General features: G+C 70.5%; 50 protein-coding genes (1 of these 50 cut by a window edge). 28 read left to right on the forward strand and 22 right to left on the reverse strand.

Annotated features, from left to right (window positions below; translation table 11 throughout):
• Positions 1 to 1017, reverse strand: the 5' portion of a protein-coding gene (locus tag FOF48_RS30365; protein ID WP_235685979.1) for a tetratricopeptide repeat protein. It extends 297 nt beyond the left edge of the window; the window shows 1017 of its 1314 coding nt (coding positions 1-1017); its start codon is at positions 1015 to 1017; the stop codon falls past the left edge of the window.
• A 55-nt stretch (positions 1018 to 1072) separates the two neighbouring features.
• Between FOF48_RS30365 and FOF48_RS30370 the strand changes: the two genes are divergently transcribed.
• Positions 1073 to 1417 carry a hypothetical protein gene (locus FOF48_RS30370; protein WP_143907356.1) on the forward strand — a complete coding sequence of 115 codons (345 nt, stop codon included), beginning with the start codon at positions 1073 to 1075 and terminating at the stop codon, positions 1415 to 1417.
• Between the two features lie 31 nt (positions 1418 to 1448).
• On the opposite strand, the gene FOF48_RS30375 is transcribed toward FOF48_RS30370, so the two are convergent.
• The 4 genes from FOF48_RS30375 to FOF48_RS30390 are packed head-to-tail and all read right to left on the reverse strand — an operon-like array spanning position 1449 to position 12057.
• Positions 1449 to 2951, reverse strand: a complete 1503-nt coding sequence (locus FOF48_RS30375; protein ID WP_143907357.1) for a DUF4388 domain-containing protein — start codon at positions 2949 to 2951, stop codon at positions 1449 to 1451.
• A gap of 24 nt (positions 2952 to 2975) precedes the next feature.
• Positions 2976 to 4826, reverse strand: a complete 1851-nt coding sequence (locus tag FOF48_RS30380; protein ID WP_143907359.1) for a response regulator — start codon at positions 4824 to 4826, stop codon at positions 2976 to 2978.
• Positions 4827 to 4860: 34 nt separating this feature from the next.
• Positions 4861 to 5712 carry a diaminopimelate epimerase gene (gene dapF, locus FOF48_RS30385; protein WP_143907360.1) on the reverse strand — a complete coding sequence of 284 codons (852 nt, stop codon included), beginning with the start codon at positions 5710 to 5712 and terminating at the stop codon, positions 4861 to 4863.
• Between the two features lie 24 nt (positions 5713 to 5736).
• Positions 5737 to 12057, reverse strand: a complete 6321-nt coding sequence (locus FOF48_RS30390) for a methyltransferase domain-containing protein (protein ID WP_255442850.1) — start codon at positions 12055 to 12057, stop codon at positions 5737 to 5739.
• Between the two features lie 126 nt (positions 12058 to 12183).
• Between FOF48_RS30390 and FOF48_RS30395 the strand changes: the two genes are divergently transcribed.
• The 3 genes from FOF48_RS30395 to FOF48_RS30405 all read left to right on the forward strand — a co-directional run bounded on the left by FOF48_RS30395 (position 12184) and on the right by FOF48_RS30405 (position 16965).
• A complete protein-coding gene (locus FOF48_RS30395; RefSeq protein WP_143907364.1) occupies positions 12184 to 12969 on the forward strand; it encodes an IF-2 protein in 786 nt (261 codons plus the stop codon).
• A 413-nt stretch (positions 12970 to 13382) separates the two neighbouring features.
• Positions 13383 to 15896, forward strand: a complete 2514-nt coding sequence (locus FOF48_RS30400; RefSeq protein ID WP_370456614.1) for a ribonucleoside-diphosphate reductase subunit alpha — start codon at positions 13383 to 13385, stop codon at positions 15894 to 15896.
• A 58-nt stretch (positions 15897 to 15954) separates the two neighbouring features.
• Entirely contained in the window at positions 15955 to 16965 is a 1011-nt protein-coding gene (locus FOF48_RS30405; RefSeq protein WP_143907366.1) for a ribonucleotide-diphosphate reductase subunit beta, read from the forward strand.
• A 90-nt stretch (positions 16966 to 17055) separates the two neighbouring features.
• Here the strand turns inward: FOF48_RS30405 and aqpZ are convergent, their stop codons facing one another.
• From aqpZ to FOF48_RS30425, 4 genes are all read right to left on the reverse strand, one after another.
• Entirely contained in the window at positions 17056 to 17877 is an 822-nt protein-coding gene (gene aqpZ, locus FOF48_RS30410; protein WP_143907368.1) for an aquaporin Z, read from the reverse strand.
• Between the two features lie 280 nt (positions 17878 to 18157).
• A complete protein-coding gene (hpt, locus tag FOF48_RS30415; RefSeq protein WP_143907369.1) occupies positions 18158 to 18691 on the reverse strand; it encodes a hypoxanthine phosphoribosyltransferase in 534 nt (177 codons plus the stop codon).
• 14 nt (positions 18692 to 18705) lie between these two features.
• Entirely contained in the window at positions 18706 to 19521 is an 816-nt protein-coding gene (locus tag FOF48_RS30420; RefSeq protein WP_143907371.1) for a uracil phosphoribosyltransferase, read from the reverse strand.
• Between the two features lie 33 nt (positions 19522 to 19554).
• The gene (locus FOF48_RS30425) at positions 19555 to 20154 is read right to left on the reverse strand and encodes a thymidine kinase (protein WP_143907374.1); all 600 of its coding nucleotides are present in this window, start codon (positions 20152 to 20154) and stop codon (positions 19555 to 19557) included.
• 283 nt (positions 20155 to 20437) lie between these two features.
• Between FOF48_RS30425 and FOF48_RS30430 the strand changes: the two genes are divergently transcribed.
• The 12 genes from FOF48_RS30430 to dnaB all read left to right on the forward strand — a co-directional run bounded on the left by FOF48_RS30430 (position 20438) and on the right by dnaB (position 30184).
• The gene (locus tag FOF48_RS30430) at positions 20438 to 20722 is read left to right on the forward strand and encodes a DUF5658 family protein (protein ID WP_201756547.1); all 285 of its coding nucleotides are present in this window, start codon (positions 20438 to 20440) and stop codon (positions 20720 to 20722) included.
• Positions 20723 to 20839: 117 nt separating this feature from the next.
• Positions 20840 to 21139 carry a septation regulator SpoVG gene (spoVG, locus tag FOF48_RS30435; protein ID WP_120564020.1) on the forward strand — a complete coding sequence of 100 codons (300 nt, stop codon included), beginning with the start codon at positions 20840 to 20842 and terminating at the stop codon, positions 21137 to 21139.
• 42 nt (positions 21140 to 21181) lie between these two features.
• On the forward strand, positions 21182 to 22135 hold the full coding sequence (locus FOF48_RS30440; RefSeq protein ID WP_143907377.1) for a ribose-phosphate pyrophosphokinase: 954 nt from the start codon (positions 21182 to 21184) through the stop codon (positions 22133 to 22135).
• Between the two features lie 190 nt (positions 22136 to 22325).
• Positions 22326 to 23012 carry a 50S ribosomal protein L25/general stress protein Ctc gene (locus tag FOF48_RS30445; RefSeq protein ID WP_143907379.1) on the forward strand — a complete coding sequence of 229 codons (687 nt, stop codon included), beginning with the start codon at positions 22326 to 22328 and terminating at the stop codon, positions 23010 to 23012.
• A 111-nt stretch (positions 23013 to 23123) separates the two neighbouring features.
• On the forward strand, positions 23124 to 23699 hold the full coding sequence (gene pth / locus FOF48_RS30450; protein WP_143907381.1) for an aminoacyl-tRNA hydrolase: 576 nt from the start codon (positions 23124 to 23126) through the stop codon (positions 23697 to 23699).
• Between the two features lie 288 nt (positions 23700 to 23987).
• Positions 23988 to 24464: a 30S ribosomal protein S6 gene (rpsF, locus tag FOF48_RS30455; protein ID WP_143907383.1), complete on the forward strand. Its 477-nt coding sequence runs from the start codon at positions 23988 to 23990 to the stop codon at positions 24462 to 24464.
• Between the two features lie 48 nt (positions 24465 to 24512).
• Positions 24513 to 24917 (forward strand): 30S ribosomal protein S18, encoded by a 405-nt coding sequence (rpsR, locus tag FOF48_RS30460; RefSeq protein ID WP_143907385.1) that lies wholly within the window; start codon positions 24513 to 24515, stop codon positions 24915 to 24917.
• 28 nt (positions 24918 to 24945) lie between these two features.
• The gene (gene rplI, locus FOF48_RS30465) at positions 24946 to 25389 is read left to right on the forward strand and encodes a 50S ribosomal protein L9 (protein ID WP_143907387.1); all 444 of its coding nucleotides are present in this window, start codon (positions 24946 to 24948) and stop codon (positions 25387 to 25389) included.
• A gap of 202 nt (positions 25390 to 25591) precedes the next feature.
• The gene (locus FOF48_RS30470) at positions 25592 to 26749 is read left to right on the forward strand and encodes an acyltransferase (protein ID WP_143907389.1); all 1158 of its coding nucleotides are present in this window, start codon (positions 25592 to 25594) and stop codon (positions 26747 to 26749) included.
• A complete protein-coding gene (locus FOF48_RS30475) occupies positions 26746 to 27861 on the forward strand; it encodes a sensor histidine kinase (protein ID WP_143907391.1) in 1116 nt (371 codons plus the stop codon). Before FOF48_RS30470 ends, FOF48_RS30475 begins: the two co-directional genes overlap by 4 nt.
• The gene (locus tag FOF48_RS30480; protein WP_143907392.1) at positions 27858 to 28628 is read left to right on the forward strand and encodes a LytTR family DNA-binding domain-containing protein; all 771 of its coding nucleotides are present in this window, start codon (positions 27858 to 27860) and stop codon (positions 28626 to 28628) included. Before FOF48_RS30475 ends, FOF48_RS30480 begins: the two co-directional genes overlap by 4 nt.
• 158 nt (positions 28629 to 28786) lie before the next feature.
• Positions 28787 to 30184 carry a replicative DNA helicase gene (gene dnaB / locus FOF48_RS30485; protein ID WP_143907394.1) on the forward strand — a complete coding sequence of 466 codons (1398 nt, stop codon included), beginning with the start codon at positions 28787 to 28789 and terminating at the stop codon, positions 30182 to 30184.
• Positions 30185 to 30216: 32 nt separating this feature from the next.
• Here the strand turns inward: dnaB and FOF48_RS30490 are convergent, their stop codons facing one another.
• The 3 genes from FOF48_RS30490 to thiE are packed head-to-tail and all read right to left on the reverse strand — an operon-like array spanning position 30217 to position 32403.
• Positions 30217 to 30957, reverse strand: coding sequence for a bifunctional hydroxymethylpyrimidine kinase/phosphomethylpyrimidine kinase (locus FOF48_RS30490; RefSeq protein ID WP_143907396.1), 741 nt, complete (start codon positions 30955 to 30957; stop codon positions 30217 to 30219).
• Positions 30954 to 31721: a gamma-glutamyl-gamma-aminobutyrate hydrolase family protein gene (locus tag FOF48_RS30495; protein ID WP_143907398.1), complete on the reverse strand. Its 768-nt coding sequence runs from the start codon at positions 31719 to 31721 to the stop codon at positions 30954 to 30956. The genes FOF48_RS30490 and FOF48_RS30495 overlap by 4 nt, the downstream gene beginning before the upstream one ends.
• Positions 31722 to 31728: 7 nt before the next feature.
• Positions 31729 to 32403, reverse strand: a complete 675-nt coding sequence (gene thiE, locus FOF48_RS30500) for a thiamine phosphate synthase (protein ID WP_143907400.1) — start codon at positions 32401 to 32403, stop codon at positions 31729 to 31731.
• A gap of 93 nt (positions 32404 to 32496) precedes the next feature.
• Between thiE and FOF48_RS30505 the strand changes: the two genes are divergently transcribed.
• From FOF48_RS30505 to FOF48_RS30515, 3 genes are read left to right on the forward strand one after another with little or no spacing between them, the layout of a single operon-like run.
• Positions 32497 to 32763 carry a hypothetical protein gene (locus FOF48_RS30505; RefSeq protein WP_143907402.1) on the forward strand — a complete coding sequence of 89 codons (267 nt, stop codon included), beginning with the start codon at positions 32497 to 32499 and terminating at the stop codon, positions 32761 to 32763.
• The gene (locus FOF48_RS30510) at positions 32760 to 33071 is read left to right on the forward strand and encodes a DUF1844 domain-containing protein (protein ID WP_143907404.1); all 312 of its coding nucleotides are present in this window, start codon (positions 32760 to 32762) and stop codon (positions 33069 to 33071) included. The genes FOF48_RS30505 and FOF48_RS30510 overlap by 4 nt, the downstream gene beginning before the upstream one ends.
• Complete coding sequence (locus FOF48_RS30515) at positions 33068 to 33730, forward strand: hypothetical protein (RefSeq protein ID WP_186002133.1); 663 nt, start codon at positions 33068 to 33070, stop codon at positions 33728 to 33730. The genes FOF48_RS30510 and FOF48_RS30515 overlap by 4 nt, the downstream gene beginning before the upstream one ends.
• A gap of 70 nt (positions 33731 to 33800) precedes the next feature.
• Here FOF48_RS30515 and FOF48_RS30520 read toward each other — a convergent pair whose 3' ends face one another.
• Positions 33801 to 34319, reverse strand: a complete 519-nt coding sequence (locus tag FOF48_RS30520) for a hypothetical protein (RefSeq protein ID WP_186002134.1) — start codon at positions 34317 to 34319, stop codon at positions 33801 to 33803.
• Positions 34320 to 34574: 255 nt separating this feature from the next.
• On the opposite strand from FOF48_RS30520, the gene clpB reads away from it, so the two are divergent.
• Positions 34575 to 37199 (forward strand): ATP-dependent chaperone ClpB, encoded by a 2625-nt coding sequence (clpB, locus tag FOF48_RS30525; protein WP_143907406.1) that lies wholly within the window; start codon positions 34575 to 34577, stop codon positions 37197 to 37199.
• A 71-nt stretch (positions 37200 to 37270) separates the two neighbouring features.
• Here clpB and FOF48_RS30530 read toward each other — a convergent pair whose 3' ends face one another.
• Complete coding sequence (locus FOF48_RS30530) at positions 37271 to 38014, reverse strand: glutathione S-transferase family protein (RefSeq protein ID WP_143907407.1); 744 nt, start codon at positions 38012 to 38014, stop codon at positions 37271 to 37273.
• Positions 38015 to 38283: 269 nt separating this feature from the next.
• Here FOF48_RS30530 and FOF48_RS30535 point away from each other — a divergent pair, with 269 nt between their 5' ends.
• On the forward strand, positions 38284 to 39090 hold the full coding sequence (locus tag FOF48_RS30535) for an NADPH-dependent F420 reductase (RefSeq protein ID WP_143907409.1): 807 nt from the start codon (positions 38284 to 38286) through the stop codon (positions 39088 to 39090).
• A 46-nt stretch (positions 39091 to 39136) separates the two neighbouring features.
• On the opposite strand, the gene FOF48_RS30540 is transcribed toward FOF48_RS30535, so the two are convergent.
• Both FOF48_RS30540 and FOF48_RS30545 read right to left on the reverse strand, forming a co-directional pair.
• On the reverse strand, positions 39137 to 39625 hold the full coding sequence (locus FOF48_RS30540; protein ID WP_186002135.1) for a GyrI-like domain-containing protein: 489 nt from the start codon (positions 39623 to 39625) through the stop codon (positions 39137 to 39139).
• 107 nt (positions 39626 to 39732) lie between these two features.
• Positions 39733 to 40152 carry an arginine repressor gene (locus FOF48_RS30545; protein WP_143907413.1) on the reverse strand — a complete coding sequence of 140 codons (420 nt, stop codon included), beginning with the start codon at positions 40150 to 40152 and terminating at the stop codon, positions 39733 to 39735.
• 180 nt (positions 40153 to 40332) lie between these two features.
• Here FOF48_RS30545 and FOF48_RS30550 point away from each other — a divergent pair, with 180 nt between their 5' ends.
• The 7 genes from FOF48_RS30550 to argC are packed head-to-tail and all read left to right on the forward strand — an operon-like array spanning position 40333 to position 48082.
• Positions 40333 to 41337, forward strand: a complete 1005-nt coding sequence (locus FOF48_RS30550) for an N-acetylornithine carbamoyltransferase (protein WP_143907415.1) — start codon at positions 40333 to 40335, stop codon at positions 41335 to 41337.
• A gap of 58 nt (positions 41338 to 41395) precedes the next feature.
• A complete protein-coding gene (gene argB / locus FOF48_RS30555; protein ID WP_143907418.1) occupies positions 41396 to 42322 on the forward strand; it encodes an acetylglutamate kinase in 927 nt (308 codons plus the stop codon).
• A complete protein-coding gene (locus FOF48_RS30560; protein ID WP_143907420.1) occupies positions 42319 to 43380 on the forward strand; it encodes a M20/M25/M40 family metallo-hydrolase in 1062 nt (353 codons plus the stop codon). Before argB ends, FOF48_RS30560 begins: the two co-directional genes overlap by 4 nt.
• Positions 43373 to 44722, forward strand: a complete 1350-nt coding sequence (gene argH / locus FOF48_RS30565) for an argininosuccinate lyase (RefSeq protein ID WP_186002136.1) — start codon at positions 43373 to 43375, stop codon at positions 44720 to 44722. Before FOF48_RS30560 ends, argH begins: the two co-directional genes overlap by 8 nt.
• A 39-nt stretch (positions 44723 to 44761) precedes the next feature.
• Positions 44762 to 45949, forward strand: coding sequence for an argininosuccinate synthase (gene argG, locus FOF48_RS30570; protein WP_143907424.1), 1188 nt, complete (start codon positions 44762 to 44764; stop codon positions 45947 to 45949).
• Between the two features lie 4 nt (positions 45950 to 45953).
• A complete protein-coding gene (locus FOF48_RS30575; RefSeq protein ID WP_143907426.1) occupies positions 45954 to 47015 on the forward strand; it encodes a DUF1611 domain-containing protein in 1062 nt (353 codons plus the stop codon).
• Positions 47012 to 48082, forward strand: coding sequence for an N-acetyl-gamma-glutamyl-phosphate reductase (gene argC, locus FOF48_RS30580; RefSeq protein WP_143907427.1), 1071 nt, complete (start codon positions 47012 to 47014; stop codon positions 48080 to 48082). Before FOF48_RS30575 ends, argC begins: the two co-directional genes overlap by 4 nt.
• Before the next feature lie 264 nt (positions 48083 to 48346).
• On the opposite strand, the gene FOF48_RS30585 is transcribed toward argC, so the two are convergent.
• The 6 genes from FOF48_RS30585 to FOF48_RS30610 all read right to left on the reverse strand — a co-directional run bounded on the left by FOF48_RS30585 (position 48347) and on the right by FOF48_RS30610 (position 56349).
• A complete protein-coding gene (locus FOF48_RS30585; RefSeq protein WP_143907429.1) occupies positions 48347 to 49060 on the reverse strand; it encodes a hypothetical protein in 714 nt (237 codons plus the stop codon).
• A gap of 22 nt (positions 49061 to 49082) precedes the next feature.
• Positions 49083 to 49880 carry a tRNA pseudouridine(38-40) synthase TruA gene (gene truA, locus FOF48_RS30590; RefSeq protein WP_143907431.1) on the reverse strand — a complete coding sequence of 266 codons (798 nt, stop codon included), beginning with the start codon at positions 49878 to 49880 and terminating at the stop codon, positions 49083 to 49085.
• A 24-nt stretch (positions 49881 to 49904) separates the two neighbouring features.
• Entirely contained in the window at positions 49905 to 51125 is a 1221-nt protein-coding gene (locus tag FOF48_RS30595; RefSeq protein WP_143907433.1) for a serine/threonine-protein kinase, read from the reverse strand.
• Between the two features lie 33 nt (positions 51126 to 51158).
• Positions 51159 to 52145 (reverse strand): class I SAM-dependent rRNA methyltransferase, encoded by a 987-nt coding sequence (locus FOF48_RS30600; protein ID WP_143907435.1) that lies wholly within the window; start codon positions 52143 to 52145, stop codon positions 51159 to 51161.
• Positions 52146 to 52159: 14 nt separating this feature from the next.
• On the reverse strand, positions 52160 to 53488 hold the full coding sequence (locus tag FOF48_RS30605) for an amidohydrolase family protein (RefSeq protein WP_143907437.1): 1329 nt from the start codon (positions 53486 to 53488) through the stop codon (positions 52160 to 52162).
• A 2366-nt stretch (positions 53489 to 55854) separates the two neighbouring features.
• On the reverse strand, positions 55855 to 56349 hold the full coding sequence (locus FOF48_RS30610) for a hypothetical protein (protein WP_143907439.1): 495 nt from the start codon (positions 56347 to 56349) through the stop codon (positions 55855 to 55857).
• Positions 56350 to 56387: the final 38 nt, after the last annotated feature.

Here is a 56387-nt window from a genome sequence, read left to right on the forward strand (position 1 = left end):
CGCGGGCGAGAAGCCGGGCTCCGCCTTGAGGGCGAAGCGGTAGCTGTCCTCCGCGGCGCGGGCGTCGTCCTGGTCCTCCAGCACGCGGCCGCGCACGTACAGCGCGCGGGCCAGGCGCGGACGCAGGTGCAGCGCGCGGTCCACCAGCTGCTGGGCCTCCGACGCGCGGCCCTGGGCCCGGACGATCTCCGCCAGCCACGCCAGCGCCTCCGCGTTGTCCGCGTCATCCTCCAGCAGCTTCTTGAGGGCGCCCTCGGCCTCCGCCGGGCGGTTCAACGCCATCCACACCCGGGCCTTCATGGCCACGACGTCGGTGGTGTCCGCGTCGGCCGGGGGCACGGACTGGAGGTCCGCGTCCGCCAGGTCGGAGAAGCCGCTCATCAGGAAGTAGCGCGCGCGCAGGAGGCGGGCGGGCGTGAAGCTGGGCGAGGCCTGGAGCACGCGGTCCATCAAGTTGGCCGCGAGCAGCTCCTCGCCCTTCATGAGCAATATCTCCGCCTCCACCGTCTTCGTCGCGGCGTCATCCGGGTTCTCCCGGAGGATGCGCTCCAGCGTGGTGAAGGCCTCGTCCGCGTGGCCCTGCCGGGCCTGGAGGCGGGCCAGGAACAGGATGTCGTCGTTGGTCAGCTTGCCCTCGTCCCTCAGGCTGACGAGCGTGGAGATGGCCTGGGCGCTCTGCCCCTCCCCCAGGTACAGGTCCGCCAGCTGCTTTTGGATGACGGGGTCGGTGCCGGGCAGGAGCCCCTCCGCCTGCTTGAGCGTGAGGATGGCCGCGCCTGGATTGCCGGCGCCCTGGTGGGCCTTCGCGAGGAGCAGCAGCGGCTCCACGCTCTCCGGCGCCGCGTTGGCGGCCTTCTGGAGCGCGGCGATGGCGCGGCTGTAGCTGCCCTGGGTCAGCGCCTCCCGGCCCTCGGACAGGGAGGATTGGACCTGGACGGCCTGCTTCTGGGCGGCCGCCGTCTCCGGGTCCTTGCAGGCAAGCGGAAGGAGCAGGACGAGCGTCCAGGGACGGGGCAAAAATCGAGGGGGCATCGCTGAGGGACAGGGTAGCGGATGTTATCCTCCCCCGTCGATGGACCCTTTCGTGCGCCGCCTCGTGGAGAGGCTTCATGATCCCAGCCGGCCGCTGTCGCGGAACCGGCACTTCCACACGTTCGACACCCCCGAGGGTCGGATGGCGCTGAAGGTCTTCCGTCGGCTGCGCAGCCTCCAGCAGGACATCCTCGCCTGCCACCAGGAAGGCCGCCGCGCCCGCATCTCGCGTCAGGTCAGCCCGAACGGGGACCACCGCATCGAGCTGTGGATGGAGCGCGTCGCCGGACGCCGCGTGTCCATGCTCCAGCCCGCGGAGTATGAGCTGCTCGCCCGGCTGCCGGGCGTGCGGGACGCGCTGGAGGTCCTGGAAGAAGCCGCCTGAAGCGCCGCGCCCCAGCCCCGGGCGCCGAGGCTCAGGGGGGTGTCACGACGGCGGCGCGCTGCACCTGGGAGACGCCGGGCAGCGTGGGCGCGGGGTTGAGCGCCTGGACGAGCATGGCGCGCAGGGCGTCCGTCAGGTCCTCGCCCGGGGCGCTCGCTCCCGCGGGAGCACCCTGCAAGGGCGCGGGGATCTCCGTGCCCACCACGACGATGGGGATGCGGACCTCCCACGCCAGATAGTGCGCCAGCCGCACCGCCGGCTCCGAGGTGTCCATCAGCAGCGCGCCAATGGACCCCGCGCTGAACGGGCGCCACAGGGGGCGCGCGGCCTCCGCGGGCGGCAGCACGCAGAAGTCCACGTTCAGCACGTCGCTCAGCGCCAGGCGCCCCAGCGTCCCGAAGCCGCTCTTCACCGCCGTGGGGTCCGCCGACAGCGCCTCCAGCCCCGGCACCCGCGCCAGGATGCGCCGCGCCGCGGACGAACCACTGCCGCACACGAACACCTTCGCCGTCGCCACCTTCGCCAGGGTCCGCGTGCGCAGCAGGCGCCCGCGCAGCGCGTGCACCTCCGCCGCGCCGATGAGGTCCCCCGCGCCCAGGTTCTGGCCTTCGCTCTCCGTGGGCCGCGCCACGCCCTTCTGGAGCAGCGTGGACAGCACGCCCAGCACCTCCATGTCCGTGGCGGGCGCCAGGTCCAGCACCTCGCCCAGCGCGCGCGGCTGGCGGAGCAGCTCCATCACCTGCGCCGTCACCGGGTGCTGCTCCTCGGAGAGGTCCACCTCCGGCGCCAGCATCAGCCGCGTGTGGCGCGGCGGCAGGCCCGGCAGCAGGCGGTTCACCTCGTCCGACTGACGCATGCCCTCCAGGAGCGCGTCGTCCATCGCGCGGTTGATGCGCGGGCGCGCGGCGCTGGTGCCCGGCGTGAAGGTGAAGTTGCCTTCGGTCCACGACAGGAGCCGGAACAGCGCCTTCTCCCCCTCCACCCTCCCGAGCCGCGCGTTCACCGTGCGCCCATCGGAGACGGTGATCTCCCCGCGCTCCGAGCCGCGCTCCAGCGCCAGCCGGCCGTTGCGCTTGTTCATGCCCAGGATCTGCATCAGGTCCGGGATGCTGAGCTGGCTGAGCGACCCTTCGATCTCCTGCTGCTCGCTCTTGAGGTCCTTGGCCGCTTCATTGCGCCGGAAGATGTGCTCGATGCGGCTGAGCACCTCGTCCAGGTTGAACGGCTTGCGCAGCGTGCCGTCCCGCATGCCCCGCGCCCGGTCCGTGTCCAGGCTGGACGTGGTGAGGACCACCGGGATGTCCTCGGTGCGCGGGTTGGTGCGCAGGATTTGAACGAACGTGCGCGCGTCCAGCAGCCGGCACGCCTCGTCGAAGAGCGTCAGGTCCGGGTGCCGCAGCACCGCGACCTCCAGCGCCCGCGAGCCATCCGGCGCGTAGTGCACCTGATAGCCCTTGGTGCGCAGCGCCCTCGACAGGGCGCGCACCGAGTCGAGGTCGGGGTCGGCGATGAGGATCTTCCGCACCTGGGCCAAGGTCGCTTGCTCCGCTTCGTGAGGTCAGTAGGGCTGCAGGTCGTATTCGGCCTGCAGCTTGGAGATGAGCCCGTCCACCACCGCGGTGTCCGAGGTGTGGAACCCCCACGTCGCGCCCCGGCCGCGCCGCTGGATGAGCGCGTACGAGGCGCTCTCCGACAGCCAGAGGATGAACTCGTGGCGCGCCACGCGGTCATCCCCTTCCAGGAACACCGGCGTGAGCGCCGCGTGCGACTCCAGGTCCACGCGCCGGCCCAGCAGGTAGATGCGCGACGACAGGTCCGGAGGCGCCTGCTCCAGGCCCACCGCCAGCGGGAGGTCCGCGCGGATCTCCGGGCCGCCCACGTACAGCAGCCCGCGCGAGCCGGGGTCGCGCACCAGCTCGCGCGCGATCTCCACCTGGAGCTCGTCGAAGAGCACGTCCGCCACCTTGCCCCGGCGGCTGGGCTCGGCGCGGTCGTCCGTGGGCAGGCGCGGGCTGTTGGGCGTGCCCAGCAGCAGGTCCACCTCGTCCCAGAACGGCAGCCCGTCCAACATCAGCCGGCGCTGGAGCGACGCGCGGCGCTCGTCCATGCGGCGGCGGCAGCGGTGCACCAGCTCGTCGAAGTCCTCGCCGTCCTTGGGGAAGGTGCTGGCCCCGCCCACCAGCGCCAGGGGCAGGCGCTGCTCCACGTCCTGGACCTCCGGCTCGTCGCGCACCGCGGCCACCGCGCGGCGCACGAACATCATCGCGCCGAAGAAGTCCGTCTCTGGCAGGAGGAGGTAGAACTCCTGGTCGCTCGCCTTCGCGATGACGTCCGAGTCGCGGATGATCTTGCTGAGCGCCTTGATGATGCCGCGCACGGCCTTCTTCGCGTCCTGCGCGCCCAGCCGCACGCGCACCAGCGGCAGGTTGTCGATGCTGAAGGTGAGCAGCGAGAACGTGCGCCCGTACCGCCGCGCCTTGTAGATCTCCTTGGAGGCGTAGTCGGTGAAGTAGCTGAGGTTGTACGCGGCGGTGTCGCGGTCGCGCAGGCCCAGGCGCTGGAGCGCCATCAGCTTGCGGCCGTTCTTCACGCCCACCGCGGCGAAGTCCGCCAGCACCTTCGCGTCGCGCGTGTGCTCCGAACGGAAGTCGCCCGTGAGCGGGTCGGACAGCTGCGCGAGCCCCATCACCTCGCCCGCGGCCACCAGCGGGACGTACAGCACCGGCGAGCGCTCATCGCGCGCGAGCCACGGCGCCGCTTCCCGCAGGCGCAGCGACAGCGGGCCCTCCGGGCTCATCTTCTCCGGCAGGAACTGCTTGTCGAGCAGGCCCCGGTACGCGCGCAGCGCCAGGTCTCCCCGGTCGTCCACCACCCACAGCGCGGCGCTCTGCGCGTCGCACACCGCGCCCAGGTCCGCGATGACGCGCTCCTGGAGCCACTCCAGGTCCGGATGGGAGAGCAGCTCCAGGCAGCGCTGCTGGAGGTTGTGGAAGCGGGCGAACTCCAGGTTCTCGTCCTGGAGCCGCGCGCGCTCGTGGCGCAGCTGCGCGCGCTCCATGGCGCGGTCCACCGCGAGCTGCAGGTCCGCCTCTTCGATGGGCTTGGTGAGGCAGTCCGCCACGCCCAGCCGCAGCGCGACCTCCGACCCCTGCACGTCGTCGCGGTGGCTGACGAGGATGACCTCCTGCTCCGGGTCCCGCTCGCGCAGGCGCGAGGTGAGCGCGAAGCCGTCCACGCCGGGCATCACCACGTCGGTGAGGACCACGTCGAACGTCGCCCGCGCCACCTCCTCCAGGGCGAGGGTGGCGTTCTCCACCGCCACCACGCGGTGCCCGCGGCGCGACAGCAGGTCCGTGGCGAGTTGTCGGAAGAACAGGTCGTCGTCGACGACGAGGATGGGACCGGCCACGGCGCTCGGGGGAAGGAGGGAGGAAAGGCGAAGGCTATCGGGCCCTTGGAAGCGCGACAACGCCTTCGAAGACGAAGGACACGGGCCCCCGGAGTCGGATGTCGGACAGATCCTCCGGAACGCGGATGCGCAGGTCGCCGCCCGGCAGGGTGACGCGGAGCCAGGCATCCGAGGGCAAGCGCTTCGCCAAGACCGCCGCCACGGCCGAGGCGCACGCCCCCGTGCCACAGGCCTGGGTGAGGCCGCAGCCCCGCTCCCAGACGACGACGGTGAGGCCGTCCTCGTCCACGCGGACGAACTCCACGTTGGTGCGGTCCGGGAAGGCCGGGTGCCGCTCCAGGCCGGGGCCCAGGCGCTCGGCGGCTTCCAGGGGTTGATCCAGGAGGACCAGGTGCGGGTTGCCCATGTTCACGGCCGTGCCGCGCAGGTCCGCATGGCCGGGCACGGGGGCATTCACGAAGGGCTGGCCCGTCGCCCCCGACGGCAGGTTCGCGGCCACCAGCCGCGCCGGCCCCATGGAGATGTCCACGCGCACCACGCCGCCGTCGCCGTAGCCGGGTTCGCAGGTGAGGACGCCCGCCCCGGTCTCCACGTCGATGAGCGCGGGGCGCCGCGGGGCCTGATCCACCAGATACTTCACCGCACAGCGCAGGCCGTTGCCGCACATCTCCGCGATGCTGCCGTCGGCGTTGTGGACGACCATGCGGGCGAGGCCGCGAGACGACGGGAGGATGGCGAGCACCCCGTCCGCGCCAATGCCACGGCGGCGGTCGCACAGCCAGCGTGACTGCTCCGCGTCGATGTCCAGGCCCGTGCCACGGCGGTCCATGACGACGAAGTCATTGCCCAGGCCGTGGTACTTGAAGATGCGTTCGCTTGCGTCCACGGGGGCAAGTGTAGACGGCGCCCGCTATTCGCGCTCGCCGACCTTCTTGGGAGCGGACGGAACGTCCAGGGCGGGCATGGCCCGGCGTGAAGCCCCGGGGGCGGCGGGTGCACTGCCGCGGCGCAGCTCGGCCAGCTCGGCCTCTCGGGCGGCGAGCTGGTCCTGCATGGTCTCGACGTGGGCCTGGAGGACCTCCATCTCCGCGGCCATCTCCAGCACGGCCTCCGGGGGCTGGGCGGCGGAGGCCTTCGCCTCCTCGAGGGCCTGGACCAGCGCCTCGCGCTCCGTCTCCAGGGCCTCCAGCCGAGCCTGCTGTTCGCGGATCCGGGTGGTGAGCCCGTCGCGTTCGGCGCGCTCGGCGTCCAGCAGGCGCGCGGCGTCCGTGGCGGCGGTCTCCAGCGAGTTGGTGCGGCCCTCCAGCCGGACGCGGGCGGCGCGGGCGACCGTCAGGTCCGACTGGAGACGCTCGCGTTCGGAGGCCATCGCGGTGCGCTCGGCGTCGGCGCGGCGGGCCTGGGCTTCGGCGTCAGCCACGGACTGGGACAGGGCGGCCACACGGGCCTCCAGCGCGGCCTGTCCGGCCCGAGCGTCCTCGAGCGCGGTGGCGAGGCGGCCCTCCAGCGCGGAGAGCGCGTCGCGCGTCTGACCGGCGGACTGGGTGAGGCGGGTTTCCAGTTCGGCCTGTTCGGCCGCGGCGCGAGCCTGGGCCTCCGCGAGCCGGGCGTCGTGCTCTGCCAGCACGGCCTGCGCCTGGGCGGACAGGTCCAGGATCCGGGCTTCGAGTGTGGCCTTCTCCTCCGATGCCCGAGCGGTGACGTCCGCGAGACGCGCTTCGATGGCGGTCCGCTCCGAGCCAGCCTGTTCGGTGAGTTCGGCGAGGCGCGCTTCGAGCTCCGCCCGGTCCGTGCCGGCCTGCGCGGTGACCTCCGCGAGACGGACTTCGAGTTCGGCCTTCTCCGTCCCCGACCGCGCCAGGGCCTCGTTGAGGCGCGCTTCGAGTTCGGCCTTCTCCGTCCCCGACCGCGCCAGGGCCTCGTTCAGGCGCGCTTCGATCTCGGCCTTCTCCAGGCCGGCCCGCGCGAGGGCCTCGTTGAGGCGCAGCTCCAGCGAGGCCTTGTCGGTGCCAGCGCTGCTCAGCGCCTCCGTGAGGCGCAGCTCCAGCTCCGCCTGCTCGGTGCCGGCCTGGGCCGTCATCTCCGCGAGACGAACCTCCAGCTCCGCCTTCTCCGCGGCGAACCGGGCCTCGACCTCGGAGAGCCGGGCGTCGCGTCGGGAGAGCTGTTCCTCGAGCGAGGAGGCGTGTTCGCTCCCGGCCCGAACGGCGTCCGTGAGGCGGGCCGTCTCCGCGCGAGCCGTCTCCAGCTCGGAGCGCAGTCCTTCGAGCGAGGACTCCAGGTTCGTGGCCTTGCCCGCGAAGCGACGCGCGGTCTCGAGCTGCACCACGAGCACTTCGGCGTGCTCCCGCGTGGCGGCGAGCCGGTCGCTGGCGTCGACCAGCTCCGCTTCCAACCGGCCGACCTGCTGGCTCCGCTCATGCAGCGCGCCGTGCGCGCGTTGCAGTTCGGACCCCAGCCGCAGCAGCTCCTGGTGCGCGGCGGCGAGCTGAGCCGACTCCGCGCGCAGGGCCGTCAACTCCTGCGCCTTCAGCTCCAGGTGCTCGCGCAGTTCGTCCAGGTCCTGCTGCTGACGCTCACTTCGAGAGTGGGCGCCTTCCAGCTGCGCCTCCATGGACACACGCAGGGCACTGGCTTCACGCAGCTCCTGCTCGCGCGCGGTCAGGGTCTCCGTGAGGCGCGTCGCCCGGGCTTCGGCCTCACGGGCCGCGTCTTGCGATTGGGAGCCCGCTTCGAGGCGGGCTTCGGCGCTCTTTCGCGCGGCCTCGGCCTGCGCGAGCGAATCCTCGAGCGCGCTCAGGTTCGCCGTCTCCGCGGCGAGCCGGAACTCCACCTCCGTCAACGAGGCTTCCAACTGGGCGCGGCGGGAAGTCTCGGAAGCAGAGCGCTTCTCCGCGTCCGCCAGCGACTGTTCGAAGGTCGCGAGCCGGGACTCCGACTCCTTGAAGGATGCTTCCAGCTCGGCACGGCGCGTGGACTCGGAGGTCCACCGCGATTCGGCCTCCGCGAGCGACTGTTCCACCGAAGCCAGTCGCGAGGCCACGGCGGCATGCCGGGCTTCCGCCTCCGACAGCGCCGTCTCCAGCGCGGCGAAGCGAGTGGACTCCTCGGCCCGCTGAGACTCCGCCGCCGCGAGCGTCTCTTCCAGCGAGATCCGTCGAGCGGTTTCGGAGGTGAGTCGGGCTTCGGAGTCCGCGAGCGCCTGCTGCATCGCGGGGAGGCGCGCGGCCTCCTCGGTGAACCGGGTCTGGCTGTCCGCGAGCTCCGCTTCCAGCTCCGCGAGCCGGGACTCCTGCTGACGAAGGGTGAGCCGCTCGGACTCCAGGCTCGCGCGAAGGGCCTCCTCACGGGCTCGGGACTCCTGCTCAGCCTCGGCCAGACGCGCACCCTGGGCCGTGGACTCCCCACGCAGCGCGTCCCACTCCGAGCGGAGCGCGGCCAGGGCCTCGCGAGCCTCCGCGAGCGCCACCTCGTCCTTCGCGCGCGACTCGCGCTCGAGCGACGCCTGCGTTCGGGCTTCATCCAGCGACGAAAGGGCCTCGACCTCGGACCGCTGGGCCTCGGTGAGCTCCGCGCGCAGCTCGCGCACCGCCGCATCCTGGGCGGCCTGCGCCTGCTTCGCATCCGACAGCGCGATACGGGCCTCTTCCAGCTCCCGGGCGTGTCCTTGAGCCACGTCCGACACGGCCGCGTTCGACTGCCGCAGCTCCAGCAACGCGGCTTCATGCCCACGCTGCGCTTCCGCGAAGGCGGCCTGGACCTCTGAAAGGGTCTGCCGCGTCTGTTCGAGCGCGACCTCGGTGGACAGCCGCGCCGCACGCGTCGCCGTCAGGTCCGCTTCGAGTTCGGCGCGGGCGTCACGCATCGTGCCCAACGTGGCTTCGGCCCGCGCACGCTCTTGCTCAAGCTCCGAGGCGGAGTCCACTCGGAGCTGGGCGAATGACGCCTCCAGCCTGACGCGTCGCGCGCGCTCCTCTTCCAGGACCGTTCGCGCGACGCCCAGCGCGGCATCCAACCGGAGCCGATCCGCCTCCAGCGCGCCCTGGGCCTCGTTCCACGAGGACTCGGAACCCTCCAGCCGGGTGCGCAGGGCCCGCTCAGCGTCAAGGGACTCCTGGAGGTTCGCGAGCGCCACCTGCGCGCGGGCCTGCTGTTCGCGCTCCGACAGCAACTGAGCCTGGGTGTCGGCAAGCAGCGCCTCCCAGCGAGCCCCCCGCTCCTGTTCGGTGAGCAGGGACTCACGCACCACACGCAGGTCTTCCTCCGCGGAGGCCAGCGCCGCGTCCACTTGCCGCCGTTGGGTGCGCTCGGTCGCGAGGACCTGCTCGGCCGCGTCCAGCTTCTCCTGGGTCGTGCGTCCGGACTGCTGCTCCCGCGTGAGGTCGTCCTGGATGAGCGTCGCCAGGGCTTCCGCGTCGGTCAGCTCCTGCCGCAGTGAACGGAGCGTGGCTTCCAGTTCCACGCCACGAGCCTCGGCGGCCTCGCGCGCCTGGTTCGCCTCCGCGAGCCGCGCCCCGTGCTCCCACACCTCGCGGGCCAGGGCGTCGCGGGCCTCGGAGCGGACCTGCTCGAGCCGTTCATCCGCTTCGTCACGTGCTTGCTGGAGGCTCCGAGCCGCCTCGGCGCGCACGTCCGTGAGCACCTGCTCCGTCTGACCGCTCGACTCGGCCAGGGCGCGAGCCTCCCGCGCCTCCGCGTCGGCGCGAGCCTCGGTGAGCGCGAGTGCATGCTGGGCTTCCAGGGCCGCGACGGCGCTGGCCGCGCGAGCCTCCGCCGCCTCCAACTGACGAGCCAGCTCCGCTTCCGCCTCGGCACGCACCTGCGCGAGCATCCGAGCGGACCGGACCTCTGCCTCCTCCAACTGCCGGACCCGCTCCGACTCCGCCTCGGCGCGGGCTTCCGCCAGCTCCCGTGCGCGCAAGGACTCCGTGTCCGCACGCGCGTCGGAGAGTGCCTGCGCCGAGCGGGCCTCGAACTCCGCGAGCTGACGGGCCCGCTGGGCCGCCGCACTGGCCCGGACCTCGGCGAGCGCCTGCTCCCGACGAAGCTCCGCTTCCGCCAGCGCCCGCTCCTGATCCGCAGCGGCATCCGCCAGTGCCTTGGCGAGTCCCGCCTCCGCGCTCGCCTGAGCCTCCGCCAGCGCCGCGTCGCGCGCGGCCGAAGCCTCCGCCAGCGCCTTCGCGAGCTCCGCCTCCGCGCTCGCCTGAGCCTCCACCAGCGCCGCGTCGCGCTCCGCCTCCACGGCTTCACGCGCGTCCGCCAGGGCCCGCTCGAGTCGCGCCTCCTCCTCCGCGCGGGCTTCCCCCAACGCGCGAGCGAGCCGCGACGCCTCCTGCTCGCGAGCCTCCTCCAGCGCGCGCTCCTGCCGCGAATCCGCGTCGGAGTGCGCGACAGCCAGCGCGTTCGTCACCCGCTCGTCGGCCTCGGCGCGAGCCTGCGCCAGCGCCTCCTCCAACCGCGCCTGGGCCTGGGCGCGCTCCGCGTCGATGGCCTGGACGAGCGCGGCCTCCACCCGGACGCGCTCCGTCTCCGCCGCCACCAGCCGCTGTCCCGCGACGTGCTGCGCGGACTCCACCCGCTGCTGCTCCGCCTCCAGCGCCTCCACGCGAAGCCCGGCCGCATGGAGCTCCTCCTCCAGCCGCGCCGCCAGCGCCCGCGCCGCGGACTCTCCCTGCGCGCGCCCGTCCAGCTCCCGCCGCAGCCGCGCTTCGGCCTCCCGGGCCGCGGCCAGCTCCGTCTCCAACCCGCGAAGCGCCACCTCGCGCTCCGAGAGCCGCCCTTCCGCGTCCTTTCGCGCCCCTTCGGCGGAGTGCATCCGCTGCTGCGCCTCGGCGAGCTCCCGGCGAGCGCGCGCCAGCTCCGCCTCCTTCACCGGCACCGCGTCGCCCGCCGTCCGCGCGGAGTCCTGCGCGCGCGCCAGCTCCGCCTTCAGGTGCTCCACCGCCGCGAGCGCCGTCGAATACTGCTCCGCGATGCGCAGCTCCCGCTCGCGGGCCGCCTCCGCCTGCCGGCGCCGGTCCTCGGCTCCGTCCTGGGCGCGCTCCGCCGCCAGCCGGTCCCGCTCGCGGTCGATGCGCAGCGCCCCCAGCTCGTCCTGGAGCGTGCGCAGCTCCGTGTACGCCTGCGTCAGCCGCTCGCGGGACTCGTCCAGCGACGCCGCCGTCTCCTCGCGCCGCGCCCGCTCCAGCCGCAGCGACTCCTGGGCCGCCAGCACCTGCACGCCCGCGTCCGCCTGCGCGCGCTGCGACGCCTCCACCTCCAGCCGCTGCGCCGTCAGCCTCCGGTCCGCGTCCGCGATCCGCTCGGTCGCGACCTGCAACTCCAGCTCACGGCGCCGCAGGCGGCTGCTCAGGTCATCCCGCTCGCGCGCGGACTCCACCGTGCCCCGGGCGTGCTCCAGCTGCGCGGTCAGCCGCGCCATGTCCTGCCGCGCGCCCTCCAGCGCCGGCTTGAGCGCCACCACCTCCGCCTCGCGGTCGCCCACCTCCGCGCGCAGCCGGGAGACGACCTCCTTCAGCCGCTCCGTCCGCTCCTCCCACGCCTTCGCCCGAGCAGCGACCGCGTCCAGCTTGCCGCGCGTGTAGGCCAGCGGCTCCGGCGGCAGCTGCACCCACGTGGGGTCCACCACCCGCGCCGGCTCCAGGCCCGCCATCACCACGAAGTACGCCGCCTCGCTGTGCCGCACCAGCGAGCCGTCCACCTGCAGCCCCTCCCCGCGCTCGAACGCCAGCTGGTAGCCCAGCACCGGCGACTGCGTGGCCACCTCCACATGAGGGAAGTGCGCCGACAGCGCGTCCAGGAGCTGCCCGTACGTGGGCGGCACCGGCTCATCGGGATCCACCAGCTGCGGCAGCGCCAGCCCCGCGATGTTGCGCAGGCCGCCCACCAGGAAGCCCTGCCGCGCCACCAGCCGCGCCAGCTCCGCCAGGAGCTCCGGCGCGCGCACGTAGGGCGCCAGGTCCGTCACCAGCACCAGGTCGAAGCTCGCCGGCTCCAGGTCGTCGTAGACGTTGGCGCGGAAGCGCAGCTGCGGGTGCGCGTGGGCCTTCTGCGCCGCCTCCACCGCCTCCACGTCCGCGTCGCACGCCACCACGGTGCGCGCGCCGCGCTCCACCAGGAAGCGGGCGCTCTCGCCCCCCGTGGACGCCACGGCATCGACCTCGAGCACGCGACGTCGCGCGAACAGGCTCTCCGCGAAGATGTAGCGGGGCAGCAGTTCGCTGGGCCCCATGCGACGAAATGTGGATTGCAAGAGTCTGTTCCGGGCACGGGAGTATACCGTCGCCCCAGGAGGCCCCAAGTTAAGGGCCAGCAACCAGGACGGGCGCACCGCCCGTCCGACCGGAGGGCAGGCGACATGACCACCCATTCACCGCAGGGATTCGGCTACCGGGCCCGCCGCACCTTCACCCGCCTGCTCGTCTTCCTCGTCATCCTCGGCCTGGGCGGCGGCGTCGTCTTCCTCCTGGGCCAGCTCAACGCGCGCACGTTCACCGTCGTGCAGGAGAACGGCGAGCTCGCGGTGATGAAGGGCCGCGCCCTGCCCACCGGGGCCGCCGCCTACCGCCCCGGCGACCCGCGCCTCGCGGACGCCTATGCCCCCATTCCCCTGGAAGGCCAGGACGTCACCCTGCTGACGCAGCAGAAGTTCACCGACCGCGACGACCTGGACCGCGCCCTCTTCCCCCTCCTGGAGACCCTGGCCCGCCCGCGCATCGCCTCCGGCGAGCCCGCCAAGGTGGAGCGCGGCCTCTATTACCTGCGCCGCGCGGAGAAGCTCTCCGGCATCACCGAAGAGCAGCGCCGCAGCCTCCAGTCCATGCTCACCGACGTCGCCTTCTACCAGGCCCGCCAGAAGCTGGAGGACGCCCGCCGCCTCGTGTCCGAGGGGCTCGCCCAGCTCAAGCTCGCCTCGGAGACCGAGAACCGCCACGCGCGCGCCGCCAACCAGATGCTCACCACCGTGGGCCCCTCCGCCCGCGACCTGGAAGAGGCCCTGCGCCGCGCCGTCCATACCGACAGCGCCCCGGACAACAGCCCTGTAGCACCCGCCCCCCCGCAGCGCCCCTCGTCACCCTCCGGTGACACCGCGGCGCAGCCCCCGGCGGCCGGCCCAACCCCCGATGCGGGGCCCCTGCCCTGATCTTGAGGGGTTGGATGACCCCATGAAAAACACGCGGCTGGACCCCCCTTTCGTGACACGGAAATGTCCGCCGCCAAACGTCGAAAACCGTCCCCGTACGTGATCATAGATTGCAAGCATCGATCCGACGGTTCAGGCAGCCGCCCACAGGATCTAGCGTTGACACACTGGATGCCCCCCCATAGCTTGTGGGCCGCCGAGCGGTCACCCGGGGTTCCGGGGGGCCGCACCCAAGACCTGGAGGCAGTGTGGTTTTCTTGCGCGACACACACTTTTGCCTCACAAATCACTACATGTCGGACTGTTGTCGCCAAGCCCTCGGGCCCTGATCGCCCGTCAGTCCCCATCCCCACACCGCCAAGTCATGCCAACGGGGGCTGTCCGCCCCGACCAGGACGGTCTGATTCGTCCTGATGGCTACGCCATTGCCTTGCTTTGGAAGTGAGACGCCCGTGACCGTCCAGACGCCCTTGAAGCCGACCGCCGTTGCCTCGCCGCCCCCCGACTCCGTCACCGTGGCGCCCGCCACGCAGGCCGCGGCGGCCGTGAGCGACTTCGCCACCACGATGCGGGTGAAGAAGCGCAACGGCACGGCGGAGTCGGTGGACCTGAACAAGATCGTCCGCGCGGTGGGCAAGTCCTGCGTGGGTCTGTCGCGCGTGGACGTGATGCGCGTGGCCACGAAGACCATCAGCGGCCTGTATGACGGCGCCACCACGCGCGAGCTGGACAGCCTGTCCATCCAGACCGCGGCGGCCCTCATCGTGGAGGAGCCCGAGTACGCCCGGCTCTCCGCGCGCCTGCTCTCCACCTTCATCCAGAAGGAGGTCAGCAACCAGGACATCCAGTCCTTCAGCCAGTCCGTCGCCGCGGGCCACAAGCACGGCCTCATCGCGGACCGCCTGCTCACCTTCGTCCAGGCCAACGCGCGCAAGCTCAACGCCGCCATCGATCCGGTCCGCAACGACCTCTTCGAGTACTTCGGCCTGCGCACCGTCTACGACCGCTACCTGCTCAAGAACCCGCAGACCCGCGAGGTCATCGAGACGCCGCAGGACTTCTTCCTCCGCGTGGCGTGCGCGCTCTCCGGCGACAACGCGCGCGAGGCCATCGAGCTCTACCGCCTGTTCAGCTCGCTGGAGTACCTGCCCAGCTCCCCCACCCTGTTCAACTCCGGCACGCGCCACGAGCAGCTCTCCAGCTGCTTCCTGCTGGACTCGCCGGCGGATGAGCTGGACGCCATCTACAAGAAGTATTCGGACATCGCGATGCTGTCGAAGTTCTCCGGCGGCATCGGCGTGGCGTACCACCGCGTGCGCGCGCGCGGCTCGCTGATCAAGTCCACCAACGGCCACTCCAACGGCATCGTCCCGTGGCTCAAGACGCTGGACGCGTCCGTGGCGGCGGTGAACCAGGGCGGCAAGCGCAAGGGCGCGTGCTGCGTGTACCTGGAGACGTGGCACGCGGACATCGAGGACTTCCTCGAGCTGCGCGACAACACCGGTGACGAGGCCCGCCGCGCGCACAACCTGAACCTGGCCAACTGGGTGCCGGACCTGTTCATGCGCCGCGTGGAGGCCGACCAGGAGTGGAGCCTCTTCGACCCGAAGGGCGTGCCCCACCTCACCGACCTCTTCGGCGACGCCTTCGAGAAGGCCTACGCGGAGGCCGAGGCGCAGGGTCAGGCCGTGCGCAAGGTGAAGGCGCGCGACCTGTACGCGCGGATGATGAAGGTGCTGGCCCAGACGGGCAACGGCTGGATGACCTTCAAGGACATCTCCAACCGCAAGAGCAACCAGACGGGCCAGCCGGGCAACGTCATCCACCTGTCCAACCTCTGCACCGAAATCCTGGAGGTCACGAGCCAGGGTGAGACGGCGGTGTGCAACCTGGGGTCGCTCAACCTGGGCCGCATGGTGAAGGACGGGAGGTTCGACTTCGACCTGCTGCGCTCCAACGCGATGCTCGCGCTCAAGCAGTTGGACCGCGTCATCGACCTCAACTACTACCCCATCCCCACCGCCGCGGACTCCAACCGCCGCTGGCGCCCGGTGGGCCTGGGCCTGATGGGCCTCCAGGACGTCTTCTTCCAGCTGCGCCTGCCCTTCGACTCCGTGGAGGCGCGCAACCTGTCCAAGAAGATCTCCGAGGAGATCTACTACGCGGCGCTCGTCACCTCTTCCGACCTGGCGGAGCAGTTCGGCGCGCACCCGGCCTTCCCGGAGACGCGCGCGGCCAAGGGCGAGCTCCAGTTCGACAGCTGGGGCATCGTGCCGGAGGACACCCTGCGCTGGGACGCCCTGCGCTCGCGCATCATGAAGGTGGGCCTGCGCAACTCGCTGATGATCGCCATCGCGCCCACGGCCACCATCGCGTCCATCGCCGGCTGCTACGAGTGCATCGAGCCGCAGGTGTCCAACCTCTTCAAGCGCGAGACGCTCTCCGGCGACTTCCTCCAGGTGAACCGCTACCTGGTGCGCGACCTCCAGCAGCTGGGCCTCTGGAACGAGAGCACGCGCAACCGCATCAAGATGGCCGAAGGCAGCGTGCAGGACCTGACGGAGCTGCCGGAGGAGCTGCGCGCCATCTACCGCACCGCGTGGGAGGTCCCCATGCGCTCGCTGCTGGACATGGGCGCGGACCGGGGCGCCTTCATCGACCAGAGCCAGTCGCTCAACCTGTTCGTGGAGACGCCGAACATCGGGAAGCTGTCCTCGATGTACTTCTACGCGTGGCAGAAGGGGCTGAAGACGACGTACTACCTGCGCTCGCGCCCGGCGACCCGCATCGCCAAGGCCACCGTGGGACAGGGCGGCCCGACGATTGCCGCCGCGCCCGCGCCGGTGGTGTCGCAGGTCGTCACCGCGGAGGCCGAGGCCGTGGCGTGCTCGCTGGAGAACCCCGAGGCGTGCGAGGCGTGCCAGTAGCCGCGCGCCCCGCCCTCCTTCCGCCCCATCCGTCCTTCGTAAGGGAGTCGCCGAAGCCATGCTGCTCGACCCGGGAATGAACCTGACGCTGCGCCCCATGGCGTATCCCGTCTTCTTCGAGATGTACCGCAACGCCATCAAGAACACCTGGACCGTGGAGGAGATCGACTTCTCCACGGACCTGGTGGACCTGCGCTCGAAGATGACGGACGCGGAGCGTCACCTCATCCACCGGCTGGTGGCCTTCTTCGCCACGGGCGACTCCATCGTCGGCAACAACCTGGTGCTCAACCTCTACAAGCACCTGAACGCGCCCGAAGCGCGCATGTACCTGTCGCGCCAGCTCTACGAGGAGGCCCTGCACGTCCAGTTCTACCTGACGCTGCTGGACAGCTACGTGCCGGACCCGGCCGAGCGCGCCAAGGCCTTCGCCGCGGTGGACAACATCCCGTCCATCCAGCGCAAGGCGCGCTTCTGCATGAAGTGGATGGACAGCATCCAGGCGTTGGATCAGGTGCGCTCGCGCTCGGACCGCAAGCAGTTCCTGCTGAACCTCATCTGCTTCGCGGGCTGCATCGAAGGCCTCTTCTTCTTCGCGGCCTTCGCGTACGTGTACTTCCTGCGCAGCAAGGGGCTGCTCAACGGGCTGGCCGCGGGCACCAACTGGGTGTTCCGCGACGAGAGCGCCCACATGGCCTTCGCCTTCGAGGCCATCCAGACCGCGCGCAAGGAGGAGCCGGAGCTCTTCGACGCGGGCCTGGAGAAGGACGTGGTGCAGATGCTGCGCGAGGCCGTGGAGTGCGAGACGCAGTTCGCCCAGGACCTGCTGAGCGGCGGCGTCGCCGGCCTCTCCGTGCAGGAGATGCGCGGCTACCTGGAGTACGTGGCCGACCAGCGCCTCCAGATGCTGGGCATGAGCCCCGTCTTCCACACCAAGAACCCGCTGCACTTCATGGACCTGCAGGACGTGCAGGAGCTCACCAACTTCTTCGAGCGCCGCGTGTCCTCCTACCAGGTGGCCGTGGGCGTGGGCGCCGCGAACGACGTCGTCTTCGACGCCGCCTTCTAGGCCTCCCCTCCCCCGCGACAAGACAAGGGCCGTGCCCCGCGAGAACAGCGCGAGGCACGGCCTTCGTGCTTCAGCGCTCCACGATGCGCCCTAGACGGGGTGCTCGACGTCGCGCCGGCCCAGCCGCTCCCTGCGCTCCTCCAGGGTCGCCTGCTCCGCGCGCGTGGTGGTGATCTCCACCGCCGGGCGGTTCACCAGGCGGTACACCGCCGACGCGAAGGCCGCGCCCAAGAGGGGCGCGATGATGAACATCCACAACTGCCCCAACGCGGCGCCTCCCGCGAAGAGGGCCGGGCCCAGGCTGCGGGCGGGGTTCACCGAGGTGTTGGTGATGGGGATGCCCACCAGGTGGATGAGCGTCAGCACCAGACCGATGGCCAGGCCCGCGAAGCCCACGGGCGCGCGCGAATCCGTGGCCCCCAGCACCGTCAGCACCAGCAGGAAGGTGAGCGCCACCTCCGCCAGGAAGGCCGCGCCGCCGCCGTACCCCTCGGGCGACGCCGCCCCATAGCCGTTGCTGCCCAGCCCCTGCGCGCTCGCGGAGTATCCCCCCGGCGCGCCCTTCGCAATGAGCAGCACCAGGCCCGCCGCGAGGATGGCCCCCACGCACTGCGCGATGATGTAGCCCGCGGCATGACGCCGGTCGAACTTGCCCGCCATCAGCAGGCCCACCGTCACCGCGGGGTTCACGTGGCAGCCGGAGATGGGGCCAATGGTGTAGACCATCGCCAGCAGCGACAGGCCGAAGGCGAAGGACACGCCCAGGAAGCCGATGCGGTCGCCCGCCAGCACCGCCGCCCCGACGCCGCCGAGCACCAGCACGAAGGTACCCACCAGCTCCGCCAGGTACTTCTGCATCGCATCGCCACTCGAGGGCGCCGTCCGGGCGACCCTCACTTTCTCCTCTTGCATGCACAGCCTCCTCACGCAGTCAGGGGCTGTGCGCTTCCGGGACCGTCCCGGACGGGCGCAAGCCGTCCCTCGGCGTCATGGATGTCCGAAGGAGATGCTGCGCACCCGTCTGTCGTGAATCATGCATGGGCCTTCGACACGGCCGCACTGCGGCGCGTGGACAAGGCCCTCGGAGTCTCAAGGCCCCCACCCCTCGGGGAGGGACGCCCAGGCAGCCAACGGCCCCTTGCGCTGGCCCCGCGCGAAGGCGGGACACGGCGCATTCAGGGGCCCGGGCGGCTCAGGGGTTCTTCCAGATGCCGATGAAGGGCAGGTTCCGGTACTTCTCGCCGTAGTCCAGGCCGTACCCGACGACGAAGTGGTCGTCGATGACGAAGCCCTTGTAGTCGATGTGCACCTGGGTCCGGGCGCGCGAGGGCTTCTCCAGCAACGAGCACAGCTTGAGCGACGCGGGGTGGCGCGCCTGGAGGTTCTCCAGGAGGAAGCTCATGGTGAGCCCCGTGTCGATGATGTCCTCGATGATGAGCAGGTGCTTGCCCGCCATGGGCTTGGACACGTCCGTGGTGATGCGCACCTCGCCCGTGGTCTCCGTGCCGCCGTGGTAGCTGGACACGCCCAGGAACTCCAGCGTGAGCGGCAGGTCGATGGCGCGCGCCAGGTCGATGGCGAAGAACGCGGAGCCCTTGAGCACGCAGATGAGCGTCAGCTCCTTGCCCTGGTAGTCGCGGGTGATCTGCGCGCCCAGCTCCTTCACGCGCGTTTGCACGGCCTCCTCGGAAATCAGGACACCGACATCCTTCTCGTGGAACGTCACCGGGAACTCCCTCTCTACACGTAGGCGTTGTTCATGATCTCCCCGAAGCCGCCGCCGCCGGGGACGATGTACTGCCGGTCATCCAGGCCCCGCTCCTTGTCCCAGAGCAGGCCCGGCGCGGTGCCGAACACCTCCGGAGGGGACAGGCCGCGGTCCAGCCGGAGCGCGTAGATGATGACGTCCGGGTGCTCCGTCGTCATCCGGCGCAGGTACTCCGGCGTGACGATGAGGTGGAGCGTGATGATGCGCCGGGCCCGCCCGGGCACCTTCGTCTTGTAGAGCTGGATGGCCGTGGACAGGCTGCCACCCGTGGCGCCCATGGGGTCCGGGAAGAGCACGAACGCGTCATCCACGTCCCCGCCAATCTTCGCGCCCCCAATCTCCGACCCCACCACGGACTGGGCCGCGTCGATCATCCGGCTCATGATGATGTGGTCCTGGCGCACCAGGGAGGGGTCCACCGTGAAGTTGAGCAGGTCGTACGTCACCTGCGACGGCAGCGTGCCCGCCCGCGCGATGTTCACCGTCACCACGCGCAGCTGGGGATCCACCACCTCGCCCTGGTAGATGCCCAGGGGCGTGGAGTCGATCATCCGCGTGGGGATCGTCACCATCTTGCGCGGGAACTCCGCGTTGATGACCGTCTTCACCAGGTCCGCGTAGAGCTGCTCCACCAGCCGGTTGATCTGTGGCTGGAGCGTGCCCTTGGCGCACAGCGTGGCCAGCTGGGAGAGGAGGAACGGGTTCCCCACCAGGTGCACGTGCGGCCCATAGTGGTGGGTCATCTCATTCAGCTTGAAGGGTACGTTCGCGTACAGGGTGTCCCGCATCGGAAGGCTCCGGCGTCTGGCGGAAGGGGGCTTTCAGTCGAACAGCTTCAGCGTCTGGGGAGGGCTCGCCTCCGCGGGTTCCGCCACATGACACTTGCGGCAGCGCGGCTCGTAGGCGCCCGAGGCGCCCACCACCACCCGCTCCTCGCTTCCAATGATGCGCTGTGAACGGTTGGCGGGATTGCCGCAGACCGCGCAGATGGCCAGCTCCTTCGTCACGTACTCCGCCACCGCCATCAGCTGCGGCATCGGTTCGAAGGGGCGGCCCTGGTAGTCCTGGTCCAGTCCCGCGCAGATGACGCGCAGGCCCCGCTGGGCGAGCGCCTCGCACACCTGCACCACCTCGCCGCCCAGGAACTGCACCTCGTCAATGCCCACCACCTGCGTGTCGGGGGACAGGTGTCGGAAAATTTCTTCAGCCCTCTCGATGGGCAGGGACGTCAATTTCAACTGGGAGTGGCTCACCACCTGCGTTTCGTCATAGCGGGTGTCGATGCGGGGTTTGAACACCCGCACCTTCTGCCGGCCGTACAGCGCGCGCTTGACGCGGCGGATCAACTCCTCCGTCTTGCCGGAGAACATCGAACCGCAAATAACCTCTATCCACCCGATATCTTTGGGGAATTGATGCAAGGGACGCTCGTCGGGGAGGGGCGGAATCGGGGCCAATCTCGGCCACGGCCTTCATCCCGTCAATTTCGTTTCCCGCCCGGCAAGCCCCCCGGCCCCCCCGCCTGCCCGGCTGCTCCCGGACAACCCCGGAAGTGCTGGCAAGGGATTTGTATAGCCCTTCCCCCGGGCAGCACGGACGGGAACAAGGGGGTCGGGCGTGGCGGCGACGGCGGAAGAGGTTCAGGCAGGCACTTGGTCGCAGGGGGCTTCTTTCTACACCTCACCAGCGTCGGTGGCGCTGCTGATGCTGAACCTGATGGATGGGCTCTTCACCCTGCTCTTCCTCCAGCTGGGGGTGGCGGAGGAGCTCAACCCGGTGATGCGCGTGGCGTACGAGCAGTCACCGCTGCTCTTCATGTTCTCCAAGCTGCTCATCGTGAACGCGGGGCTGTGCCTGCTGTGCCTGCACCGCCGGCTCAAGGCCAGCCGCTTCGCCATCCGCGCGGGCGCCGTCGTCTACGCCATCATCGTCGTCTACCATCTGGCGTTCCTTGCCCACCTGGTGAGTCATTGGCCCTCCGGGGCATAGCGGCAGGGTGGCCAGTGAACGGTCACCCGGTGCATCAGGTAGGGGGTGCTTGCTTTTCACCGTCGGTCTGTCCCAGGCTTCCCCGTAGCTCCGGCCTTCCAGGTTCGGGGGGGGACCATGAACATCACCGACGTCCGGGTGTTTCCGGTCGAAGAGGATAAGCTCAAGGCGTACGTCACCATCACCTTGGATCACTGCTTCGTCGTGCGCGACTTGAAGGTGATCCACGGCTCCACCGGGCTTTTCATCGCGATGCCCGCGAAAAAGCGGAAGGACGGGACGTACAAGGACATCGCCCATCCGCTGAACGCGGACACCCGCAGCCAGATGGAGCGGGTCATCCTCATTGAGTACGAGAAACACCTTCACCAGGCGCAGAGCGGGACGCTCGGCCCGGTGGCAGCGGAACTCGACTAACGATCTTCCCTTCGAGGCTCGCACGGGTTAGTCAGCGCCCCCATGCAGCAGCCGCGTGACTTCAAGGTGTTCGCCGGGAACTCCAACCCGGCGTTGGCGCAGCGCATCTGCGAGTACCTCCAGCGCCCGTTGGGCAAGGCGACGGTGGACTCCTTCTCCGACGGGGAGATCCACGTCGAGATCGGCGAGAACGTACGGGGACAGGACGTGTTCATCGTCCAGTCCACCTGCCCTCCGACGAACCATCACCTGATGGAGCTGTTGATCATGTGCGACGCCCTCAAGCGGGCGAGCGCTGGCTCCATCACCGCCGTGATGCCGTACTACGGGTACGCGCGGCAGGACCGGAAGGTGGCGGCCCGCACGCCCATCACCGCCAAGCTGGTGGCGGACCTGCTGGAGGTCGCGGGGGTCAACCGGGTGGTGTCCATGGACATGCACGCTGGGCAGATCCAGGGCTTCTTCAACATGCCCTCGGACCACCTCTACGGTTCGCCGGTGTTCCTGGAGGACATGCGCAAGCGCTTCCCGGAGCCCAACGACGTCGTCATCGTGAGCCCGGACGCGGGGGGCGTGGAGCGCGCGCGCGCCTACTCCAAGCGGCTGAACACGGGGCTGGCCATCATCGACAAGCGCCGGCCGCGCCCCAACGCGTCGGAGGTGATGAACCTCATTGGCGACGTGAAGGGCAAGGACGCCATCCTGGTGGACGACATGGTGGACACCGCGGGCACGCTCGCCCAGGCGGCCGCCGCGCTGAAGGACAAGGGCGCGCGCCGGGTGCTCGCCTACGCCGTGCACCCCATCCTGTCCGGCCCGGCCATCCAGCGCATCACCGACTCCGTGCTGGAGGAGGTCGTCTTCACGGACACGGTGCCGCTGGCGCCCGCCGCGAAGGCCTGCCCGAAGATCCGCGCCCTCCAGACCGACGCCCTCTTCGGCGAGGCCATCGCGCGCATCCACCGCGCGGACTCGCTGAGCTCGCTGTTCGTCTAGCGGCGGGGCCGCCCGTTCGCCGGGCGGCTTGACGGCACACCCCGGGGGCTGGCATGTCCGGCCCCCTCCACCGGTTCCACGGGCTTCGCAGGCCCGGGCATCGTCTTCGGGGCCCACCATGGGGGTGGGATGCCGAGGATGCCCGACGGGCCGGTGACACCGCAGTCCCCACTGAAAAGAGAGATTCTCCATGGCCACCGACAAGAGCTCCCTCGAAGCCAAGGCGCGTGAAGGTTCCGGCAAGGGCGTTGCCCGCCGCCTGCGCGCCTCGGGTCAGGTTCCCGCGGTCGTCTACGGCAAGCACCTGAAGGCGCCGCTGCACATCTCCGTGGACCCGAAGGCCATCCGCACGGCCATCAACACCCCGCACAAGCTGAACACGCTCATCCAGCTGAAGCTGGCCGGCAATGATCAGCAGGTCCTGCTGAAGGACTACCAGATGGACCCGCTCACCCGGGACATCCTGCACGCGGACTTCATCGCCGTGCGCGACAACGACCAGGTGAAGGTGAACCTGCCCGTCGTCCTCACCGGCAAGGCCGCGGGCGTGGCGGACGGCGGTCTGCTCACGCAGATCCGCCGCAACCTGGAGGTCTGGGCGCTCCCCGGCGCCATCCCGCTCCAGATTGAAGTGGACGTCACCAACCTGAAGATCGCGGAAGCCATCCACGTGAACGACGTGAAGCTCCCCGACGGCGTGTCGGTGAAGACGCACGTCAACTACACCATCGCCGTCCTCTCCGCGCCGGAAGCGGCGGAGGCGGCCCCGGCGGCTGCCGCCGCGGCGGCCCCTGCGGCGGCCAAGGCGGGCGACGCGAAGGCGGGCGACGCGAAGGCCCCCGCGGCGGCCGCGGCCAAGGCCCCGGCGAAGAAGTAGTCCTCTTCCGCCGTTTCTTGTCTCATCGCGGGGCGGGCCTCTTCCAGGGCCTGCCCCGCCGTCTTTTCCGGGCCCGGGCCATGAAGCCAGGGCCCCTCCTCGGAGCCTTCCATGAAGCTCATCTGCGGGCTGGGCAACCCCGGGCGCGAGTACGAGCGCCACCGGCACAACATCGGGTTCATGGTGGTGGACGCGCTGCTCGCGCGCGCCCGCGCGGAGCTCACCCAGGACAAGTTCCAGGCGCGGGTGGGCCAGGGCGCGCTGGGCGGCGAGCGCATCCTCTTCGTGGAGCCGCAGACGTACATGAACCTGTCGGGCCGCTCCGTCGCGGAGGCCGCGCGCTTCTACAAGGTCCCCGTCCAGGACGTGCTCGTCATCCACGACGAGCTGGACCTGCCCTTCGGGCGGCTGCAGCTCAAGGCGGGCGGCGGCGCGGGCGGGCACAACGGCCTCAAGAGCATGGTGACGTGCCTGGGCGAGGACGCCTTCATCCGCGTGCGGGTGGGCATTGGCAAGCCGGAGGGCCCCAACGCCAAGGAGCGCGTGGCGGGCTACGTGCTGTCCAACTTCGACGACGGCGAGCGCCGCCAGTTGGAGGAGCTCATCGCCCGGGCGGCGGACATGGCGGAGAGCTGGGTGCGCGACGGGCTGGCCACGGCGATGAACCGCCACAACCGCCGGGCCTGAGAAAGCCCCGGAGCGGCGCCGAGACCTCCGGGAGCCACCGGACGGACGGCCGCCCCCCTGGCTCCGCTTGACTTTGCGAGGGGGGTCCTCTTAGAAGCCCCTTCCCCCTCGTCCGTCCCGTGTGGGGGATGTTCTTTCAAAGCTTCCCGCGCTTCGGCGCGGGCCAAGGCGCGGTGGTGACGGGCGCGCGAAGATTCCCCGTCCCCGGTGATGGCCTTCGAGGGCTTTCAACCGTTTCCCCGCTCCCCGGATGGTCCGGGGGGCACTCGACCCCAAGGGGAGAGAAACATGGCAGAGACGCAGGCCGCCAAGCGGCTTCGTGAGTACGAGACCATCTTCCTGGTCAAGCCGGACCTCACCGACGACAACGTGGACAAGCTGAAGGAGCGCGTCCGCGGCATCGTTTCGCGCGAGGGCGGCAAGGTCCTCCGCTTCACGGTGTGGGGGAAGAAGAAGACGCTGTTCCCCGTGGCCAAGCAGCCGCGCGCCATCTACGTCCACACGAGCTTCCTGGGTGACGGCAAGCTGGTGGCGGAGATCGAGCGCAACCTGCGCAACCTCGACGAGGTCACCCGCTACATCTCCGTGAAGGTGGCGGACGAGGTGGACCCCGAGACGCGTCCGGTGCTCGAGGACCTCAAGCTGGCCGGCGACGTCGAGGAGACCCGTCCGGGCGCCCCCGCCGAGCGCGAGGGTGGCTTCCGGTCCGAGGCCCCCGAGTTCGCCGGTGGCGACTCGGAAGAGGAGTCCGCCGAGGAGGCGTGAGCCTCCTGACGGGATCTTCCCCCAACCTTCCAGGAAACGAGAACGTTCATGAGCAACGGCATGGATAGCAAGCAGGGCACGGGCGCCTCCCGCGGCCCCGGTGGTGGCGGTGGCTACGGCGGCGGTTCGCGCGGTGGCGACCGGGGTGGTGATCGCGGTGGCGACCGCGACCGCGGTGGTGATCGCGGCGACCGCGGTGGCATGGGCGGCGACGACGACAAGCGCGGCGGCCGCGGCTTCGGCCGCAAGAAGGTCTGCCGCTTCTGCGCGGAGAAGAACGCGTCGGTGGACTTCAAGGACCAGGCGACGCTGAAGTACTTCGTCACCGAGCGCGGCAAGATCATCCCCCGCCGCATCTCCGGCAACTGCGCGAAGCACCAGCGTGAGGTGGCGGTCGCCATCAAGCGCGCCCGTGGCATCGCGCTCCTCCCCTACAACGCGGTGGTCGGCTAGCCGCCGGGTCCGCATCAGGAGACTGAACATGAAGGTCATTCTGCGTGAGGACATCGACAACCTCGGCAAGTCCGGCGAGCTCGTCACGGTGAAGGACGGCTTCGGCCGCAACTTCCTTCTGCCGCGCAAGAAGGCGGTTCTGGCCAGCGAGCAGAACCTGCGCCAGCTGGAGCACGAGAAGGCCGTGCAGACCGCTCGGAGCGCCAAGCTGAAGGGCGCCGCCGACGAGCAGGCCAAGAAGCTGGGCAACGTCAAGGTCACCATCAAGCGCAAGGTGGGTGAGCAGGACAAGCTGTTCGGCTCCGTGACGGTGCTGGACATCGCCGAGGCGCTCGCGTCCCAGGGCCAGCAGGTGGATCGCCGCCAGCTGCACCTGGCCGACCCCATCAAGTCGCTGGGCAGCTACGACGTGGAGCTGCGCCTGCACCGCGAGGTGACGGCGAAGATCAAGGTCGAAGTGGTGGCCGAGTAGTCCACCGCATCACCTGAAGCGCTCCGCTTCACGGGAAGGGCCGTCCGGGCAACCGGGCGGCCCTTTTCGCGTCTGGCCTCCCCGCGGACGCGCGCGCGAGTCCGGCTGGCGCCGTCGCCGGTCCGCCCCACGGCATCCGCGTGGAATCATGGGTCCGGGCATGCGTACTTCACCGGAGCCAACCCCCTGGAGGCCCCTTCGCATGACAGCATCCACCCGCCCCGTTGACGCGCACCACGCCGACCTGGACTGGCTCCGGGTGCTGGCCATCGTGGTGCTGCATGTGTTCCACACCGGGATGATGTTCAACACCTGGGACTGGCACATCAAGAGCCCCCAGGCGCTGCCGGTCCTGGAGCCCGTCATGGGGGTGCTGCACCTGGTGCGCATGCCGTTGTTGATGGTCATCTCCGGCGCGGGCACGGCGCTCGCCCTGCGCCGCCGCACGCTGGGGGCCTTCGCGAAGGACCGGGCGAAGCGGCTGCTGGGGCCGCTGGTGTTCGGCATGCTCGTGGTGGTGCCGCCGCAGATCTACGTGGAGCGGCTGTTTCGCGGGCAGTTCCAGGGCAGCTACGCGGAGTTCTACCCGTCGGTGTTCGGCTTCGTGCCCTACCCCGCGGGCAGCCTCAGCTGGCACCACCTGTGGTTCGTGGCCTACCTGTTCGTCTACTGCCTGATGGCCCTGCCCCTCTTCGCGGCGCTGCGCACGGCGCGAGGGGAGCGGTTCCTCGCATGGGTGGACGCCTGGCTGTCGCGGGGCTGGAACGTGCTCTGGCTCTTCGTGCCGCTGGCGCTCACCCGGGTGCTGCTGCGCGACTTCCCGGAGACGCACGCGCTGCTGGATGATCCGCGCACCTTCCTCCTCTACGGCCTGCTGTTCCTGGACGGACACCTGCTGGGCCGCTGCCCTCGCGTGTGGGCCCGACTGGTGGAGCTGCGCCACGGGCTGCTGGCCCTGGCGGTGGCGGCGCTCGTCGTGGAGCTGGTGTGGCCGTGGCCGGTGCTGCCGCTGGTGCCGGCGATCCTGGGGGGAACCCTGCTGCTCTGGAGCGGCCTGCTGGTGGCGCTGGCCTACGCCCGGCACCACGTGCGCGCATCCCCGGCGTGGCTGCCCCGGGCGCAGGAGCTGTCGTACCCGTTCTACATCCTCCACCAGACGGTCATCGTCTGCGTGGGCTACGCCTGCCTGCGGCTGCCCGTGGGTCCCTGGATGATGCTGCTCGCGGTGCTCACGGGGTCGTTCGTCCTCACCCTGGCGTTGTGCGAGACCGTCTCCCGCGTGTCGTGGCTGCGGCCCTGCTTCGGAATGAAGGCCCGGGCCGCGCGTCCGGCCGTCCTGGCCCCGGAGGCCGTGGGGTGAGCGCTTGGGATGAAGCTCCGTCCGGGCGGTGGCGCTGGCCCGCGCTGCGGTGGCGGACGGCGCTGCGGGTGTTCGGGTTCTGTCTGGCCCTGGGCGTGTGGCAGGGCAGCGCCGTGCGGCTGACCCAGCTCATGCGGCCGCGCCCCGGCCCCTGGGAGGAGGCGTTCATCTGGGAGGTGACGAGCGCGGTGACGGTGGGCCTGCTGCTCCCCATCTTGATGACGGCGGTGCTCAACGCGCCCACGCCGCGCGGGAGCTGGGCGCGGTTCGTGGGCATCCACACGGCGGCCTTCGCCCTCTTCTCCTCGCTGCACATCGCGGGGATGGCGGGGCTGCGGCACGCGGTCTACGCCCTCCTGGAGCTGGGCGACTACGACCTGGGCCCGCCGGTCTACGCGCTCCCCATGGAGGCCCAGAAGGACCTGATCACCTATGGCCTGGTCTGCGCGGTCATCGCGCTCCTGTATGCGTGGCGGGAGCGGCAGGCCCGGGCCCTGCGCGCCGCGGAGCTGGAGGGCGAGCTGCGGGCCGCGCAGCTCCAGTCGCTCACCGGGCAGTTGCACCCGCACTTCCTCTTCAACGCGCTGCACACCATCGGGGCGGTGATGTACGAGGACCTGGCGCGCACGGATCAGCTCCTGAGCGACCTGGGGCAGCTCCTCCGGGCGAGCCTGGAGCGCACCGAGCCCACCTGGACGCTGACGGAGGAGCGGGGGCACACCGAGCGCTTCGTCGCGCTGCTGCGAGCGCGCTTCGGCGACCGGCTGGAGGTGCGCTGGGAGGTGGACACGGAGCTGGAGGCCCAGCGCGTGCCGTGCTTCGCGCTTCAAACGCTGGTGGAGAACGCGGTGAAGCACAACCAGGACCAGCGCAGCCCGCTGGAGGTGCGCATCCGCGCGCGCGGCGAAGCGGACCGCTGGGCGTTGGAGGTGGAGGACACCGGGCGCGGCTTCGGGGCACGCTCCCCCGTGGCGGGCCCCAGCGTGGGGCTCTCCCAGTTGGAGCGCGTGCTCAGGCTGCTGCACGCGAGCGGGGGCCGGCTGGAGCGCGGCGCGGGGCCGGAGGGCGGCGCGCGGGTGACGGTGTGGCAGCCCTGGAGGAAGGCCCCATGACGGTGCTCCGCGTGCTGGTGGTGGACGACGAGGCACCTGCCCGGGCGAAGGCGCGGCGGCTGCTGGAACAGGACGCGCGCTTCACCTGCGTGGGCGAGGCCTCGGATGGGCAGGAGGCGCTCGCGCGCATCGAAGCGCTGCGGCCGGACCTGGTGGTGCTCGACGTGCAGATGCCCGGCCTCACCGGCTTCGAGGTCCTGGAGACCCTGGGCCCGGAGGCCTGTCCCCTGGTCATCTTCTCCACCGCGTACGAGCGCTTCGCGCTCCAGGCCTTCGAAGCGCACGCGGCGGACTACCTGCTCAAGCCCTATGACGCCGGCCGCTTCACCAAGGCCCTGGACCGGGCGCATGCGCTGCTGGGCGCGGGGACGCGTGGCGCCGCCGCGCTGGACGCCCTGCTGGCCACGGTGGCCCAGGCACGGCCGGAGCGTCCCCTGGAGCGGCTGGTGGTGAAGGTGGGCGAAGGCTGGGTCCCGCTGCGCCTGGACACCGTGTGGCGCCTGTCCTCGGAGGACAAGTACGTGCGGCTCCACACGGAGCAGGGGCAGCACCTCGTGCGGCGGACGCTGCGCGCCCTGGAGGAGCGCCTGGACCCCACCCGCTTCGTGCGTGTGCACCGGGGCGACCTGGTGAACCTGGACGCCGTGGCCCGCCTGGAGCCGTGGACGCACGGCGACGGCATCCTCGTGCTGAAGGACGGCTCCACGGTGGTGCTGAGTCGCACCTATCGGGAGGCCTTCCTCCAGCAGTGGGGCGCGGCCGAATAGCGCTCGCGCGGGCGGCGGTTCACCCGGGGTCTGGCCCCGTGGGCCACGGCGGGTCGCGGCATCCGACCCCGACCTCCCGGGTGCTACAGGGTTGTTGCCTGGAAACTGGACGTTCGCTGGAACGTGTCAGACGCTGCCTGTAGAGGTTCCAAGCAGCCATGTTGAACGTCCTGGACGGTAGGGAAGGTCGGCGGGTCCACGAGGATCTCGCCGCGGAGCGCGCGGTGCTCGGCGCCGTGCTGGCGGACAACGGGCTCATCACGCCCGTGGCGGAGGTCGTGCACGCCGACGACTTCGCCAGTCCCTCCCATTCGCAGATCTTCGCCGCGATGATGCGGCTGGACGCGCAGAGCAAGCAGGTCGACCACCTGACGCTCGCGGAGGAGCTGAAGATCCTCGGGCAGCTCGTCGCGGTGGGCGGTCCCGCCTACCTGATGGGCCTGGACCAGGTCGTCCCGCTGGCGGCCAACGCCGTGCAGTACGCCCACATCGTCAAGGACCAGGCGCTGCGCCGGCGCCTGGCCAACGTGGGCCGGGAGATCCAGGACCTCGCCAGCCAGGAGACCGGAGAGCTGGAGGTCCTGCTCGACGAGGCCGAGCGCAAGGTCTTCCTCCTCGCGGAGAAGAAGCGCGAAGGCGACCTGCGGCCGGTCAGCGAGCTGATGGAGCAGACGCTCGACCTCTTGGACAAGATGAAGACCGCGTCCACGGGCGTGACCGGTCTGTCCACGGGCTACATCGACCTGGACATGCAGCTGACCGGCCTGCACGCCGGCGAGCTCATCATCCTCGCGGCGCGCCCCGGCGTCGGCAAGACGTCCTTCGCGATGAACATCGCGGTGCACGCGGCGCTCAAGGAGAACAAGGCGGTCGGCATCTTCAGCCTGGAAATGCCCGCGGATCAGCTGCTCATGCGTCTGCTCGCGTCCACGGCGCGCGTGGACATGAAGAAGCTGCGCGGCGGCCGGCTGTCGCCGCACGACGAGGAGAAGTTCCAGGAGATGGCGGGCGCGCTCTACAACGCGCCCATCTACATCGACGACTCGGGCGGCCTGTCCCCGTTCGACCTGCGCGCGAAGGCGCGGCGCGTGAAGCAGAAGGATCCGCGCCTGTCCCTGCTGGTCATCGACTACCTCCAGCTGATGCACCAGAAGGGCAAGGTGGAGAGCCGCCAGTTGGAAGTGGCGGAGATCTCCCGCGCGCTCAAGCAGCTGGCCAAGGAACTGGAGGTGCCCATCATCGCGCTCAGCCAGCTCAGCCGTAAGGTGGAGGAGCGCAAGGGCGGCAAGCCCATGCTGTCGGACCTGCGTGAGTCCGGCTCCATCGAACAGGACGCCGACGTGGTGATGTTCATCCACCGCGAGCAGGAGGAAGAGGGCGGCGAAGGCGGAGGAGGAGGAGGAGGCGGCGGGGGTGGAGGCGGCGGAGGCCAGAGCAACACCGTCATCCCCGTGGAGCTCATCGTCGCCAAGCAGCGCAACGGCCCCATTGGCTCCGTGGAGCTGGTGTTCCTGGCGGAGTACACCCGCTTCGAGAGCCGCGCCCGGAGCGAGTAACCCCCAGGCGGGGACGTCCGGGCCCGCGCGCGTCAGTCCCGGCCGGTGCGCAGGTAGCGCGTGACGTGCTCCCGGGCCGCGCGCACCGCGGCTTCAGGCCCCGAGCCCCGGCCCAGCTCCGCCGCCAGCGCGGACGCCAGCCGGCAGCCCGTGCCCCGGCGCTCCGGGGGCCGCTTCAGCCTGCGCCCCCGCATCACCACCGTGCGCCCGGAGTACGCCAGCACGTCCGCCAGGCCCTGCCCTTCTGGCAGGTGCCCGCCCTTCACCAGCACCGCGCCGAAGCCGCGCTGACAGAGGGCCTCCGCCGCCGCCTGGGCCTCCTCCACCGTGCCCAGCGCCGGCCGGCCCAGCAGCCACGCGGCCTCCTCCAGGTTGGGCGTCACCAGCACGCGCGGGCCCGTCAGCGCCAGGTAGTGCCGGGGCGACAGGCGCGACAGGGCCTGTCCGCGCGACGAGCGCACCACCGGATCCACCACCCACCACGCGTCCGCGCCCTTGAGCGCCGCCCGCGCCGCGGAGAGCTGCGACGGGCCGGGCACCACGCCCCACTTCACCGCGTGCACGGGTCCCCACTCGCGCGCGGCGGTCACCTGCGCGGCCAGCATGCGCGGAGACGCCGGCACCACGGCGAAGGTGTGCGTGCCCTGCGCGGTCTGCGCCGTGGGCACCGCCACCGCGTCGCCTCCGCGCGCCCGTACCGCGGCGACGTCCGCCAGGAGCCCCGCCCTGCCCGTGGGCTCCAGGCCCGCCAGCAGCAGGACGCGCGGCCTCACCTCCGGTGCTCTCGTGCCTTCTGCACCAGCGCCTTGTAGACGCCCAGGTGCACCGGGATGGTGCCCAGCATCAGCTCCGGGTGCCATTGCACGCCCAGCGCGAACGCATGCGCGGTGGACTCGATGGCCTCCACCACGCCGTCCGGCGACAGCGCGCTCACTGTCACGTCCGTGCCCGGCTTGTTCACCGCCTGGTGGTGCGTGGAGTTCACCATCAGCTGCCCGTGCCCCACGGCCTCCGCCAGCAGCGTGCCGTTCTTCACCTCCACCGGGTGCTGCGGCTGGGTGCGGTCGTGCTTCTGCTCGTGGTCGCGCGCGCCCGGCACCTCGCGCAGGATGTCCTGGAACAGCGTGCCGCCCAGCACCACGGCGAGCAGCTGCATGCCGCCGCACACGCCCAGCACCGGCAGGTTGCGCTTGAGCGCCCCCCGGATGAGCTGGGCCTCGAAGGCGGTCCTCCCCTCCTTCAGCGGCCCCATGCCGTCGCGCGCCTCCTCCCCGTACGCGGACGGGGGGATGTCGAACGCGCCGCCCGTCACCACCAGCCCCGACACCCGCTCCAGGTAGGCGTCCACGCACGAAGCGTCGTCCGTGTAGGGCAACACGAAGGGCAGGCCCCCCGCGCGCAGCACCGCCTCCGCGTAGGGCACCTTCAGCTCGTAGCGGGGGAAGGCCGAGTCGGCCGGCTGGACCCAGTCCGGGCTGAGGCCGATGTTGGGACGGCGCGGCGTCGTCCCGTGATGGCGCGAAGGGGGATGGTTCATGGTGGCGTCAGTGCCCTGCATCGAGGCTAGTCCCCCGTGCGCCCCTGTCAAACGCGGCCGTCAGCCGCCGCACCTGCTCGGCGATGTCCTGGGCGAGCAGCGCGTCGGACACCACCGCCGCGCCATGCGCCCCCGTCGCGGCGACCTGGGCGATGTTCCCAAGGCCCACCCCGCCAATGCCCACCACCGGCAGCGGGCTCTCCGCCACCACCCGGGCGAACGCCTCCAGCCCCAGCACCGGCGCCTGGACCACCTTCGTGGTGGTGCCGAACAGGGGCCCCACGCCCACGTAGTCCGCCCCGGCCGCCCGGGCCACCCGGGCCCCTTCCGCCCCCCGCGCGGTGACCCCCACCCACCGGCCGGGGCCCAACAGCTCTCGCGCCGCCTCCGGGGGCAGGTCCTCGTCCCCCACGTGCACCCCGTGCGCGTCGGACAGGAGCGCCAGGTCCACCCGGTCGTTGAGCAGACAGAGGGCGCCCGCCTGTCGGCAGCGGGCCACCACCGCGCGCGCCGCGGCCAGCGCCTCTCGGGGCGGGGTGTGTTTCATGCGAAGCTGGAGGATGCGGGCGCCCCCCAGGAGCAGGCGCTCGGCCTTGTCCACCAGGGACAGCTCCGGACGGACGCTGTCATCGCACAGCAGGTAGGGGCCTTGGGGAAGCGGGGGGCGGGGCGAGACGTTCATCGGTTCCAGGTGCCCGGGACAGCGGCGTTGACAGGCGCCCCTCCTGCTATAAGGTGCCGCGCTGTTTTCCAAGCAATTCCGAGGATTTGAATCATGGCGGATGGCATCAACCCGAAGCACCTCGACAAGCGGACCGCGGATCGCTACCAGCGCGGCGGCCAGGTGGACGAGGAAGCCTACAAGAAGCACCTCGAGGAGCTGCCGGACGTGGCCGACAAGGCCGTCCCCATCGAAACGCTGATGGGCGATGAGTTCGACGACGAAGAGGATGACGAGGACGACGACGACATCGACGACGACGACGACGCGGAAGACGACGCGGACGACGACGCCGAGGAAGAGGACAAGGCGTCCGAATGAGCCCTTCGGAGAAGCGGGGTGAGACCTTCGTGATGACGGGGGAAGCGAGCCCCGCCTCCGAGGAGTCCCTGTCGTTCAGCACCTTCATCGTCGGCCTGGGTTCCGCCGTCCTCATCCACCTGGGGGGGGCGCCGAACCCGGAGACGGGCCGCATGGAGAAGGACCTGCCGTCGGCCCGGCAGAACCTGGACCTCCTGGCGATGCTCCGCGAGAAGACGCGCGGAAACCTCACCGCCGAGGAGGAGAAGCTGGTGGACAATCTCCTGTCCGACCTGCGCCTGCGCTACGTGGAGGCGACCCGGAAGTGAAGCCCCTTGAAGTCACCCGCCCAGGGGCGCTGCCCCGGGGCGTGCGGATCGCCGCGGCGCTGTGCCTGGTCCTCTCCACCCTGACGGGGATGCTCGCCTGCAGCGAAGCCTCCGTCATGATGAACTTCGAGGCGCACCGTCAGGCCCAGCGGGACAATCCCCCCACCGTGTCCCTCTTGGGCAAGGACCCCGCCGTCACCCAGGCCCTGGTGGAGGCGCAGATGTCCGCGCTGTCCCCGATGCGCGAGTCGCGCGCCCTGGTGCTGTGCGGATTGACGGTGGCCTGCACCCTGCTCTTCTTCGCCTCCAGCCGCATGCTGCGCTCCCCGGAGGGCATGCCCCGGGACGGCTTCCGGCAGCTCTTGGGCGGCGCGGGCATCTTCGCCGCGCTGATGCGCACCATCGACGGGGCCCAATGGACCGTGGTGGCCCGCCACTCCAGCCAGGCCATGGTGGAGGGCCTCAAGGGCCTGCCGGAGTTCAAGGACCCGGCCGCCGCCGAACAGCTCTACGCGCTCGTCCCGTCCCTGATGACGGCCAGCGCGGTGCTCCCCACGGTGCTCGTGGCCGGCGGCTTCGCCCTGCTCGCCCAGTACTTCCGCAGCGAGGGCGTCCGCGCGGCCATCGTCACGCTCGACGGGCCCACCGAGGAGCCCTGAAGGCGGCGAAGTCGGCCGCGACTCCATCTCTAGCAGTGACGCGGCGCGGCGCGAAGGCCGGCCGTCCGCTTCAGCCGGCGTCCGTCACCGCGCGGGGCGACGTGGGGCCCAGCAGGAGCGCCTCCAGCGAGGCCATGGCGTCGGACTCCGGGCCGGCGGCCGTGCCCTCCAGCGGCAGCACCTGGGCCAGCGCGGCGCGGGGCATGCGCAGCAGCTCGTCCCGGGTGAGGCCGAACACGTACGCCAGGTGCCCCATGGGCCAGCGGGACTGGAGCCGGCTGAAGGCCGCGTCGTCCAGCTCCTCCAGGGGACACGGCAGCTCCGCGTCCTCGTACACCACCTTCTCTCCCCCTACGCGCCGGCCATTGCCGTAGGCGATGACCTCTTCGCCCTCGTCCGCGTCGTACACGTAGGCGTGCACGGTGGCGTTGGCGGCGGCGGACAGCAGGCGGGCCAGGGCGTGGTGCGCCGCGTACCAATGCGCACCCTGCCGCCCCTGGGAGAAGGGCCCCAGGAAGGCCAGCCGCACCACCTTGCGGCGGCGGTTGATGGTGACGCGCAGCGCCGTGGCGGCCGGGGCTCTGTCCATCGACAGCGCCTCCCGGGCCAGACGCACCAGCGCCAACCCGGAAAAGGTGTCGAGTCGAACGAGATAGCCGCCGTGTGCGTCCAGAGTGAAGCCCCCGAGGATGGGCGCCGCCTATAACCGAGCCCCCCACCCCCTGGCAACTGCGCCACCACGAATACCCGGCTGCTTCCAGCGGCTCAAAGTATTCCGGGGAAATCGCAAGGCATACAGGCAGTGTCGTCTTGCCAAGGGGGCCTCGGCTCTTACGTTCAAGGCATGCGACTCGACAAATATACGGTGAAGGCGCAGGAGGCGATCCAGGAGGGTCAGTCCCTGGCCCGCCGGGCCGACAATCCCCACTACGAGCCGGAGCACCTGGCCACGGCGTTGCTGGGTCAGAAGGACGGCCTCGTCGAACCCCTGCTGCGCAAGATTGGCGTGGACGTGAAGCTGTTCGCGGGCCGGCTGGGGGAGGCGCTCCAGAAGCTGCCGCGCATGCAGGGCGGCGAGAGCGCCATGCTCAGCCAGCGCCTGATGAAGACCTTCGACAAGGCCGAGGACGAGGCCAAGGCGCTGAAGGACGAGTTCACCTCCTCCGAACACCTGCTGCTGGCGCTGACCCAGGACAAGGGCGCGGTCGGCGAGGCGATGAAGTCCTCCGGCGTGACGCGCGAGCGCGTGCAGGCGGGCCTCAAGGAGGTCCGCGGCTCCGGGCGCGTCACCAGCGCGGACGCGGAGTCCACCTACCAGGCCCTGGAGAAGTACGGGCGCGACCTCACGGAGGCCGCGCGGAGCGGGAAGCTGGACCCGGTCATCGGCCGCGACGAGGAGATCCGCCGCTGCATCCAGGTGCTCAGCCGCCGCACCAAGAACAACCCCGTCCTCATCGGTGAGCCGGGCGTGGGCAAGACGGCCATCGCGGAGGGGCTGGCGCGCCGCATCGTGGACGGCGACGTGCCGGAGGGCCTGAAGAACAAGCGCCTCATCACCCTGGACCTGGGGGCCATGGTGGCCGGCGCGAAGTACCGCGGCGAGTTCGAGGAGCGCCTCAAGGCGGTCCTCAAGGAGGTCGCGGACGCGTCCGGGGAGATCATCCTCTTCATCGACGAGATGCACACGCTCGTGGGTGCCGGGAAGGCCGAGGGCGCCATGGACGCGGGCAACATGCTCAAGCCGGCGCTCGCGCGCGGCGAGCTGCACTGCATTGGCGCGACGACGCTGGACGAGTACCGCAAGCACATCGAGAAGGACGCCGCGCTGGAGCGCCGCTTCCAGCCGGTGTTCGTGGGCGAGCCGTCGGTGCACGACACCATCAGCATCCTGCGCGGCCTCAAGGAGCGCTACGAGGTCCACCACGGCGTGCGCATCCAGGACTCCGCGCTCGTCGCGGCGGCCACGCTCAGCCACCGCTACATCTCCGACCGCTTCCTGCCGGACAAGGCCATCGACCTGGTGGACGAGGCCTCCAGCCGCCTGCGCATCGAAATCGACTCCATGCCCACGGAGATCGACGACATCCGCCGCAAGGTGACGCAGCTGGAGATTGAGCGCGAGGGCCTGCGCAAGGAGACGGACCCGCACTCGCGCGAGCGCCTGGCCACCATCGAGAAGGAGCTGGCGAACCTGAACGAGAAGTTCAACTCGCTCAAGGCCCACTGGGACGAGGAGAAGAAGGCCATCGCGGCGCTGCGCACGCTCAAGGAGAAGCAGGAGAAGGCGCGCAACGACCAGGCGGCGGCGGAGCGCCAGGGCGACCTGAACCGCGCCGCGGAGCTGAAGTTCGGCGTCATCCCCTCGCTGGAGAAGGACGTCGCCGCGCAGAACGCGAAGCTGGCGGAGCTGCAGAAGAACCAGAAGTTCCTCAAGGAGGAGGTGGACTCCGAGGACATCGCCTCTGTCGTGGCCAAGTGGACGGGCATCCCCGTCTCCAAGCTGCTGGAAGGCGAAATGCAGAAGCTGGTCCACATGGAGGACCGGCTCGCCGACCGCGTGATTGGGCAGCGCAGCGCCATTGAAGCCGTGTCCAACGCCGTGCGCCGCGCGCGCAGCGGGCTGCAGGACCCGAACCGGCCCATCGGCTCGTTCATCTTCCTGGGCCCCACGGGCGTGGGCAAGACGGAGACGGCGAAGGCGCTGGCGGAGTTCCTCTTCGACGACGACACGGCCATGGTCCGCATCGACATGTCCGAGTACATGGAGAAGCACGCCGTGTCGCGGCTGGTGGGCGCGCCCCCGGGCTACGTGGGCTACGAGGAGGGCGGCCAGCTCACGGAGGCCGTGCGCCGCAGGCCGTACACGGTGGTCCTCTTTGACGAAATCGAGAAGGCCCACCACGACGTGTTCAACATCCTGCTCCAGATCCTCGACGAGGGCCGGGTGACGGACAGCCAGGGCCGCACGGTGGACTTCCGCAACACCGTGCTCATCCTCACGTCCAACATCGGCTCGCAGGCCATCCAGGAAGGCATGGCGGGCACGGACACGCTCAACGACAAGACGCGCGGCGAGGTGATGGAGGCCCTGCGCGCGCACTTCCGCCCGGAGTTCCTCAACCGCGTGGACGAGGTGGTCGTCTTCGAGCCGCTGCGCCGCAAGGACATCTACCGCATCGTCGACATCCAGCTGGGGAAGCTCCAGAAGCTGCTCCAGGCCAAGCGCCTCACGCTGGACCTGACGGACGCCGCGCGGGAGCTCCTCGCGGAGCGCGGGTATGACCCCACGTACGGCGCCCGGCCCCTGAAGCGGGCCGTGCAGAAGTACCTGTTGGATCCGCTCGCCCTCAAGGTCCTGAGCGGCGAGTTCGCCCCGGGCGAGCACATCCAGGCGGACGCGGGCCCCGACGGGCTCACCTTCGCCAAGGTGCTGGTGGACAACTCGAAGGGCGTGAAGAAGACGGCGTAACAGGCTTCACCCCAGGCAGCACACGGCGGGCCGCTTCCCCATGGGAGGCGGCCCGTCGCCGTGTGAGGGCCTCAGGTGCGCCGGTGCTTGTCGTAGAGCGCGTCGCGCCACGCGAGGAGGTCCGGGAAGCGGGAGGCGAGCCCCGCGTGCGTCCACACCTCGCGCGTGCCCGGGCCCATGGGCAGGTGCCGGTCCGCCACCGGGCCCAGCAGCACCAGCATCGCCGCGGCGGTGATGTCCGCGTAGGTGAAGGCGTCTCCCTCCAGGTAGGCGCGGCCGTCGCCCAGCGCCGAGCGCAGGCGCTCGTAGGCGGGGGTGACGGCGGCCTCGATGGCCTCCTCCGTGGAGACCGGCACCTGGTGCTTCTTCATGATGTAGCGCATGCCCATGCGCGCGGACGGCGCGCTCAGCTGGCGCAGCCAGAGGGGAAGGAACTTGGGCAGCGATTCCGCCTGGGCACGGGAGTTCGCGAGCATGCGCGGCATCGCGTAGACGCGCGCCGTGTCCAGCACCTGCTCGCTGGTGTCGTTCCACCGCGTGATGGCCGCGACGTGCTCCGCGGGGAAGAGCGGGCGGCCCTGCCCCAGCTCCTCGGCGCGCTTCGCGATGGCGAACGAGCCCTGCGTGGCCGCGCCGGGCGGGTCGACGAGCAGCGGCACCGTGCCCTTCACGCCGGGCGGCACCTGCTTGCGCAGCCAGCGCTCCTGGAGGAGGGGGACGTAGTCCTGGAAGCGGTAGGCGACGCGGTGGTGGTCCAACGCCCACCGGGCCTTCTCCGTCCAGCCCGATGCCGTCAGTCCGACGAGGGTTCGCATAGGGGCCGTGACCCTAGCAGGCCTTCCCGGGGGACTTCAGTTTCCACGCGGGGACGCGCATCCCGAAGGGCTTCAGCGACCGAGGCTCGGACCTGGGCAACACGGCATCGAATGCGGGGGATGTGTAGCGCCGCCGGTGCGCTCCAGCACCGCCCGGGCCTGCATGGAGCGAGGACCGCGGCCTGCTTCCCCGCGGACAGCCTCCCAGAGGTCCCGGCCTGCCCCCGGGGTGGGAAATCCGACAGCGCGGAGCGACCCGAGAACGCGTGGTGCGGGCGCGGCCCGGGAGTTATTCGAGCCGTCGACGGGCGCGGCGCGACCGCTGCGGGACCGCACGCGAACGGCGCGCCCCCTCACGGAGGACTCCGGACATGAAGATTGGAATCATCGGCGCTGGCTTCATTGGTGGGACGCTCGCCCAGCACTGGGTCAGGCTGGGCCACGAGGTCCTGATCGCGAACTCACGCGGGCCTGAGACGCTTCGAGAGGTCGCGGCGCGGACGGGCGCGAAGGCCGCCACGATCTCCGACACGGTGAAGGGCGCCGAGGTCGTCGTCGTGTCCATCCCCGAGAAGGCGGTCCGCGACCTGCCGAAGGACCTCTTCGCGAACGTGCCCAAGGACGTCGTCGTCATCGACACGGGCAACTACTACCCCATTCGAGACGGCGGCATCCCGGAGCTCGAAGCCGGCCAGGTCGAGAGCGAATGGGTCGCCGCGCAGCTGGGCCGGCCGGTCATCAAGGCCTTCAACAACATCTACGCCAAGAGCCTCCTGGAGAAGGGCAAGGCGAAGGGCACCCCGGACAGGCTCGCGCTTTCAGTCGCGGGAGATCCCCCCGAGGCACGCGCGAAGGTGCTCCGGCTCGTGGACGAGCTCGGCTTCGATCCCGTCGACGCCGGGGGACTGGCGGAGTCCTGGCGTCAACAGCCGGGCACCCCGTGCTACTGCCATGACTTCAGCGCGGCGCGCATGAAGCAGGCGCTCGCGGAGGCCGAGCGCGGCAAGCTCCCGAGCTACCGGGCCGCGGCCAATGACTCGGTGAAGCACTTCTTCGCGGCGCCGAAGCCAGGCTGAGCCCTCCGTCTCCGGGAAGGCGCACGCCGCGGCTCCACGCGCGCCTTCAGGCCAGCATCTTGAAGATGTCGTAGTCGAACCGCTCGTACGGGGGCGTCACCCGCTGCCGGCGCGAGTCGTACCGCTCCAGCGAGTACGCCACGCCCGGCCCGTCCGCCATGCCGTGGACGCCGAACCGCTGACCGCTCGTCCGCTCCCAGTCGAAGAGCGCCAGGTAGGCCGGGGCAATGGCCTCGTGCGTCCCCACCACCCGCGTCGTCGCATGGGACGCGGCGGGAACGCGGAGCAGCTCCATTCCCGAGGGGACCACCGGGCACTCGGACACCTGCTTCCCCACCCAATAGGTGTACTCCATGCCCGGCGACTCCTCGGTCTGGAGGGACACGCCATGGAACACCTCGGGCTCCACCCGGTGGCCCATCTCCGGCAGACGCGCCATGAGCGCCAGCCACGCGGACGGCACGCGCTCCTGCAATCGCGCGAACGTCCCGGTCACCCTCAGCGCGACCACGAGGAGCTCAGGCAGCTTCACCACGGACACTGGCGTCAACGAGGGCCCCCTTCGATGAGACAGCTGCTTCCGCGGAACCATGCCTCACTCGGGCACAGGACGAAAAGGACGGTCCAACCACCGCGCCCCGCTCACGGACCGCGCTGGATGAGCTGCTCCACCGTCGCGCGCACGTCCTGCAGCAGCGAGGGGTCCTTCACCGCGATGAAGATGGTGTCGTCGCCCGCCACCGTGCCCGCCAGCCCCTCCACCTCCTCGCGGTCCAGCGCCAGCCCGAAGATCTGCGCGTAGCCAGGCGCCGTCTTCAGCACCAGCATGTTGGGCGGCGCCTCGATGATGGACACGCGCGGAGCGGCCGCCGGCGCCGGCGCCGGGACCTCCATGCGCTGGTAGCGCCCGTTCACCTTCTGCACGCTCAGCTTCCGCAGCCGCCGCGACAGCGTGGACTGACTGGGCGCGTGCCCCGCCTCCTCCAGCAGTGTCTGCAGCACGGCCTGATCCGGAACGTCCTGCTGGGAGATGAGCTGAAGGATGGCCTCGTCCAGGTTCATTCACCCTCACCATGCATGCGGCTGAATACGCACGCAAGGCGCATGAAAAATCCCCAAGAATCTTCTTGTGCACTGCGCCGTTCTGCATAATATCCGCGCCTCCTCAACGAATATGCACGAATTCCAATGCATATTCAGCAGTCCCCATCCATCCGGCGCGGCCGGGGGAGCACGAAGCCCATGAAGCATGTGACCCGCATCCAGGACCTGGGGCCGGAAGGCGTCGAGGCGGTCCTTTCGCAGGCGGCCGCGTGGAAGCAGAAGGATCCGGGGGCCCTCTTCCCGGGGAAGCTCCTGGGCATGGTGTTCTTCAACCCGTCGCTGCGCACGCGGACCTCTTTCGAGGCGGTGATGCTGCGCGCGGGTGGGCACGCCATCGTGCTCGACGTGGGCTCCGGCGTGTGGAAGCTGGAGGACCGGCCGGGCGCGGTGATGAACGCGGACCGCGCGGAGCACATCAAGGAAGCATCCCCGGTGCTGTCGCGTTTCGTGGACATGCTGGGCATCCGCACCTTCTCCCAGGGTGGCGGTGACGAGGAGGACGAGGCCGACCCCGTCATCAACGCCTTCCGCAAGTGGGCCACCGTGCCGGTGGTGAGCATGGAGTCCGCGCGCGAGCACCCGTGCCAGGGCCTGGCGGACGCGCTCACCCTGCGCGAGACGTTCGGCACCACGAAGAAGCTGCCGGTGACGCTCACCTGGGCGCCGCACATCAAGCCGCTGCCCAAGGCCGTGCCCAACTCCTTCCTGCTGTCCGCGGCGGCGGCGGGCTGCGAGGTGCGCGTGGCGCATCCCCCTGGCTTCGACCTGCACCCTGCGGTGCGCGCGGAGGCGGAGGCGTACGCGAAGGCCACCGGCGGCAGCATCACCTACACCCACGACCAGGACGAGGCGCTGGTGGGCAGCCGCGCCGTGTACGCGAAGTCCTGGGGCCCCACCGCGCAGACGGCGAACTCGCCCGCGGACGTGGCGGCGCTGCTGGCGTCGTATTCGGGGTGGATGCCCACGCGCCGGCACATGGCGAAGGCCGCGAAGGACGCGGCGTTCCTGCACTGCCTGCCCGTGCGCCGCAACGTGGAGGTCGCCGACGAGGTGCTGGACCACGCGAGCAGCCGCGTCGTGGACGAGGCGGGCAACCGCTACCACGTGCAGCGCTCCCTCCTGGCCTGGATGCGCGGCGGCTGAAGCCCGCGGCCCGCCGCCCCACCCTTCTTCGTTCCTTTTCGCCTTTCCGAGGTCCACCGTGCCCCTGTCTCCCGACCCGTACGCCGCCCTTCGCAACGCCGCGAAGTACGTGAAGCAGTTCCGCAGCAAGACGTTCGTGGTGAAGCTGGGCGGCGCGGTGCTGACGGACCCGCGCACCCGCAAGACGGCGTGCGAGCAGATCGCCCTCTTGTGGGCCTTCTCCATCCGCCCCGTGGTCGTGCACGGCGGCGGGCCGGAGCTGGACGCGCTCTGCGACGCGCTGCACCTGCCCATCGAGAAGGTGGCCGGCCGCCGCGTCACCTCCGCGCCCGTGCTGGACGCGGCGAAGATGGTGCTCGCGGGCAAGCTGCACACGGACCTGCTGGCGGACCTCCAGGCCGCGGGCGTCCCCGCGGTGGGCCTGTCCGGCGTGGACGCGGGCCTCATCAAGGCGCGCAAGCGTCCGCCCGTGCTCGTCACGGAGCCCGGTGAGACGCAGGGCCGCATGGTGGACTACGGCCTCGTGGGCGACATCGAGTCGGTGGACACGCGCGTGGTGGAGCACCTGCGCAGCGCGGACTTCGTGCCCGTCATCGCCCCGCTGTCCGGCGGCCAGGACGGCGCGGTCTACAACACCAACGCGGACACGGTGGCGGCGGCGCTCGCGGCGGCGCTGCACGCGGAGAAGCTCTTCTTCATGGTGGAGGTGCCGGGGCTCCTCAAGGACGTGTCGGATCCGTCGTCGCTCATCTCGCTCGCCACGCTGTCGGACCTGGCCTCGCTGGAGGCGGAGGGCCGGCTGACGGGCGGCATGCGCCCCAAGGCGCACGCCATGCGCCATGCGCTCGTGGGCGGCGTGGGCAGCGTGCACCTGGTGAGCGGCAAGCAGTCCGACGCGCTCCTGGAGGAGGTCTTCACCAACGAGGGCAGCGGCACCATGGTCGTGCGCGAGCACCCGGTGAAGCACGGCGAGGCCAAGGGTTGAACCCCTCCGAGCTGCTCACCGCGCTGGTCGCCACGCCCAGCGTCTCCGGCGACGAGGCCCGCATCGCGGACCTCGTGGCCAGCCATGCGGAAGGCTGGGGTGCCCGCGTGCACCGCCAGGGCCACAACGTCTGGTTCAGCGTGGGCAGCGGGCCGAAGCGCCTGCTCGTCAACTCGCACCTGGACACGGTGAAGCCGTGCGCCGGGTGGAACACCGAGCCGCACGAGGCCGTGTGGAAGGACGACACCCTCTACGGCCTGGGCGCCAACGACGCCAAGGGCTGCGTCACCGCCATGCTCCTCGCCGCGAAGGCGCTCCTGGAGGAAGGCGCGCCCCAGGGTGTGGAGTACGTCTTCGCGCTCACCGCCGAGGAGGAGACGGGCGGCAAGGGCCTGGGGCCGCTCCTGTCCGAGCTGGGGCCGCTGGACGCCGCCGTCGTGGGCGAGCCCACGTCGCTCAAGCCCTGCACGGCGCAGCGGGGCATGCTGCTGCTGCGCTGCGTGGCGCACGGCAAGAGCGGCCACGTCGCGCACGCGCACACGGGCGGGCTGGACAACGCCATCCTCAAGGCGGCCCGGGACATCCAGGCCGTGTCCGCCCTGCGCTTCCCCGCGCACCCGCTGCTGGGTGAGGCGCGGGCGCAGGTGACGCAGGTGTCCGGGGGCCTGGCGCGCAACCAGGTGCCGGACCGGTGCGAGTTCTTCGTCGACCTGCGCACCACGCCGGGCATGGACCACGCGGCGGTGGCGCGGGACGTGGGCGCGGCGCTGGAGAGCGAGGTGGTGGTGCACTCCGCGCGCTACCTGCCCAAGGGCACGGACGCGGCGCACCCGCTGGTGCGCGCGGCGGTGGCGGCGTCCGGACAGGCGACGGTCGGCTCCAGCACCACGTCCGACTGGGCCTTCCTGGGCGACGTGCCGGCGGTGAAGGTGGGGCCGGGAGACACGCTGCGCAGCCACCAGGCGAACGAGTACCTCACGCGCGCGGAGCTGGAGGCGGGGCTCGCGTTCTATCGACGATTGCTGCACGGCTATGCCGGGGAGGTGGCGCGTGGCTGAGACTTTGTGGGGCAAGGGCCAGCCGCTGGACGCGGCCATCCACGCCTTCACCGTGGGCGACGACCCGGTGGTGGACCTGTCGCTCGTGCCGCACGACGCGCTGGGCAGCGCCGCGCACGCGCGCATGCTCGCGCACGTGGGGCTGCTCACGCCGGAGGCCGCCACGTCGCTGGGGGCCGCGCTGCACGCGCTGCACGACGAGGCCCGCCAGGGCCGCTTCACCATCCGCCCGGAGCAGGAGGACGGCCACACCGCGTTGGAGGCGGCGCTCGTGGAGCGCACGGGCGAGGCGGGCAAGCGCATCCACCTGGCGCGCTCGCGGAATGACCAGGTCCTGCTGGCCCTGCGCCTGTACCTGCGCGAGGAGCTGCTGGCGCTGGGGGCGCGCACGGCGGAGCTGGCCGGGACGTTCCTCGACTTCGCGCAAGCGCACGCGGACCTGCCCCTGCCCGGCTACACGCACCTGCGCCGCGCGATGCCGTCCACCTTCGGCCTGTGGGGCATGGCGTTCGCGGAGGGGCTGCTGGAGGAGCTGGAGGCGCTGAAGGGCGTGTGGGGCCGGCTGGACCGGTGCCCGCTGGGCGCCGCGGCGGGCTTCGGCGTGCCGCTGCCCATCGACCGTGAATATGTCGCGCGGTTGCTCGGTTTCAGTCGGGTTCAACGCAGCCCCATCGACGCGCAGGACAGCCGGGGGCGGCATGAGGCGGCGCTGCTCACCTGGGCGTGCTCGATGGCGGGCACTCTGGAGAAGTGGCTGTGGGACGTGCAGCTCTACAGCATGGACGAGTTCGGCTTCCTGGCCCTGCCGGACGCCTTCACCACGGGCTCGTCCATCATGCCGCAGAAGAAGAACCCGGACGTGGTGGAGCTGGCCCGGGGCCGCTGCCGCGAGCTGCGCGGACTCGCGCACCAGGTGGAGGCGGTCGCGGGCGGCCTGCCGTCCAGCTACCACCGTGACTTCCAGCTGCTGAAGCGCCCCACGTTCCAGGCGCTCGCCAGCACGAAGGCGCTGCTGGAGGTGCTGTCGCGGCTGGTGCCCGCGCTGAAGGTGAACGCGGACAAGGCCCGCGCGGCGTGCGACGACACGCTCTACGCCGCGCACCACGCCTACGCGCTCGTGGCCCAGGGCCAGCCCTTCCGCGACGCGTACCGGGAGGTGGGCCGCCAGCTCAACGAGGGCACCTTCCAGCCGGACCGCGGCGCGCTGACGGCCACCCACCTGGGGGGCGCCGGCAACCTGGGCCTCGCCACCGCGCGCGAGGAGCTGGCGCAAGCGCGCGACTGGCTCACGCGCACCCACGCGCAGCAGTCCCAGGCCGCGGCCCGCGTCTGGGCCCCCTGAAGAATCCCCACCCTTTTCGCAGCAACAGGAGTCCTGAAGATGAGCAAGAAGTCCGTGGTGCTGGCGTTCTCCGGTGGCCTCGATACCGCCTTCTGCACGGTGTACCTGCGCGAGCAGGGCTGGGACGTCACCACCGTCACCGTGGACACGGGCGGCTTCCCGCCCGAGCAGCTGGAGCGCATCCAGGCCCTGTCCCAGAAGCTGGGCGCGGTGGCGCACCACACGGTGGACGCGCGCGACACCCTCTTCCAGGGCTACCTGCGCTTCCTCGTCGCGGGCAACGTGCTGCGCGGTCAGCTCTACCCCCTGAGCGTCTCCGCCGAGCGCGCCTGCCAGGCCGTGGAGGCGGTGCGCATGGCGGAGAAGCTGGGCGTGCAGGCCGTGGCCCACGGCAGCACCGGCGCGGGGAATGATCAGGTCCGCTTCGACGTGGCCTTCCGCACGCTCGCGCCCCAGCTGCAGCTCATCACGCCCATCCGCGACCTGGCGCTCTCGCGTCAGCAGGAGCTGACCTTCCTCGCGGAGCGCGGCTTCCACCTGCCGGCGAAGACGGGCGCGTACTCCGTCAACGAGGGCATGTGGGGCACGTCCGTGGGCGGCCGCGAGACGCTGGACTCGTGGAGCACCCTGCCCGAGGCGGCCTTCCCCGGCGGGGAGATCCCCGCCGACCTGAAGCCCCTGCCGCTGGTCATCTCCTACGACAAGGGCGTGCCGGTGGCGCTGGACGGCCACGCGCTGTCGGCGGTGGCGGTGGTGGAGAAGCTCAACGCCCTGGGGCGGCCGTACGGCATTGGCCGGGGCGTGCACCTGGGCGACACCATCCTGGGCATCAAGGGCCGGGTGGGCTTCGAGGCGCCCGCGGCGCACCTGCTCATCGCGTCGCACCGCGAGCTGGAGAAGCTGGTGCTGTCGGGCAAGCAGCTCTTCTGGAAGGAGACGGTGGGCAACCTGTACGGGTCGCTGCTCCACGAGGGGCACTTCTTCGACCCGCTGGTGAAGGACCTGGAGGCGTTCCTGGCCTCCTCGCAGGACCGCGTGACGGGCGAGGTGAAGCTGGTGCTCACCCCGCGCGCCCACGTCGTGGAAGGCGTGCGTTCGCCGCACTCGCTGATGGACGCGAAGGTGGCCACGTACGGAGAGGCCAACGTGTTGTGGACGGGGACGGAAGCGGCGGGGTTCGCCAAGCTCTACGGCGTCGCGCAGATGCTCTCGCAGAAAGCGAAGTGACGACATGAAGATCCACGTCGACAAGGTGGGCAGTGTCACGCGCAACCTCCAGGTGGGCCGCACGGTCCACCTCACGGACGAGGTGAAGTGCGAGGAGGGCGCCGTCATCGCGGTGCGCATCCACGGGGAGAAGAGCGTCTACAACCAGTTGGAGGACGTGAACGGCCGGCTCGTCACGCTCCACGCGGGCGACATCGTCGTGGGCGCGCTGGGTCATCGCAACGCCCTGCACGGCTACGAGGGCGTGGTGCCCGCGTCCGTCGCGGTGGGCGACCGGCTGAACATCCTCAACATGGGCGGCGTCATCGGCAAGTGCACGTCGCACAACCCGGGCGTGGGCGCGCCGTTCGAGGCGGAGGTGCTGGGCCAGGTCCTCACCTTCCCGGAGTTCCAGTCGCGCGCGGGCCAGCACGCGCACATCTCCACCGGCGCGCTCAAGGGCACGGCGAAGGCGGTGACGTGCCCGGTGGTGTACGTGGTGGGCACGTGCATGAACGCGGGCAAGACGTACGCGGCCAGCGTCGTGGTGCGCAAGCTGACCCAGGCGGGCTACCGCGTGGGCGGCGCGAAGCTCACGGGCGTGTCGCTGATGCGCGACACGCTGTCCATGCAGGACAGCGGCGCGGACGTGGTGATGGACTTCACCGACGCGGGCGTCGTGTGCACCGGGGCGCGCACGGCGTCCAAGGTGGCGCGCATCGTCTTCTCGGAGATGGCGGCCCAGGACGTGGATGTCATCGTCGCGGAGACGGGCGACGGCATCATGGGCGAGTACGGCGTGCAGGCCATCCTGGCGGACCCGGAGCTCAAGGCGCTGGGCGGCGCGTTCATCCTCTGCGCGAACGACCCCGTGGGGGCGGCCGGCGGCGTGCGGCACCTGCGCGAGGTGTACGGCATCGAGATGGACATGGTTGCGGGGCCCGCCACGGACAACGCGGTGGGCGTGCGCTTCGTGGAGCAGGTGGTGGGGCTGCCCGCCCGCAACGCGCGCGCGGATCCGAACGCGCTGGGAAATCTCATCGTGGACAAGCTCGCGCCGAAGCTGGGCGCGGGGAGGAAGTCATGACGTCACCGGCGCACATCTACATCCTGGGGGCCTCCGGTTTTGGTGGAGGCGAGCTGTTGCGGCTGCTCGCGGGGCATCCCGGCGTGGCCGGCGTCCGCGCGGTGTCGCGGCACCACGCGGGTTCCCCCATCCACAAGGTGCACCCGCACCTGCGCGGGCTGGTGGACGCGCGCTTCGAGGCGGAGCCGGACTGGCGCTGGCTGGCGGACTCGCCCCGGCCGGTGGTGTTCAGTGCGCTGGGGCACGGCGAGCTGGCGTCGCAGTTCGCGGGCCTGGAGAAGCAGTGGGCGGACGTGGGGCTCACGGAGCGGATGCTGCTCGTGGACCTGTCGTCGGACTTCCGGCTGGACCACCCGGGGCGCTACGCGGGCGCGTATGGCCGTCCGCACCCGGCGCCGGAGCTGCTGGGCACGTTCACCTACGGCCTCACCGAGTGGAAGCGCGAGCAGGTGAAGACGGCGAAGCGCATCGCCAACCCGGGCTGCTTCGCGACGGCGGTGCAGCTGGCGCTGTTGCCCATCGCGGCCACGCCGGGGCTGGGGCTGCTGGCCGTGTCGGGCGTGACGGGCTCGTCCGGCTCCGGTTCGCTGCCGGGCGAGGGCACGCACCACCCGACGCGCGCGCATGACTTCCGCGCGTACAAGCCGCTGGAGCACCAGCACGAAGCGGAGGTGGAGGTGATGCTGGTGGCGCACGGCGCGCAGCGGCACCGACTGGCCTTCGTGCCGCACTCGGCGCCCATGGTGCGCGGCATCTTCGCCACGGTGCAGTTCGAGTGGCCGGAGCACGGCGGCGCGGTGGTGACGCAGTCGCTGACGGAGAAGTACCGCCGCTACTACGAGGGCTCGAAGTTCGTGCGCATCGTGGAGGGCACGCCGCGCGTGGCGGCCGTCACGGGCAGCAACTTCTGCGACATCTCCGTGGCGACGAAGGGCCGCTCGGTGGCGGTGATGGCCGCGCTGGACAACCTGGTGAAGGGCATGGCCGGGCAGGCGATCCAGAACTTCAACGTCGCGCTCGGCTTCCCCGAGGACACCGGCCTGCGTCAGGCGGCCTGCTACCCGTAGGACCTCGCGCCCCGGGCGTCCGCCGCATCGCGCCCGGGGCCAGCATCGCGTCACGCCTGGATCGAGCGGACGGCCCCGGCCCCACTCGAGGCACTGGCGTCTTTGTTCCGTGCCACGCTCGGGGCCAACGGACGCTCCCGCTCAAGTCACGGGCGTCTTCGCTCCGCTTCACGCTCGCGGCCAGCAAACGGATCAGGCTCCACGCAGGCCGTGGGCGCCTTCGTTCACGTCACGTCCGGGCCAGCGGATGCCCCATGCCCCCACTCAGGCCGCGGGCGTCTTCGGCACGTCATCCGAGGGAGAAGCACTCGCCTCGGACGAGGCGGGGGACTCAGCGGCGGCGGCAGGCGCCCCCTCGGAAGCAGCCGTCTCGGCGGCAGGCCTCGCCTCGGGAGTCACCGGCGCCTCGGCACCAGCGGACGCGCCTTCGCGCTGCTCCAGGCGCGCGCCGCCCGCCTCGGCGGCCTTGAGGAACTCGTCGTACTCCGACTTGCGCGCCGCGGCCTTCTCCTGAGCGGCGGAGGAGCCGCGCTCGGCGGCGGCGCGGCCCGCGCGGATGGCCCGGGCGCTCAGCAACGTGCCTCCGATGAAGGCCACGATGCGCAGCACCGACGCGAGCCCCCACCCTTGCGTCATCCCCTCCGCGCCGCCGCGCACGAAGTTGAGCGCGAGCACGAACACGCCCCCCGACGCCGCGGCCCCCACCGCCGTGCTCCAGGGGCGGAGGGCGACGATGCGAGCGCCGCCGTAGCAGAGCACCGGCAGCACCGCGAGCACCCACAGGTCCTCCAGCACCACCGCCACGACGATGCGCACGAGGTCGAAGGGGATTGCGCTCACCCGCTCGTGCAGGCGCAGCACCAGCGACACGCTGAGCATGGCCCCCAGCACCAACGACAGGAAGCCCAGCCCGACGATGAACTGGAAGCGGCGGATGCGGACGCGCAGGGGCTCGAGGACACCGGGTTTGGGACTCACGGTCCGAAAGCCTAGCGCACTCTCACCCTTCGTCCTCTTCCCCGACGGCCGCTTCCCCCGCCGAGCGAGGGGGCGGGCCATCGCCGTAGAAGACCTCCTCCAGCACCAGCCCCTGCGGCGGCGCGGTGGCCCCGGCCTGCTTGCGGTCGCGGGACGCCAACACCTCGCCCACCCAGGCCTCGGGGCGGCGCCCCTTCCCCACCTCCACCAGCGTGCCCACCAGGTTGCGCACCATGTGCTTGAGGAAGGCGGTGCCCTCCACCACCACGTCCACCCTGTCGCCGGAGGCGCCCTCCACCCGGACCTGCCGCAGCTCGCGCACCGCGTGCTTCGCCTGGCAGTCCGCGGCCCGGAAGGCGGAGAAGTCGTGCCGGCCCAGCAGCACCTGGGACGCGCGGCGCATGGCCTCCACGTCCAGCGGGGCGAACACCTCCCAGTGCGTCGTGCGCAGCAGGGGTGAGCGCATGCGCCGGTTGCTCAGGCGGTAGCGGTAGCGCTTGCCACGGGACCAGCGGCGGGGGTCGAACTCCGGCGCCACCTCCTCCGCGGCCACCACCGCGATGTCCGGCGGGAGGATGCCGTTGAGCCCCATCGTGTACGCCTTCATGGGCAGGATGCGGGACGCGTCGAAGCACGCGACCTGCCCCGAGGCATGCACCCCCGCGTCGGTGCGGCCAGCGGAGGCCGCGAACACGCGCTCGCCCAGGAGCTTGTGGAGCGCGTCCTGGAGGGTGGACTGGATGGACGGGCCGTTGGGCTGCACCTGCCAGCCCACGTACCGGGTGCCTTCGTATTCGAGCGTCAGCTTGAGCCGGGGCATGGGCGCGGCGCCGGGACGTGCGCGTCAGCGCGTCTTCAGCCAGCCCTCCAACAGGTCCGCCACCAGCTTCGCGGGGGAGACATGGGCCTTGCGGGCCTGGGCCTCCAGCTTCTCGTACAGCGCGGGGTCCAGCGGCAGCGCGAGCAGGCGCGGCTCGGTGCTGGTGCCCTCATCCAGGCGCATCGCCTCCGTGGGGGGGCCGTCCACGGAGGCCGCCACCTCCGCGACCTCCAGGGCCATCTCGGACGTGGGCGCGGAGGACTGACGGGTGGAGAGGCGGCGCAGCTCCTGCGGGCGCTCGTCCTCGAAGAGCTGCTTGACGAAGTTGGCCAGGTGCAGCGGCGTGGGCGTGAAGTCATACGCGGCCAGGAAGGCGTCCAGGTCGCGCTGCATCTCCAGCGCGGTCTGGTAGCGGCGCTCGCGGTCGCGGGCGAGCGCGCGCATCAGGATGGCCTCCACGCGCTCCGGCAGGTCCTCGCGGAAGTAGGACGGCGCGTAGATCTTCGCCTCGGTGATGCTGCGCATGACGGCGACGTCGGAGTCACCGGTGAAGAGCTTGAAGCCGGTGAGCCATTCGTAGAGGACGGTGCCCAGCGAGAAGATGTCGCTGCGGCAGTCCAGCGGCCGGCCCAGGCACTGCTCCGGGGAGAGGTAGCTGAGCTTGCCCTTGATCTCCCCCGAGCGCGTCTCCTCCACCTGGTTGGCGGCCTTGGCGATGCCGAAGTCGAGCACCTTCACCGAGCCGTCGAACGCGACGATGATGTTCTCCGGCGTCACGTCGCGGTGGACGATGTTGAGCGGATTGCCGTGCCGGTCCTTCTTCTGGTGCGCGTAGTGCAGGCCGGCGCAGACGCAGGAGGCGATCTTCAGCGCGTACACCATGGGGAAGGGGATCCCCAGCGCCTCCGCCTTGGGCACGACGCGGCGCATGTCGCGACCGGACACGTACTCCATGGCGATGAAGTAGCTGTCGACGATCTTCCCCAGGTCGTGGATCTGCACGATGTTGGGGTGATTGAGCTGGGAGGCGAGCCGCGCCTCGTTGAGGAACATCTTCACGAAGGCGGCGTGCTTGGACAGATGCGGGCGGATACGCTTGATGACGATGGGCGTCTCGTCGCCGCGGTCATCCACCTGATGCGCGAGGAAGATCTCCGCCATGCCTCCCACGGCGATCCGGTCGATGAGCCGGTAGTTGCCGAAGCGGAACGCGTCGCGCGGGGGTGAAGAGGCGGCGGGAGCCATGGGGGCAATGTAGCCGCGCCTCCGCCAGCAGCGCTAACGAAGTTGGACGACGTGGACCTTGAGCGCCGGCTCCTCGCCGGAAGGTGTTGGAAAGTCGAGCCCCGAGGGGCCGAGCGACCCCACCGTCCGCCCCACCCTGCCCGCCCGCGTCACGCCCTCCAGCACCATCGTCTCGAACCGGCGCACGGGCAGTCCCGCGAGGTTGCAGCAGGCGACCAGGCGGCCTCCGGGGGCCACCACCCTGGCGGCGGCCTCCGCCAGCCGCGCGTAGTCGCGAGCCGCGGAGAAGCGCGTCGACTTCGTGGTGGAGAAGGACGGCGGGTCGGCGACCACGACATCGAAGCCTTCCCCTTTCTTCGCGAGCCGCCCGAGCCAGTCGAAGACATCGCCAGCCACGTAGTCGTAGCGCTCCACGGATTGGCCGTTGAGGCGCGCGTTCTCCTCGCCCCATTCGAGCACGCGGCGGCTGGCGTCCATGTTGAGCACGCGCTTCGCGCCGCCCGCGGTCGCGGCGACACCGAAGGCGCAGGTGTAAGCGAAGAGGTTGAGCACGGTGAGGCCCCGGGCCTGGGCCTGGAGCCACGCGCGGGTGTCGCGCATGTCCAGGTAGAGGCCCACGGAGAGGCCCTGGCCGGGGCGGATGTGGAAGGACAGGCCGTTCTCCTTCGCGGCGAAGTCCTCCACGGGCGCGCCCCGCGCGGCGGACTCCGGAGCGAGCGCGTCCTTGGCCACGTTGGCGAGCACGCGGGCCTCACGGGGGCGGCGCTTCAGGTAGACGCTCTGGGGCGCCCAGGCGGAGACGGCGGCGTCGAGCAGGGTGGCCTCCTCCGCGTCGGACAGGTCGCGGTAGAGGCTCACGACGACGACGTCGCCGAAGACGTCCGCGGTCACCTCGGGCACGCCGTCAGCGGCGCCGTTCAGCAGGCGGAAGGCGGAGGTGCGGGGGTCGGCGAGCAGCGGGCCCCGGCGGTCGCGGGAGACGCGCAGGGTGTCCACGAGGCGGGGAGGCAGGGCACTCACGCGCCCCTTCTACCCTACGAACCCAGCCGCGCGCGGGACCAGACGCGGGCGAGCGCGGCGGCGGCGTCGCGGGCCAGCTCCACGTAGTCACTGCCCAGGAGCTGCCCCTCGCGAACGCAGACGCGGCCACCGACAATGGTCCAGGCCACGCGGGAGGCGACGAGCTGGCCCAGGAGGAAGGGCGCGTAGCCCGTCTCCGGGTCGGCGGCGGGGACGGCGTCGTAGACGACGAGGTCGGCGAGGCTGCCCTCGTCCACGCCCCCGGAGGGACGGCCGAACAGGCGGGTGCAGAGCTCCGCGGGGCCGCTGACGAACAGGTGCGCCAGCGAGTCATCCAGGTCGGGCATGCGGCCGGAGCGGGCCAGTTGGAGCATGCCGACCAGGGCGCCGGCCAGTTCCTCCTGGAGGGTGCCGTGGCCACCGGTGCCCAGGCCCACGAGGTGGAGGCTGGACAAGGCGCCGTCGGTCGACTCCCCGGCGCGCTCCAGCGACCGGGTGGCGCGAGGCGTGAGGGCGACGAAGGTGCCGGAGGTGGCCAGCCGTTCGGCCTCGGAGCGCTCCACGGCGCGAGGGTAGCCGGCGATGGCATGGGGGCCCAGGAGGCCCAGGGCATCCAGGCGGGGCACGACGCGGCGGCCGTGCGCGGCGTAGGTGGTGGAGAGGTCGTCCTCGCTCTCCGCGAGGTGGAAGACGACGGAGGCGTTCAGCTCCTCGCGCAGGCGCGAGATGCGGGACAGGAGGGCGTCCTCGCAGGTGTAGGACGCATGGAAGCCCAGGGCGCCGCGCACGCGCGGGTGTTCCCGGTAGCGGCGGACGAAGTCGGCGTTGGCGTCCGCCTGGGCTTCAGCGGCGGCGGAGCCGTCCAGGCTGTGGGTGGAGTGGGACGCGACGAGGCGAAGGCCAAGCCGGTCCGCGGCGCGGGCCTGGGCCTCCAGGGAGCCCGCGACATCCGTGGGGCTCGACAGGTGGTCGACGACGAGGGAGACGCCGTCCAGCAGCGCGCGAGCGGCGGCGAAGCGGGTCAGGACCTCGACGTCCTCGGGGGTGAGGAGGTTGGCCACCTGGCGCATGCGATCCAGGCGGGAGCGAGGCTGGCGCAGGAGGAAGTCGCCATTGGGCGGCAGGAGCTGCCCGTTGACCATGTGCGAGTGACAATCCACGAGGCCCGGAGCGACGAGGCGGCCACGACACGCCACCTCCCAGTCACCGGGCAGCACGGGCACCTCCGCGTCGGGAGCGACGCGGCGGATGAGGCCCTCTTCGACGACGACGGCCATGCCGTGGCGGACGCGACCGTCCGCACGGAACACGGCGCAGTTCTTCAGAAGCAGTCGGCCTTCCATGGACATCCCCGTTTTAGCACGGGGTGGGTGGAGGATGAACCCCGTCTCCACCTAGAGACGCGCCGGGGCGGTTCCATGCAGGGGGACGGGCGTGGGGACTGCCACTCCAAGCGGCCCCGGATCTGGGACTCGGAGCAAACCCACGCCAGGAGCAGGGGCTTGCACGCCGCGAGGTCGACGCCCCAGCGGTGCAGTTCCGCCAATCTCAGGTGTGAAATCTAGGATTGTTTCGCCAGTCGCCTCCAGCCCCAGGCCGCGAGGAGTGCGCCCAAAGTCGCACACGTCAGCCATACCGGCACGATCAATGGAAAGCCACCGGGCCCCCAGGGGACGTCCACCTCAGTCAACCACTGGCTCCATCTCCGAGGAAGAAGGAGCAGGAGCAGCAGGAGCGCCTGGAGCCCCAGGAATGCCCCCACGAAGACCCAGATGAACCGGACGAACTGCATGGGAACCTCACTGGAGGTCCGCCGCTGGTGGATCCCCAGTTAAGAGCGTGGACTCGGCTGTCACCCCATAAAAAACGCTGCAACTCCCTTGCAACAGCGCAACACAACGGGAGAGCACAAGTCACAACCTCAACAATACCTGTCACAAGAGTCGGTCCGTGGAAGTGCGCAATTGGGCATTCACGATTTCCTTTTCTCACGCACGAGCAGCCGGGACCCCACAGTCGTAACCTGCGCGTTCTACCGCCGAATCAAACCTGCCACGGGGAGCAACACGGCAACAACTGACATCGTCAGGATCTCCAGGTCCGCCACCGCATACCGATGCAAGGCCAGCTCTCTCTTGCCGCTTCCACAGCGCTCGCTTGTGCCATCGGGTGTTCCATGCTCATCGCTCGTCCAGCGGCCACGGGGCTTGAGTCAGAGCTTCGCTCAAGATGAAAGTCCGCCATCCTCCATCAGGGGGCCCTGGTTGAGTAACGTCCAGAGCGCGGGGACCAGGGGTGCCCCCACCAATTCGTGCGTCTCCCTCCCCCGCCGCGCTGGGGCACCCGGGAGCCCCTGGAAGAAACGCTCCGAACCCCAGACCGCGCCGAACCCTTCGTGACTGCAAACAAACAACTTCAACCTCGGCCCCTCAAACAACTGCAAGTCATCCCACCCCTCCACGCCCTTCCACAGCAGCGCATCCCCCAGCGGGAGCACACCTCGTCCCTCGACGCGGCATTTCGCCCACAAGACGGCGGAGGAACCTGAAGACGTGCCAGGCCACGACGAGACCCCACAATGCCTCCTCGGCCACGGAACGGAGCAACTCGAAGTCCTTTTGGAGCCGCTTCAGCTCAGGCGTGGGCACCACCACGTCCGCGCCGTCAACTGGCATCCGACCACGTCGGACGAGCGCGAAGTGAGTTGAGGACCGCCAAGCGCTCGCCAGGACATTCTCATGGTTTTGACGCTTGTCCAGGTGCAGGCAGAAATCCCCCGCCACGCCCAGAACGGTTCTTCGCAATGATCCCATGTCCAGCACCTCCCCTGAGAATCCGTGTCCAACCATAACATGAAGGCTCAGGACCCCTGCGCCTCAATCCAGACTTGGAGCTCGCCATCATCCGCCAAACCCAGCCAAGAACAGCAGAGCAAGCCCCAAGACCATCAGACACATGACCGACCCTCCCGAACACACAGCCCATCATCGCTACGATCAGCATCCATCCGACCGCCACGACAGGCGAGGCCAGGGACGTCCACCAGTGCCCAAACGGTGCTTCGCGCCAATCCTTAGACCGGAAGAAAGCTGATGCGCAGGCCACCAAGTACTACCCGACACAAGGAGATACGAACAAGCCGAACAATCAAAGTTGAAGCGACCGGCAAGAGCAACACTGAAAGCGCAGACGCACCGGGGACGCGAATCGGTACGGGTGATGCGACGAGCCAAGCTACTGCAAGTGCCTGCTACAGATTGGACGGCGGAGGGGAGTCGGGGCGGAGGGCGTCACTGCGACCACCATGCGCGCTGTCCGTCGTCGCTACCTACAAGAGGCACTCGGACGCGGACACCATCCTCTTGGTGAACGACAACCTCGGCTGACTCAATCAGGTCGAAGTGGAAATTTCTCTTCTCTCACGCCAGCGTCTGGGCAAGCGGCACATCCCCACTCCCGACAAACTCCGCCACGAAACGAGCGCATGGGTAATGTAGGTCAAATGGGCGAATCACCAGCGGGTTCAAATCCGCCAGCGAGTCACCCTGCCGACGGCCAGAGCGAAGTCCCGCTACGCCCCACCACACCTCACCCAGTCAAGTGATTAGCCAAAGCAACGTGCGCTCCATCGAGTAGCGCCATCCCATCAGGCGCGAGACCTGCTAACACGGGCCTGCTGACGCCAGAACGACCCACTACTTGTCGGCTATTAATAATGTAGGCGGACACACTGGAGCGTTCGGGGGGATGCAGGCTTGAGAATGCTGTACTGCGGCATGCTCTCAAAGTACTGCTTGATGGCCTCATAGGTGGCCTGCCCACCGTTTCCTTCTGTCACGTGCCAGCCATCAGCCGCTTTCTCGAGCTCGTACCCTAGGGAGTCGACCTCGACTTTTCCTGGAAGAGGGCGTGCAAAAAAGAGAAACGCACGCCGACCATTCCTCGCAACAAAAGCAACGTTTCTCACATCGTCACCTTCAAGCCCGCCGCTCGTCCCACTGATCGGCCCCATGCCCACGCGAACGGTGACCCTGCCTGCCTTGCCGAAAATCTCGGACTGTATGTCCTTGGGTGCAAGTGCCTTCACACAGCTGACGATGCGCTTCACATCGGCTGGCACACTGTCGTCCTGGGCTGCGGCGGAGAGAGGCAGCACCAGTACCGACCAAACAAGAGCAAACTTAACGATGACAGACACGCGCATGGCAGGAGTTTCCGGGGCAATCCACGACAAAGAAAGTG

Source organism: Corallococcus sp. Z5C101001, from assembly GCF_007352635.1.
Taxonomy (GTDB): domain Bacteria; phylum Myxococcota; class Myxococcia; order Myxococcales; family Myxococcaceae; genus Corallococcus; species Corallococcus silvisoli.

What these genes read in the sequence shown, in the direction of transcription:
- FOF48_RS30545 (WP_143907413.1), bottom strand. Translation starts at nt 40,152, where the DNA reads ATGAACCTGGACGAGGCCATCCTTCAGCTCATCTCCCAGCAGGACGTT.
- FOF48_RS30430 (WP_201756547.1), top strand. Translation starts at nt 20,438, where the DNA reads ATGCTGAACCTGATGGATGGGCTCTTCACCCTGCTCTTCCTCCAGCTG.
- FOF48_RS30530 (WP_143907407.1), bottom strand. Translation starts at nt 38,014, where the DNA reads ATGCGAACCCTCGTCGGACTGACGGCATCGGGCTGGACGGAGAAGGCC.
- FOF48_RS30595 (WP_143907433.1), bottom strand. Translation starts at nt 51,125, where the DNA reads ATGGCTCCCGCCGCCTCTTCACCCCCGCGCGACGCGTTCCGCTTCGGC.
- FOF48_RS30520 (WP_186002134.1), bottom strand. Translation starts at nt 34,319, where the DNA reads ATGGACAGAGCCCCGGCCGCCACGGCGCTGCGCGTCACCATCAACCGC.
- FOF48_RS30440 (WP_143907377.1), top strand. Translation starts at nt 21,182, where the DNA reads ATGCAGCAGCCGCGTGACTTCAAGGTGTTCGCCGGGAACTCCAACCCG.
- FOF48_RS30395 (WP_143907364.1), top strand. Translation starts at nt 12,184, where the DNA reads ATGACCACCCATTCACCGCAGGGATTCGGCTACCGGGCCCGCCGCACC.
- FOF48_RS30390 (WP_255442850.1), bottom strand. Translation starts at nt 12,057, where the DNA reads ATGGGGCCCAGCGAACTGCTGCCCCGCTACATCTTCGCGGAGAGCCTG.
- rpsR (WP_143907385.1), top strand. Translation starts at nt 24,513, where the DNA reads ATGAGCAACGGCATGGATAGCAAGCAGGGCACGGGCGCCTCCCGCGGC.
- rpsF (WP_143907383.1), top strand. Translation starts at nt 23,988, where the DNA reads ATGGCAGAGACGCAGGCCGCCAAGCGGCTTCGTGAGTACGAGACCATC.
- argG (WP_143907424.1), top strand. Translation starts at nt 44,762, where the DNA reads ATGAGCAAGAAGTCCGTGGTGCTGGCGTTCTCCGGTGGCCTCGATACC.
- clpB (WP_143907406.1), top strand. Translation starts at nt 34,575, where the DNA reads ATGCGACTCGACAAATATACGGTGAAGGCGCAGGAGGCGATCCAGGAG.
- thiE (WP_143907400.1), bottom strand. Translation starts at nt 32,403, where the DNA reads ATGAACGTCTCGCCCCGCCCCCCGCTTCCCCAAGGCCCCTACCTGCTG.
- FOF48_RS30505 (WP_143907402.1), top strand. Translation starts at nt 32,497, where the DNA reads ATGGCGGATGGCATCAACCCGAAGCACCTCGACAAGCGGACCGCGGAT.
- argC (WP_143907427.1), top strand. Translation starts at nt 47,012, where the DNA reads ATGACGTCACCGGCGCACATCTACATCCTGGGGGCCTCCGGTTTTGGT.
- pth (WP_143907381.1), top strand. Translation starts at nt 23,124, where the DNA reads ATGAAGCTCATCTGCGGGCTGGGCAACCCCGGGCGCGAGTACGAGCGC.
- truA (WP_143907431.1), bottom strand. Translation starts at nt 49,880, where the DNA reads ATGCCCCGGCTCAAGCTGACGCTCGAATACGAAGGCACCCGGTACGTG.
- FOF48_RS30575 (WP_143907426.1), top strand. Translation starts at nt 45,954, where the DNA reads ATGAAGATCCACGTCGACAAGGTGGGCAGTGTCACGCGCAACCTCCAG.
- rplI (WP_143907387.1), top strand. Translation starts at nt 24,946, where the DNA reads ATGAAGGTCATTCTGCGTGAGGACATCGACAACCTCGGCAAGTCCGGC.
- FOF48_RS30420 (WP_143907371.1), bottom strand. Translation starts at nt 19,521, where the DNA reads ATGCGGGACACCCTGTACGCGAACGTACCCTTCAAGCTGAATGAGATG.
- dnaB (WP_143907394.1), top strand. Translation starts at nt 28,787, where the DNA reads ATGTTGAACGTCCTGGACGGTAGGGAAGGTCGGCGGGTCCACGAGGAT.
- FOF48_RS30480 (WP_143907392.1), top strand. Translation starts at nt 27,858, where the DNA reads ATGACGGTGCTCCGCGTGCTGGTGGTGGACGACGAGGCACCTGCCCGG.
- FOF48_RS30605 (WP_143907437.1), bottom strand. Translation starts at nt 53,488, where the DNA reads ATGGAAGGCCGACTGCTTCTGAAGAACTGCGCCGTGTTCCGTGCGGAC.
- FOF48_RS30550 (WP_143907415.1), top strand. Translation starts at nt 40,333, where the DNA reads ATGAAGCATGTGACCCGCATCCAGGACCTGGGGCCGGAAGGCGTCGAG.
- spoVG (WP_120564020.1), top strand. Translation starts at nt 20,840, where the DNA reads ATGAACATCACCGACGTCCGGGTGTTTCCGGTCGAAGAGGATAAGCTC.
- FOF48_RS30510 (WP_143907404.1), top strand. Translation starts at nt 32,760, where the DNA reads ATGAGCCCTTCGGAGAAGCGGGGTGAGACCTTCGTGATGACGGGGGAA.
- FOF48_RS30405 (WP_143907366.1), top strand. Translation starts at nt 15,955, where the DNA reads ATGCTGCTCGACCCGGGAATGAACCTGACGCTGCGCCCCATGGCGTAT.
- FOF48_RS30470 (WP_143907389.1), top strand. Translation starts at nt 25,592, where the DNA reads ATGACAGCATCCACCCGCCCCGTTGACGCGCACCACGCCGACCTGGAC.
- FOF48_RS30495 (WP_143907398.1), bottom strand. Translation starts at nt 31,721, where the DNA reads ATGAACCATCCCCCTTCGCGCCATCACGGGACGACGCCGCGCCGTCCC.
- FOF48_RS30370 (WP_143907356.1), top strand. Translation starts at nt 1,073, where the DNA reads ATGGACCCTTTCGTGCGCCGCCTCGTGGAGAGGCTTCATGATCCCAGC.
- aqpZ (WP_143907368.1), bottom strand. Translation starts at nt 17,877, where the DNA reads ATGCAAGAGGAGAAAGTGAGGGTCGCCCGGACGGCGCCCTCGAGTGGC.
- FOF48_RS30610 (WP_143907439.1), bottom strand. Translation starts at nt 56,349, where the DNA reads ATGCGCGTGTCTGTCATCGTTAAGTTTGCTCTTGTTTGGTCGGTACTG.
- FOF48_RS30400 (WP_370456614.1), top strand. Translation starts at nt 13,383, where the DNA reads ATGGCTACGCCATTGCCTTGCTTTGGAAGTGAGACGCCCGTGACCGTC.
- FOF48_RS30445 (WP_143907379.1), top strand. Translation starts at nt 22,326, where the DNA reads ATGGCCACCGACAAGAGCTCCCTCGAAGCCAAGGCGCGTGAAGGTTCC.